This window comes from Pseudocitrobacter sp. CD920760, from assembly GCF_057782505.1.
Genome location: NZ_JBWXSY010000003.1, coordinates 1 through 57,671, shown reverse-complemented (window position 1 = coordinate 57,671; position 57,671 = coordinate 1). Strand labels below are relative to the sequence as shown.

Here is a 57,671-nt window from a genome sequence, read left to right as displayed (position 1 = left end):
GTGGCTTCTGTTTCTATCAGCTGTCCCTCCCGTTCAGCTACTGACGGGGTGGTGCGTAACGGCAAAAGCACTGCCGGACATCAGCGCTATCTCTGCTCTCACTGCCGTAAAACATGGCAACTGCAGTTCACTTACACCGCTTCTCAACCCGGTACGCACCAGAAAATCATTGATATGGCCATGAATGGCGTTGGATGCCGGGCAACCGCCCGCATTATGGGCGTTGGCCTCAACACGATTTTACGTCACTTAAAAAACTCAGGCCGCAGTCGGTAACCTCGCGCATACAGCCGGGCAGTGACGTCATCGTCTGCGCGGAAATGGACGAACAGTGGGGATACGTCGGGGCTAAATCGCGCCAGCGCTGGCTGTTTTACGCGTATGACAGGCTCCGGAAGACGGTTGTTGCGCACGTATTCGGTGAACGCACTATGGCGACGCTGGGGCGTCTTATGAGCCTGCTGTCACCCTTTGACGTGGTGATATGGATGACGGATGGCTGGCCGCTGTATGAATCCCGCCTGAAGGGAAAGCTGCACGTAATCAGCAAGCGATATACGCAGCGAATTGAGCGGCATAACCTGAATCTGAGGCAGCACCTGGCACGGCTGGGACGGAAGTCGCTGTCGTTCTCAAAATCGGTGGAGCTGCATGACAAAGTCATCGGGCATTATCTGAACATAAAACACTATCAATAAGTTGGAGTCATTACCTGATTACCGTAATGGCAGTATCGGGAATTTTATTCTTTACGGAACTTATCTGCACATAACAGAGATATCAACACAGCTCATTTTGTGTTCAAAAAGCTGTGCGGCATTGCAGGTAACATCTCGCCTTATTTGTTCAGCAATGATTTGTGTCTAGGAAGTAAGTCTTCACAGCTGTTGAATCAACGCTATTTCGTAAGGCGACTCACGTTTTTATGCCCTGAGCCGCACTTTTCCGGCTGGAACGTTCCACCCACTCGGTCACTGTGATTAAATATGCTAAACCGATTTAATAAAGTTTAGCTTTGGGGAGTCTTAGCATGAATGCAAAAGTTTGGGTTTTGGGCGACGCGGTGGTGGACCTGCTGCCGGAGAGCGAAGGGCGTCTGCTGCAGTGCCCTGGAGGCGCGCCGGCTAACGTGGCGGTAGGTGTTGCCCGCCTTGGCGGCAATAGCGGATTTATCGGCCGCGTCGGCGGTGACCCATTTGGCCGCTACATGCGTCATACTCTGCAACAGGAGCAGGTCGACGTCAGCCATATGTATCTCGACGATCAGCAACGCACGTCCACTGTTGTCGTAGACCTTGACGATCAGGGGGAACGCACCTTTACCTTTATGGTACGCCCCAGCGCGGACCTGTTCCTGACTGAAGAAGACCTGCCAAAGTTTACCGCCGGACAGTGGTTGCACGTCTGCTCCATCGCGCTCAGCGCCGAGCCCAGCCGCAGTGCTACCTTCGCGGCTATGGAGAACATAAAGTCTGTCGGCGGTCGGATCAGCTTTGACCCTAATATTCGTCCCGATCTCTGGCAGGATCAGGCCTTGCTGCAAGCCTGCCTCGATCGTGCTTTGCACATGGCCAACGTAGTAAAGCTATCGGAAGAGGAGCTGGTGTTCATCAGCGGCAGTAATGATTTAGCACAGGGGATCGCCAGCGTAACGGAGCGCTATCAGCCGGAATTGCTATTAGTGACCCAGGGCAAAGCGGGGGTGCTTGCCGCGTTTCAGCAGGAGTTTACCCATTTCAACGCCCGGCCTGTGATCAGCGTGGACACCACCGGCGCGGGAGACGCATTTGTCGCCGGACTTCTCGCCAGCCTTGCGGCTAACGGGATGCCAACGGACGTGACCGCACTGGAGTCGACACTCACGCTGGCACAGACCTGCGGCGCCCTGGCCACCACAGCCAAAGGCGCGATGACCGCCTTGCCCTATCAGCGCGATCTCAACCGTCAGTTTTAATCCTTAAAGCCGCTATGTGCGGCTCACTTTGTTGCATGCATCACATTTATTATACCGGTTTAGCATATTTGTTTTAAGAAAAATAAAGGTCGGGATTAACATGCCAACTAAACCGGTTTAGCAAAAATCACCATTTTTCCATTTTACTTTTGGGATGCCAACAGCATGTACAGAAAAAGCACACTTGCGATGCTTATAGCTTTGCTAACCGGCGCTGCCTCGGCCCACGCGCAAACGAACATAAGCACCATTGAAGCCCGGCTCAACGCGCTGGAAAAACGCCTGCAGGAGGCAGAAATCAGGGCGCAAACGGCGGAAAACCGCGCCGGGACGGCGGAGAAAAAAGTTCAGCAACTCACCGCGCAGCAGCAAAAAAACCAGGACTCGACTCAGGAAGTGGCTCAGCGTACCGCCAGACTTGAGAAAAAAGCCGATGACAAAAGCGGCTTTGAGTTTCACGGTTACGCCCGCTCCGGCGTGATAATGAATGATTCCGGCGCCAGCACCAAATCCGGGGCCTACATAACGCCGGCAGGTGAAACCGGCGGAGCTATCGGTCGTCTGGGAAACCAGGCCGATACCTATGTTGAAATGAATCTTGAACATAAGCAGACCCTGGATAATGGGGCCACGACCCGCTTTAAGGTGATGGTCGCCGACGGGCAAACCTCTTATAACGACTGGACTGCAAGCACCAGCGATCTGAACGTTCGTCAGGCCTTTGTCGAATTGGGTAACCTGCCGACGTTCGCTGGGCCATTTAAGGGCTCAACCCTGTGGGCCGGGAAACGTTTCGACCGCGACAACTTCGATATTCACTGGATTGACTCTGATGTCGTGTTCCTCGCCGGTACCGGTGGCGGTATTTATGACGTGAAGTGGAACGACGGCCTGCGGAGTAATTTTTCCCTGTATGGGCGTAACTTCGGCGACATTGGTGATTCCAGCAACAGCGTGCAGAACTATATCCTCACCATGAATCACTTCGCAGGACCGCTGCAGATGATGGTCAGCGGTCTGCGGGCGAAGGATAACGACGAGCGTAAAGATAGCAACGGCAATCTGGTAAAAGGCGATGCGGCAAACATCGGCGTGCATGCGCTGCTCGGCCTGCATAACGACAGTTTCTACGGCCTGCGCGACGGTAGCAGTAAAACCGCTCTGCTTTATGGTCATGGTCTGGGCGCGGAGGTTAAAGGTATCGGATCTGATGGCGCACTTCGTCCGGGAGCCGACACATGGCGCATTGCCAGCTACGGCACCACGCCGCTCAGCGAAAACTGGTCTGTTGCCCCGGCAATGCTGGCGCAAAGCAGTAAAGACCGCTACGCCGATGGCGACAGCTATCAGTGGGCAACATTCAACCTGCGTCTGATTCAGGCGATCAATCAGAATTTTGCTCTCGCCTATGAAGGCAGCTACCAGTACATGGATCTTAAACCCGAAGGTTATAACGATCGTCAGGCGGTGAACGGTAGCTTCTACAAGCTCACCTTTGCCCCGACATTTAAGGTCGGCAGTATCGGTGATTTCTTCAGTCGCCCGGAGATTCGTTTCTATACCTCCTGGATGGACTGGAGCAAAAAACTGAATAATTACGCCAGCGACGACGCCCTGGGCAGTGACGGTTTTAACTCGGGCGGCGAATGGTCTTTCGGTGTGCAGATGGAAACCTGGTTCTGACGGCTTACGCCTGATGACAGGAATAGCCGGGGGGCAGAGCATCTTTGTCACCCCGGACTTAACTAAGACGCAGAAAAAGCACTCCCGTGAACGTGGGACGACAACATAAAAATGTTTAAGCCTTAAGAGGGTACTATGGATTTTGAACAGATTTCCCGCTCGCTGCTTCCGCTTCTTGGAGGCAAAGAAAATATCGCCAGCGCCGCGCACTGCGCCACGCGCCTGCGCCTGGTGCTGGTCGATGATTCGCTGGCCGACCAGCAGGCCATCGGCAAAGTTGAAGGGGTGAAGGGTTGTTTTCGTAATGCCGGACAGATGCAGATTATTTTCGGCACCGGGGTGGTAAATAAGGTCTACGCTGCCTTTACTCAGGTGGCGGGTATTAGCGAATCCAGCAAATCGGAAGCCGCCGACATCGCGGCAAAAAAGCTCAATCCATTCCAGCGCATCGCTCGCCTGCTATCAAACATCTTCGTGCCGATAATCCCTGCTATCGTCGCCTCTGGTCTGCTGATGGGCCTACTGGGAATGGTCAAAACGTACGGCTGGGTTGACCCGGGCAACGCCATCTACATCATGCTGGATATGTGCAGCTCGGCGGCGTTTATCATTCTGCCGATTCTGATTGGCTTTACCGCCGCCCGCGAATTCGGCGGTAATCCTTATCTAGGCGCGACGCTCGGCGGCATTCTGACTCATCCAGCGTTGACAAACGCCTGGGGCGTGGCCGCGGGTTTCCACACCATGAACTTTTTCGGCTTCGAAATCGCCATGATCGGCTATCAGGGTACGGTGTTCCCGGTACTGCTGGCAGTATGGTTTATGAGCATCGTTGAGAAGCAGTTGCGTCGCGCAATCCCTGATGCCCTGGATTTGATCCTGACGCCGTTCCTGACGGTGATTATATCCGGTTTTATCGCCCTGCTGATTATCGGCCCGGCCGGTCGCGCGCTGGGCGACGGTATCTCCTTTGTCCTCAGCACTCTGATTAGCCACGCTGGCTGGCTCGCCGGGTTGCTGTTTGGCGGTCTCTATTCAGTTATCGTCATTACCGGTATTCATCACAGCTTCCACGCGGTCGAAGCCGGGTTGCTGGGCAATCCCTCCATCGGCGTCAACTTCCTGCTGCCGATTTGGGCGATGGCCAACGTCGCTCAGGGCGGAGCATGTCTGGCGGTGTGGTTCAAAACCAAAGATGCAAAAATTAAAGCTATTACTCTGCCCTCGGCGTTTTCCGCCATGCTGGGCATCACCGAGGCGGCGATTTTTGGTATTAACCTGCGCTTTGTGAAGCCATTTATTGCGGCGCTGATTGGCGGTGCGGCGGGCGGCGCATGGGTGGTATCTGTACACGTCTACATGACCGCGGTTGGCCTGACGGCGATCCCCGGCATGGCCATCGTGCAGGCCAGTTCGCTGTTGAACTACATTATCGGGATGGTTATCGCCTTTGGCGTCGCCTTTACGGTCTCCCTGGTTTTGAAATACAAAACGGACGCTGAATAATGTCACTTCCATCACGACTGCCCGCGATTATGCAGGCCGTAATGCAGGGCCAGCCACGTGCGCTGGCCGATAGCCACTATCCGTGCTGGCATCTTGCGCCGGTCACCGGGCTGATGAACGACCCCAACGGCTTTGTCGAATTTGCCGGACGCTATCACCTGTTTTATCAGTGGAACCCGCTCGCCTGCGATCATACGTTTAAGTGCTGGGCGCACTGGAGCTCCCCTGATCTGCTGCACTGGCAGCATGAGCCCATTGCGCTGATGCCGGACGAAGAGTATGACCGCAACGGCTGCTACTCTGGCAGCGCGGTGGATAACAACGGTACGCTTACCCTGTGCTATACCGGCAACGTGAAGTTTGCCGACGGAGGGCGAACCGCCTGGCAATGCCTGGCAACGAAAAACGCTGACGGCACCTTCAGCAAAATCGGCCCGGTGCTGCCGCTGCCGGAGGGCTACACCGGCCACGTGCGCGACCCAAAAGTCTGGCGACACGAAGACCTGTGGTACATGGTGCTGGGCGCGCAGGATCGGCAAAAGCGCGGCAAGGTGCTGCTGTTCAGCTCTGCGGATCTCCATCAGTGGACGAGTATGGGTGAAATCGCCGGCCACGGCATCAATGGCCTCGACGACGTCGGCTATATGTGGGAGTGCCCGGATCTTTTTCCACTCGGCGACCAGCATATTCTAATCTGCTGTCCGCAGGGGATTGCCCGCGAGGAAGAGTGCTACCTGAACACCTACCCGGCAGTATGGATGGCGGGCGAGTTTGATTACGCTGCCGGCGCTTTCAGCCACGGCGAACTGCACGAACTGGACGCCGGCTTTGAGTTCTACGCCCCGCAAACAATGCTTACCAGTGATGGCCGTCGTCTGCTGGTCGGCTGGATGGGCGTGCCGGAGGGCGAAGAGATGCTTCAGCCGACCCTCAACAACGGCTGGATCCATCAGATGACCTGCCTGCGTGAGCTGGAGTTTATCGACGGTCAGCTCTACCAGCATCCGCTACGGGAACTGAGCGCCCTGCGTGGTGAAGCACACGGCTGTTTGGGGAACGCCCTGCCGCTGGCACCGATGGAAATCGATCTGCAAACCCGCGGGGACGATATGTTGAGCCTCGATTTTGGCGGCGTATTAATCCTTGAGCGCGATGCCAGCGGACTCCGCCTGGCCCGACGCAGTCTCGCCAGCGACGAGATGCATTATCGTTACTGGCGCGGAAACGTCCGCTCGCTGCGTATTTTCATCGACCAGTCGAGTGTGGAGATTTTCATCAACGGCGGTGAAGGGGTGATGAGCAGCCGTTACTTCCCGGCATGTTCCGGTCAGCTAACATTCTCCGGCATCACGCCGGACGCATTCTGCTACTGGCCGCTGCGAACTTGCATGGTAGAATAAGCGTTTTGCTTCAGGCTCATGGCGTCGTAATGAAAACCAAACGCGTAACCATTAAAGATATCGCCGAACAGGCTGGCGTCTCCAAAGCAACCGCCAGCCTGGTACTGAACGGTCGTGGCAAGGAGTTGCGCGTGGCGCAGGAAACGCGTGAGCGCGTACTGTCGATTGCCCGTAAGCAGCACTATCAGCCTAGCATTCATGCCCGCTCGCTGCGCGACAACCGCAGCCACACCATCGGACTGGTGGTGCCAGAGATCACCAACCACGGCTTTGCAGTCTTTGCCCATGAGCTGGAGATGCTGTGCCGCGAGGCGGGCGTCCAGCTGTTGATCTCTTGTACTGACGAAAACCCTGCTCAGGAGAGCGTGGTGGTCAATAACATGATTGCCCGCCAGGTCGACGGGATGATCGTCGCTTCCTGTATGAACAACGATGCCGACTATCTCAAGCTCAGCCAACAGCTGCCAGTGGTGCTGTTTGACCGCTGCCCTAATGAAAGCACGCTGCCGCTGGTAATGACCGATTCGATTACCCCAACGGCGGAACTGATTTCCCGCATCGCGCCTCAGCATAGCGATGAGTTCTGGTTTTTAGGCGGTCAGCCGCGTCTGTCGCCCTCCCGCGATCGTCTGACCGGGTTCACGCAGGGTTTGGCTCAGGCGGGTATTGCCCTACGCCCGGAATGGGTGATCAACGGCAATTACCACCCCAGTTCCGGCTATGAGATGTTCGCCGCACTCTGCGCGCGCCTTGGGCGGCCGCCTAAGGCGCTGTTCACCGCCGCCTGCGGGCTGCTCGAAGGGGTTCTGCGCTATATGAGCCAGCACCATTTACTCGACTACGATATTCATCTGACGAGCTTTGATGATCACTATCTTTATGATTCGCTGTCGCTGCGTATCGACACCATCCAGCAGGATAATCGCCAGCTGGCCTGGCACTGCTACGATCTGATAAGCCAGCTGATCGAGGGCGATACGCCCGAAACGCTACAACGCTACCTGCCCGCAACGCTGCAGTTTCGGCATTAGTAATAACTGAGCATTTTTGAATAGCGACGCTGGACGCCGATTGGTCTGAACGGCCCGGCGATCGCCGGGCATACCATTGGTGCTGGCATCGTGCTGGTAACTATCATATTAGGGCGTTTGAGCTGTTGCCTGGCCTCTCGCCGGGAGATTGTATTAACTGACCCCTGACAATAACAGTCTGTTTTGAGCCAGATATAGTCATTCGAACCCTGAGAGTTACACTTTTAAGTGATTCAGGGTATGCGCTTACTGGTTACGAATATTGTGCCAGAATCATGTGATTTGATAATTGCCGCTTTGCTTTCGAGCCAGTAAGTGCTCCACGTTCGCTAACGAATACTCAGGGCATGCAGATAAACTGCTGGCTATATTTCTTTCGAAGAGCGTGGAATGCATACCAATCCCCGGTTAAAAGGAGTTGGTGATGACTGCTATAGATCAGTTTGCTGCTCACGTTGGTCTGGACTGGGCGGATAAAAAGCACGATGTCTGCGTTCAGTTTAAAAACGGTGAGCGCACATTCCATGTGATTAAACATACCCCGGAAGCGCTTGATACCAGGCTCAATGAGTTGCACCAGAAGGTCAAAGGCAGGATCGCTATCGCCCTTGAACTGAAGAAAGGCCCGGTAGTGTATGCTCTCCAGAAGTACCCCTTTGTTACTGTCTTTCCTGTACACGCGTTATCATTGGCCCGCTATCGGCAGACCTTCTGGCCAAGTGGTGCTTCTCTCAACCGTTAAATAAACAATCTCAACATAACACGTGATTATTTTATCATTTCTATATGGTCAACTAAAACTGGCCACTGCGCTCATTATTCGGAAGTGCCTGGACTAATCGGTGGAAATAAAAAGGAAAAAATAAGCCCTGGCTGCCTCTGGCAGCCAGGTATGTTGTTATGGATGGAAAGCACAACAGTCACTCGTTCGTGCAGCCTGCTAATGTTGGCAGTGCCTTCGTAGCGTTTGTCAGGTCAACGCTGAAGGTCCCTGCTTTGCGGTCATTGACGTAGACTTCGAACTGCCTGGCCTTGCGGATATCCATGATGAAACTAAACCAGGCATTATCCCCGTTACGCCAGCCAAGGGTTGAGGGAATGGCATATTGCTTATGGTCCATCACCACTGTGATGTCGGTACTGTTATCATGCGAGCTGATCGTTTTATCTCCTGCGAGGGTCAGAAAAACCGAGTGCTGGTAAATACCGTTCTGGTCCGGATTTTCCGTGCAGTTGATGGTGAACATCTTTCCGCTGCTATTGGGGTTTGAGGGCCAATGGAACGAAAACGTACGCTAAGAAGGTAATTCATTGTTTAAATTAAAATTTAATTCTCTCAGTTCCCCCTTCAAAATATCCTCCGGTAGCGTGAACGTATAATGCCCCAGCATATTGATATGCCCGTGCATCAGTGGGGATAACCGGACGATATCTTCACCCCCGGTTTCTTCTCCATTCCTGCGCATCCAGCTCAGGGCTTCCTGCATATAAAGTGTGTTCCACAGTACCACTGCGTTAGTGACGAGGCCCAGTGCACCCAGTTGATCTTCCTGACCTTCACGATAGCGCTTTCTGATCTCACCGCGCTGCCCGTAGCAGATCGCCCTCGCCACAGCATGGCGGCCTTCTCCCCGGTTTAGCTGCGTCAGGATCCGCCGACGATAATCCTCATCATCAATATAATTTAGAAGGTACAGCGTCTTGTTGACGCGCCCCACTTCCATGATCGCCTGTGCCAACCCTGATGGGCGCGAGCTTTTCAGCAAAGAGCGAATGAGTTCTGAAGCATGAATGGTACCCAGTTTCAGCGAACCGGCGGCTCGCATCATCTCATCCCACTGATACTCGGCTTTCGACAGATCGGCACAACCACGAGCCAGTTCGTCTAGTGCACCGTAATTTGCCGATTTATCCACCCGCCAGAATACTGCTTCACCGGCATCGGCAAGCCGAGGAGAAAACTGGTATCCCAGCAGCCAGAAGAGGCCAAAAATAATGTCGCTGGTACCGGCTGTGTCTGTCATGATCTCAACCGGATTCAGCCCTGTCTGCTGCTCCAGAAGGCCTTCCAGCACAAAAATGGAATCTCGTAATGTGCCGGGGACAACGATGCCGTGGAATCCAGAGTACTGATCAGAGACGAAGTTGTACCAGGTGATGCCACGTCCGGAACCAAAATATTTTCTGTTAGGTCCTGAATTGACGGTTTTCACCGGCGTGACAAAGCGCATGCCGTCAGCTGAAGCCACTTCGCCGCCACCCCAGCGGCCAGCAAGCTCCAGTGTGGACTGAAAATCAACCAGGCGGACATTGGCGCTGACCAGCGTTTCTGCCCGGAGGTAATTCTGTTTCACCCAACTGAGCCGGTGGCGCGTCAGCGCCGGTATATTGTGCTTTATCAGCGGTTCCAGCCCGATATTGCAAGCCTCAGCCATCAGGACCGCGCACAGGCTGATGTGCAGATCCTGCGCCCGGGCCCCGGATTCACTGACATGCGTAAACTCACGTGTAAAGCCCGTTCTGGCATCTATCTCAAGCAACAGTTCCGTCAAATCTACCGGCGGGAGTAGCTGCCTTACCCGACTGTTGAGACGATGCAACGATGGTGGCTCCTCCAGTTTCTCCAGGCTGCTGATAGTCAGGGAAGGATATTTACCGTCATGGCAGATATTAACCTCCGCATTTCCTTCAAAGCGGGATGCGACGGCTTTCCAGGTTTTATCCAGTTGGACCGCCAGCTGTTGCACGCCTTTATGTCCATCAGTGGGATGTCCCAGCGCCCGACAGATGGGGACCCGCTGAACCTGCCATTCTTCCCCCTGCAACAGCTTCTCGCGGGGATTTCCCCAGCGATCGCTGTTTTCGAGCCAGATGTCCCGTCGGCGTAGTGCATCCTGAAGGCGCTCCAGCAGACAAAGCGAGTAACCGGCACGCTGTATCCGGCCCTCCGCATCGTATACCAGGCGTTTCCAGGGGCCGGTAATAATATGTTCAGGCGCATCGTCCAGGATGCGCTTTTTCGAGCCGTTCAGTTCGGTCAGATAATGAATGGCGGACAGCGTATGTTCTCCGGCTGGCGCTGCCTGGAAATGCAGGTCGCGCAATACCGCCGGAAGAAAACGCTTTACCCGCCCGTACTGTTCCACCATTTCGTCATGGAAATTGTTGTTCTGAGGCCGGGCCAGCTCATTTACCTTGCTGACGGATTCTGCCAGCCTACTTTTCGGTATGCTGCTGAATATGGTCTCCCTCAGTTCAGCATCGTCAGCCTGCTCAGCTAGCAACAATGAACATGCCTGCGCCAGCAGTAGCGCAGCACGGTCAAGATCTTTCAGCGTCCTGAGCCGTTTTTTCTGCCCCGTTTTCTTCGCCGCACGAGTGATATCCAGTATAAGCATATCGAGCACATCAACGGCTTCATCCAGCGCCGCAGTCTCCTGTGCTTTAACGAATGCGGTGAGTACGGTCAGCTTTCTCTGCTGTGGCATTCGCGCGATATATTTTACCGACGCCATGCCTGCGTAACGGGCCAGATTACGTAGTTGTATAGCGGGCAGACCGGTAAAACTCAGTCGGGAAAACTCCAGGTTTCGCAGCCGGATATACCGCTCCAGCGCTTCGGTAAATGCCGGACCGCTGACGGTGACAGGTCCCTTTTTCAGTTGCTCCAGCGGTGAAATTCGCTGCCCCTCAGGAATGTCCAGCAGCTCAGTCACGCGGGCGGTCTGCCAGCTGTCCGGCAACGCGGCCAGTTTCTTCCAAAGTTGCTGATTTGCCCGTTCACGTATTTCACTGACGAGACGTACAAGTGTGGTTGCTCCGGGCAGCAGGACCTTATTCTGAAGCAACCAGGCGGTGGCAAAATCAAACATCAGGCCGGGTCGCTCATTACTGAGCCATGCACGGGTGTATAGCAGGCGCTTCAGGCGGAAAGACCAGGGGAAATCGCCAAATTCATGGTAACCGTAATATTCCTTAATCAGCGCAGTATGCTCTCTGAGGGTGGTATCCCGTTCTGCGTAGCGGGAAAGGACTTCCGGACGGCGGATATTAAGCTGCACCGCGACAAATTGCTGAACACCCGGCAGAACCCGGGTTAAATCTGTCAGAAAGGTGCCCAGAAAACGGGCGGTGGTGAGCTGAAGCGCAATTCCCAGCCGGTTATGCCTTCCCCGTCGCTGGTTAATGAAGGCAAGATCTCGCTCATCAAGATGAAAATAGCGCGCCAGCTGCACGTCATTGGGTTCTGCAACATAGCGACCATAATTCAGTTCCTGCTCAGTGGTCAGAAAATCGACGGGCATATAGGCCTTCCTGCCTGACGGTTATATATTAACAATTTCGCAACCGTCCGAAATGTTATAATTTATAAGACAGCATAAAACGGCAGGCATGGACTGTCTATTAAATCGTATTTTTGCCATAATAGACACAAGGTGTCTGATATTCGATTTAAGGTACATTTTTATGCGACTTTTTGGTTACGCACGGGTCTCAACCAGTCAGCAGTCCCTAGATATTCAAATTAGAGCACTTAAGAACGCGGGGGTAAAAGCCAACCGTATTTTTACGGACAAGGCATCGGGAAGTTCAGCTGCCAGGGAAGGACTTGAGCTGTTGCGCATGAAGGTGGAAGATGGAGATGTCATTCTGGTGAAGAAGCTAGACCGTCTTGGTCGTGACACTGCCGATATGATTCAACTAATAAAAGAATTCGATGCCTTGGGTGTGGCAGTCCGATTCATTGATGATGGGATCAGTACCGATGGAGAAATGGGGAAGATGATCGTCACAATTCTATCAGCAGTGGCACAAGCAGAACGTACTCGCATCTTTGAACGAACAAATGAAGGAAGAATTGAGGCCAAGTCTAAAGGAATTAAATTTGGCAGAAAACGGAAAATAGACAGGAATAAAATAAAATTTATGCATGATAAAGGAACTGGAGCAACTGAAATAGCTAAGCATATGGGTATTGCGCGTTCAACCGTATATAAAATTATCAATTCAGAACGTTCACCAATCAATGATTGATTATCTTACAACTGACAAGGTGGAATTGTGAGAACATTTGTTATAATTTGGACGATAGCTTTCATTGCGGTAATTGCTGTAATGTGTACAGTGGATCTTTCATTATATGTACCTTCAATTTACACCGTATTTAATAAAAACAAACCTTTAGTAACTGGTATTATATATATACTACTAATATCTATTTTTATATGGCTAATTGTAGCGTTATATCTTTTAAAAAAATACTCATTTAAAGTAGAGAAATTAAGTTTAGGCGGCGTTAATGTTCTGTTCAATGAAAGTGGTACGTTATATCGCAAAAGTATAAAAAATCATCTGGATTCAAAAAGAGCTATCTTTAAGTTGAAGAAAAATGTGGACGCATTCGATGAAGTTATCTCATCATATTATCAGACATATCAATTTATTAGAGATGAAATGAAACTATTGAATCCAAAAAAAGACAATGAGTTATATAATATTAGCAATGATATGTTAATGGTGTTAAATAAATTTTTAACTAAAAATCAAAATAATTATAAAAGATGGTATAAATATATATCAGATAAGGATGAAGTTATTGATGTTATAACTAATACACCATTAAAAGTTCACCTGACGCCTATAAATAAAATACAAAAGCAATACTATAACTACAGTAAAATATGTAACGATTTTAAAGTAGTAAATGATTTTTTCACATCACGGGTTCAACAAACATTTAACGTGAACACCACCAAATGGGATTGGTAACAAGTAAAGGGGAGTATCATACTCCCCTTTACTGTTTCTGCTAGCCATTACGCATTCTCATTGGGGTAGAAAAAACGTATTCGCACTTATCTTTATCTTGATATGTTAACTCAATCATTTTTCTAAGGTTTTCTGGGTTATTGTGTATCTGATCCCAGTTGACTATTGATATATATGACTTTTCACTCATCAAGTTATCGATAACTCTTTCAGGCATATATGGATATATTTCTTTATATGTTGTTCTGTCGTTGATTGTTATCCACTCGGTTATATTAGGATGAAATTCATTTTTTTCATTTTCACCATGACTGGCTCTAATGTTGTTTGTCCCTGTTGAAGGAAGATTTATAATAAAAATACCTGATTTGCCGTTTCTGGGACTATCCCTCATGGATGAATATAATTCCCAATCAACATGCTTTCTATTTTTAGTCTCAGTCCCAACGAGTAAAATAAGAGCGGATGTATCACGTAAATATTCATCCCTTATTATTTCTCTGATCTTTTGAGGTTCTTCTTCTTCATCAATGTCACCAAGTGATACCGAGCGATTCACAAAAATATCAAAAACATCATTCATTTTTTCAAGTTCGTTTTTGTACCATTGGTCATTAGCATGGTGGTAACTGATGAAAACTTTGTGCTTGGTCACGCTTTTTCCTCATTTATTCTCTGGTTTACGGATTTTACATCTTCATCCATACCGAGTAAAAGTCTTATAATTTATTTTTTCACACTAAGAGATACTCTCAACCACTGGATACAGTATAATCAGGAAGTGGCTACATTCTTCCAATTCAAATGAAGAGAGCAGACTTACATGCAATTCATCCATAATGATCTTGGTCAAAGAAAAAGAGGGGAGATTGTTGAAATCACCCTTATCAGTGGTGCAAATGTTAGACTAATGGATAGTTCTAACTTCAGTAGTTATAAGAATGGCCGACGACATTCCTACATTGGTGGGTTAGCAAAGCGCTCCCCCATAAGGTTACAGATCCCTTCATCAGGCCATTGGCATATTGCTGTAGATATGCAGGGATTAAGGGGGAGTACCAGGGCTTCTGTTCGCGTTCTTCCAGGGGTTCTTCCTGAAATTCAGGATAGGCCGTTAAGCGAAGTTCCTAGTCTGGTAAGAGATAACAGACCACCGTCAACAGCACAGAGCAACGAGATACATGACGTATTTATTTCGCATGCCTCAGAGGATAAAGATGATTTTGTTCGCTCTCTGGCAAACTCATTAATCAGTCACGGCCTTAATGTATGGTATGACGAAATGACGTTAAGAATTGGTGACAGCCTGAGACAAAAAATAGACAAAGGTTTAGCAAACAGTCGTGTTGGGTTAGTAGTTTTGTCTCCGGCGTTTATAAGCAAAGGTTGGACAAATTATGAACTTGATGGAATCGTCACTCGTGCTATTTCTGGTGAGCAAATATTGCTTCCCATATGGCATAATATTACAAAACAAGAAGTTGTCGATTTTAGTCCATCATTAGCAGACAAAGTTGCTCGTAGTACTGCAACTCATACAATCGATGAAATTGCTCATGAGATAGCCGAGCTACTGCATTCTCGTGGTTAATGTTTATCGAAATTCAAATAGCAAAACAAAAGGATCAATCAGCGATCCTTTTTTTATTTTTATGAATATCAATAAATTACATTCTTAACGTACGTTTTCGTTCCATTGGCCTTCAAACCCCGTGACTGCCGGAAGATTACCGGCAGCAAGCAAAGCCTAACGGATGATGATTTTTTCCTTAAAGAGCTGCACAGCAGCGAAAAATGGCCCGCATTCCTGCAAACCGCCGTTGAGAAGAAACGCACTATCGTGATCTGCGGTGAAACCGGGTCGGGGAAAACGGTACTCACGCGCGCGCTGTTAAAATCGCTACATAAAGACGAGCGTGTAATTATTTTAGAGGACGTTCACGAAGTCACGGTCGATCACGTTGTAGAAGCCGTTTATATGATGTACGGCGATGCAGGAAAGATCGGCCGCGTCAGCGCCACTGATGCCCTGCGAGCCTGTATGCGTCTGACACCGGGCCGTATCATCATGACTGAGCTTAGGGATGATGCTGCGTGGGATTATCTTAAAGCACTTAATACCGGCCATCCAGGCGGTGTTATGTCAACGCACGCTAACTCTGCGCGCGATGCCTTTAACCGTATTGGGCTGCTTATCAAGGCGACCCCTATCGGCCGTATGCTCGATATGAGCGATATTATGCGAATGCTCTACTCCACCATTGACGTTGTGGTGCATATGGAAAAGCGGAAAATCAAAGAAATTTATTTTGACCCTGAATATAAAATGCAGTGTGTGAACGGGAGCCTGTAATGAAAAACTTAGCAACCTGGCTTCTGGCCGCAGCATTTACGACAGCCGCCCTGCCCGCCTTTGCGGTGGAACCATCCGTTCAGGTTGGCTACTCGCCTGAAGGAAGCGCCCGCGTTCTCGTCCTGAGCGCCATTGACTCCGCAAAAACCTCGATACGGATGATGGCTTATTCTTTTACCGCCCCGGATATTATGAAAGCACTGGTAGCAGCCAAAAAACGGGGAGTTGATGTGAAAATCGTAATTGATGAAAGGGGCAATACGGGGCGCGCCAGCATTGCGGCCATGAACTACATAGCGAACAGCGGCATCCCTTTGCGTACTGACAGTGATTTCCCTATCCAGCATGACAAGGTGATCATCGTGGATAATGTGACCGTTGAAACTGGCAGCTTTAATTTCACCAAAGCGGCCGAAACGAAAAACTCGGAGAATGCGGTGGTGATCTGGAACATGCCTAAGCTCGCTGAATCATTCCTCGAACACTGGCAAGACCGCTGGAATCGGGGGAGAGACTACCGTTCCAGCTACTGAATACTGACCGCCAAAAGGCGGTTTTTTTGTTCAAAGAAACTGATCTCAGTATCGCGCCCGGGGCAGCTGGCCAACGTCGCCGGCATCGCGCCGGCAAAAATCGAAAAACAGAAATATCAGCAAGATAGCTTAAACAGGTGTCGGGAAATTTCGTTGAGATATTTTGAAGGAATCACAGTGTAAGCAGGCGCTTTTTCAGGGAGGCGCGTTCTTGCGGGTTGCGTCCCTTGTGATTGGCGATGCGATCCGCCGTGGCGGCCTGGCGCTTGACGGGCCAGTAGGAGCGGCCATCCTTGCCCATCGACCAGACGCTGCTGGCCTGGTTTTCCAGCAGGGGCAGATGGGCGCTCAGGGCTTCGGGCGACGCGCTGGTCAGCGCCGTGCGCTCACGGGTGCGCCAGCGCTGATGCCAGAGCTTCTTGTCCTCGCGCTCGCTGCCGCAGGTCGTGTGCCCGACGATGGGTGTTTTGCGGCGGCTGCGGCTCATAACGTAGTGGTCTCCAAGAACATTCAGGACTGATCCCAGGCGTCGATGGTCAAGACCTGATCGGCAGGACAGGCGGCTACGCGGTCGGGAACTGGATGGTGTTCAGTCTCATGCCGACCCCATTCGATTGATCGCGTCGCTTGCGGCACGCTGCGACGCAAGGAGGTTTGCGACCTGGTTTAGCAGCCGTGTCCGCTGCATGTCTGTTACCTATCTCCCCGACCGCTCATTGGACCAACTCCAGAGATTGGGCTCTATCGCTCAGCCAATACGAAACCGGCATTGGCTGATGCCACAACCGAGACTAACACAAATGGCTCGGTACCTGTATTTCGCGCCCCGTGCACTTGGCCCGGTCTTGCCACGGCTATCTCACCTTCCCTGAGGGCACGAACAATCCCATTGCCCTGAAAGTAATCAGCCATTCCCGACAAAACAGTCCACGTGTCTTGGCCGTGAGGATGAATGTGAGCCGCAATTTCCTGCCCGGGATGGACATGCCAAACCACGATAATTGAGTCTCGGGTTTCAAGCACAACGGAACGAATAGGCTCGCCTTCGGACGGCTGAACATACTCGGCTACAGAAAATATTCTCGATTCAACAGTCATCGGAGATCCCTCTTTCACAGTTGTCGTTACGGTCTTCATCGTCGGCATCCTGACGCACGGCGGGCAATTGCTGGAGCAACGCCGGCAGCCATTCCTGTACCGTCTCCCACACCACATCGAGGTTGATGTCGAAATAGCCGTGAGCCATGCGATTACGCATATTGCGCATGCTGCGCCACGGCACGTCGGCATGCGCCTGGGTGAACTCGACGTAGCCATCCATCACCTTTGTGGCCGCCTCGCCGATGACGATCAGGCTCATGATGACGGCCTGCTGGGTGCGCTTGTCGGCCAAGAAGTCGTCCTTGGCCATCCCTTCCACGAAGCTGCGCGCATCGGTTGCGGCCTGCTGAATGTGGTCGAGGTAATCGGGCAGGCGGTTCTCGCTCATATCGGTTGCGCCTCCGCGAGCACCTTGGCCCGGAACTTCGGCGGCAGGTCGCCGGGAGTCAGCAGATCGACGTCAACGCCGAGCAGCGATTTCAGTTCTTCTTCCAAATCGCCCAAGTCCAACAACGTGGCACCGGGCAGCGCATCGACCAACAGGTCGAGGTCGCTGCCATCCCGGTCGGTGCCATGCAGCACCGAGCCGAAGACGCGCGGGTTCGCGGCGCGAAAGCGGCCTACCGCTTCACGCACTGCGCTTCGCTTCATGTCAAGCACAACAGACGGTCGCATGCGCATCCTTTCTTATCGAAACTCGTTGAGATGATATGCAATCAAGAATAGAATTTCAAGAACTATTTTCGGCACTGTTGCAAATAGTCGGTGGTGATAAACTTATCATCCCCTTTTGCTGATGGAGCTGCACATGAACCCATTCAAAGGCCGGCATTTTCAGCGTGACATCATTCTGTGGGCCGTACGCTGGTACTGCAAATACGGCATCAGTTACCGTGAGCTGCAGGAGATGCTGGCTGAACGCGGAGTGAATGTCGATCACTCCACGATTTACCGCTGGGTTCAGCGTTATGCGCCTGAAATGGAAAAACGGCTGCGCTGGTACTGGCGTAACCCTTCCGATCTTTGCCCGTGGCACATGGATGAAACCTACGTGAAGGTCAATGGCCGCTGGGCGTATCTGTACCGGGCCGTCGACAGCCGGGGCCGCACTGTCGATTTTTATCTCTCCTCCCGTCGTAACAGCAAAGCTGCATACCGGTTTCTGGGTAAAATCCTCAACAACGTGAAGAAGTGGCAGATCCCGCGATTCATCAACACGGATAAAGCGCCCGCCTATGGTCGCGCGCTTGCTCTGCTCAAACGCGAAGGCCGGTGCCCGTCTGACGTTGAACACCGACAGATTAAGTACCGGAACAACGTGATTGAATGCGATCATGGCAAACTGAAACGGATAATCGGCGCCACGCTGGGATTTAAATCCATGAAGACGGCTTACGCCACCATCAAAGGTATTGAGGTGATGCGTGCACTACGCAAAGGCCAGGCCTCAGCATTTTATTATGGTGATCCCCTGGGCGAAATGCGCCTGGTAAGCAGAGTTTTTGAAATGTAAGGCCTTTGAATAAGACAAAAGGCTGCCTCATCGCTAACTTTGCAACAGTGCCAGCAAAACCATTAACGGACAGCCGGATCATTTCGTACATCCCTTACGGTCAGGGGTTCGCGCTCAATGGAACGAAATCACCCGTTAGCTTAAAACGCTTAACGAATGGAAGGGACTTCCCCTAGATATGCGCCTGATTAACTTTCGTGCAATCATAGGATAAACATTGACCCAGAGGGATTCGTTATGACCATCACCACTGTCGGTATCGATCTTGCTAAAAATGTGTTTGCTGTTCACTGCATTGACCAAAATGGTAAAGCTGTTCTGGTTAAACCCAAGGTGTCGCGTGCAGCACTTTCTGAACTCATCGCAGGTTTACCTCCCTGTGTCATTGGAATGGAAGCCTGCTCGGGTGCCCACTATTGGGCAAGATTATTCAGGCAGTATGGCCATGATGTCCGGTTGATGGCTCCGAAATTTGTCTCACCCTATCGCATGGCGGGTAAGACCGGGAAAAATGATGCAGCTGATGCAATAGCTATTTGTGAGGCAGTGCAGCGGCCGCATATGCGCTTTGTACCAGTCAAAGACGAAAGCCAGCAGGCAATGCAATGCTTACATCGGACAAGACAGGGATTTATCCAGGAAAGAACAGCAACGTATAACCGTCTTCGGGGCCTGATATCTGAATTCGGGGTTATTGCCCCACAAAGCACTGATGCTCTGCGTCATGTTGTTTCTGACCAGAAGGAAACTCTGCCAGTACAGGTTAGGCTGTGCATTGATGATCTATTGACACATGTCACTAATATTGAAGAGAAAATCGCCGAATATGACAGGGTATTATCTCGTGTGGCCAAAACAGATCATCGCAGCCAGCAGTTAATGGAACTGAAAGGTGTTGGGCCCACCACAGCGAGTGCGCTGGTCGCCAGTATTGGCAATGCCCATGATTTTAAGAACGGGCGCCAACTGGCAGCCTGGTTGGGGCTAACGCCATCACAATACAGTAGTGGCGGAAAATCAAAGCTTGGCAGGATAACAAAAGCGGGTGATGCCTATCTGCGAACCCTACTGGTCCAGGGAGCCCGTTCTGTAATGGTAGGGGCAGAGAATAGAACGGACCCGTTTAGCCGTTGGGTCTGCTCGTTGATTGGTAGGCGGGGATACTGGCGTGCTGTCGTTGCAATCGCCGCCAAGAATGCGAGGTTGTGCTGGGCATCATTACATTACGGCGATGACTTCAGACTGTATTCAACAACATGAAAAATTTAACTGAGTAGTAACTGAACTGTAAATTGTTGATGGTAAAGGGTTAGACCCCCGTGAGAAGTATCTGCATATCCTACTGGATATCACTATCCGATTAACGAAGGAGGATCTCACGAGCGTCTTTCATCAGGGTCCGAATCACTAGCGATTCAGCATGACCGTTTATAGTAGCGCAGGTAATGACTCCAACTTATTGATAGTGTTTTATGTTCAGATAATGCCCGATGACTTTGTCATGCAGCTCCACCGATTTTGAGAACGACAGCGACTTCCGTCCCAGCCGTGCCAGGTGCTGCCTCAGATTCAGGTTATGCCGCTCAATTCGCTGCGTATATCGCTTGCTGATTACGTGCAGCTTTCCCTTCAGGCGGGATTCATACAGCGGCCAGCCATCCGTCATCCATATCACCACGTCAAAGGGTGACAGCAGGCTCATAAGACGCCCCAGCGTCGCCATAGTGCGTTCACCGAATACGTGCGCAACAACCGTCTTCCGGAGCCTGTCATACGCGTAAAACAGCCAGCGCTGGCGCGATTTAGCCCCGACATAGCCCCACTGTTCGTCCATTTCCGCGCAGACGATGACGTCACTGCCCGGCTGTATGCGCGAGGTTACCGACTGCGGCCTGAGTTTTTTAAGTGACGTAAAATCGTGTTGAGGCCAACGCCCATAATGCGGGCGGTTGCCCGGCATCCAACGCCATTCATGGCCATATCAATGATTTTCTGGTGCGTACCGGGTTGAGAAGCGGTGTAAGTGAACTGCAGTTGCCATGTTTTACGGCAGTGAGAGCAGAGATAGCGCTGATGTCCGGCGGTGCTTTTGCCGTTACGCACCACCCCGTCAGTAGCTGAACAGGAGGGACAGCTGATAGAAACAGAAGCCACTGGAGCACCTCAAAAACACCATCATACACTAAATCAGTAAGTTGGCAGCATCACCAGTAGCGCAGTCTTATCCCTTGCCTTTCATTGATGAACAGACAGAAATTAAAAACCGGCGTTGACTGTTCGGGGAAGCCCTTATAGTAGGATAATTTCCTTTTTCCAAGCGGACCCGGTGAAATACGCGAACGGGCAAATCAGCGGCTGTGGAAGAAACTGGCCGCGTTGCCGGACAGCTGGCAGACCGCCCGCGTGACGGAGCTTCTGGACATTCCTGAGGGGCAGCGTACTTCACCGCTGGAGCAACTGAAAAAGGGACCGGTCACCGTCAGCGGCCCGGCATTTACCGAAGCGCTGGAGCGGTATATCCGGCTGCGAAACCTGGAATTTTCCCGACTGAATTTTACCGGTCTGCCTGCTATACAACTGCGTAATTTGGCCCGTTACGCAGGCATGGCGTCGGTAAAATATATCGCGCGAATGCCACAGCAGAGAAAACTGGCCGTACTCACAGCATTCGTTAAAGCGCAGGAGACTGCGGCGCTGGATGAGGCCGTTGATGTGCTCGATATGCTGATACTGGATATCACTCGTGCGGCGAAGAAAACGGGGCAGAAAAAACGGCTCAGGACGCTTAAAGATCTTGATCGTGCTGCGCTAATATTGGCGCGGGCATGTTCATTGTTGCTGGATGAACAGGCTGACGATGCTGAACTGAGGGAGACCATATTCAACAGCATACCGAAAAGCAGGCTGGCAGAATCCGTCTGCAAGGTAAATGAGCTGGCCCGGCCTCAGAACAACAATTTCCATGACGAAATGGTGGAGCAGTACGGGCGGGTAAAGCGCTTTCTTCCGGCGGTATTGCGCGACCTGCATTTCCAGGCAGCGCCAGCCGGAGAACATACGTTGTCCGCCATTCATTATCTGACCGAACTGAACTGCTCGAAAAAGCGCATCCTGGACAATGCGCCTGAACATATTATTACCGGCCCCTGGAAACGCCTGGTATACGATGCGGAGGGCCGGATACAGCGTGCCGGTTACTCGCTTTGTCTGCTGGAGCGCCTTCAGGATGCACTACGCCGACGGGACATCTGGCTCGAAAACAGCGATCGCTGGGGAAATCCCCGCGAGAAGCTGTTGCAGGGGGAAGAATGGCAGGTTCAGCGGGTCCCCATCTGTCGGGCGCTGGGACATCCCACTGATGGACATAAAGGCGTGCAACAGCTGGCGGTCCAACTGGATAAAACCTGGAAAGCCGTCGCATCCCGCTTTGAAGGAAATGCGGAGGTTAATATCTGCCATGACGGTAAATATCCTTCCCTGACTATCAGCAGCCTGGAGAAACTGGAGGAGCCACCATCGTTGCATCGTCTCAACAGTCGGGTAAGGCAGCTACTCCCGCCGGTAGATTTGACGGAACTGTTGCTTGAGATAGATGCCAGAACGGGCTTTACACGTGAGTTTACGCATGTCAGTGAATCCGGGGCCCGGGCGCAGGATCTGCACATCAGCCTGTGCGCGGTCCTGATGGCTGAGGCTTGCAATATCGGGCTGGAACCGCTGATAAAGCACAATATACCGGCGCTGACGCGCCACCGGCTCAGTTGGGTGAAACAGAATTACCTCCGGGCAGAAACGCTGGTCAGCGCCAATGTCCGCCTGGTTGATTTTCAGTCCACACTGGAGCTTGCTGGCCGCTGGGGTGGCGGCGAAGTGGCTTCAGCTGACGGCATGCGCTTTGTCACGCCGGTGAAAACCGTCAATTCAGGACCTAACAGAAAATATTTTGGTTCCGGACGTGGCATCACCTGGTACAACTTCGTCTCTGATCAGTACTCTGGATTCCACGGCATCGTTGTCCCCGGCACATTACGAGATTCCATTTTTGTGCTGGAAGGCCTTCTGGAGCAGCAGACAGGGCTGAATCCGGTTGAGATCATGACAGACACAGCCGGTACCAGCGACATTATTTTTGGCCTCTTCTGGCTGCTGGGATACCAGTTTTCCCCCCGGCTTGCCGATGCCGGTGAAGCGGTATTCTGGCGAGTGGATAAATCGGCAAATTACGGTGCACTGGACGAACTGGCACGTGGTTGTGCCGATCTGTCGAAAGCCGAGGATCAGTGGGATGAGATGATGCGAACCGCCGGTTCGCTGAAACTGGGCACCATTCATGCTTCAGAACTCATTCGCTCTTTGCTGAAAAGCTCGCGCCCATCAGGGCTGGCACAGGCGATCATGGAAGTGGGGCGCGTCAACAAGACGCTGTACCTTCTTAATTATATTGATGATGAGGATTATCGTCGGCGGATCCTGACGCAGCTAAACCGGGGGGAAGGCCGCCATGCTGTGGCGAGGGCGATCTGCTACGGGCAGCGCGGTGAGATCAGAAAGCGCTATCGTGAAGGTCAGGAAGATCAGCTGGGGGCACTGGGCCTGGTCACTAACGCAGTGGTACTGTGGAACACACTTTATATGCAGGAAGCCCTGAGCTGGATACGCAGTAATGGAGAAGAAATCGGGGTTGAAGATATCGCCCGGTTGTCCCCACTGATGCACGGGCATATCAATATGCTGGGGCATTATACGTTTACGCTACCGGAGGATATTTTGAAGGGGGAACTGAGAGAACTAAATTTCAATTTAAACAATGAATTAACTTCTTAGCGTACGTTTTCGTTCCATTGGCTCTCAAACCCCAAAAAGTGGATAACCGAACAGCATCGGCGCGAGCGCCTCAAAAGTAGCTCCCCACGCTAAAGCGCGGGGCATTCAGAACGGAATCCCTCGATGGCTAACAGCTCGCCTGTTAGCCATCGAGGGATTGGACAAATCCGGCCACGCCGGATACGTCAGCAAATATCGCTGAAGAATTAGCTTACACGCTCGTAAGCGGCTCTTACGACCCGCTAACGCGGAGATACGCCCCAACTGCGGCTTCGGCCTTGTTGTGACCACTCCGACCGCGCACAAAAGCCTCTGAGCCGCTTTTAGCGGAATATGGCTTTGCAGGGTGAAGGGATGGATAGGCGATCCCTTTCGATCCCTCACTGGTATCGGCGGCTAACCCTCGGTGCTACCTGTCATTTCATCCTGCCGCCTTACATGCGCTAACGCGCATAAATCCCCGTTCCTCAGTGGAACGAAAACTCACGCTAACAGGGTAGTGACCGGGTAGCCACGATAACTGCCAACAAAATTAGCTTATAGGTTAATTCTACCTTGTCTGAAATTAGCCTATAGGTTAATATTAATAGAAATGGGAGGTCACATGTTTAGCGTTGTTTATCACCCGGAAGCCAGGGAAGAAGCCACAGCATTACCCGTAAAAATCAGGGTGAAGTTTGACCGTCTCATCGGCAAACTGGAGTATGACGCCCGATTACTGCGGGAGCCGGACACGAAGCCCCTGGGCGATGGACTTTTTGAGATCCGCACGATGGGGACGGACATAGCCAGGGGAATCTGGGTATACCACAAAGGCAATACCATCATCATGCTCCGTGTTTTCATCAAGAAGTCACAGAAAACGCCAGCGAAAGAAATCGATCTCGCCAAAAAGCGGTTAGCGGAGGTACTTAATGAAACTGGTAAGCCATAAAGAACTGCATAACGAGTGGATGCAGGACGATGAATATCGCGCTGCATGGCAGGAAGAAGAACGTAAGGAAAAGCTCAGGGAGCTGCTTGCTGAATGGCGCAAGCATGACAACCTGACAAAAGCGCAGGTTGCTGAACGCATGGGGGTTACACCTCCGGTTATTTCTCGCCTGGAAAACAACATCACCAAAGCCAGCATCGACACACTGACCCGCTACGCTCACGCCTGCGGCATCAAGAAACCTGTCATTGCCCTGTACTGAATAGCCAGCCCTCCGGGGCTGGCCTTTTTGTTTCGGTCAGTCCCAAAATTTTGTTAAAGCAAGTTTAAAATGTCACCTGTTTCTCCAAAGTTGAAATGTCACTTCTAAGCCAATCTATTTATACATAATCTTTACATCTTTCCCCGGTGACAAAGTGCTAATTGGTCTGTAATGTTCAATGTGTGGCAGGCAAGCCGCCGGTGACTTAGGGAAGGTGCGAACAAGTTCCTGATATGAGATCATCATATTCATCCGGAGCGCATCCCAGAGGGACATCATGAGCCATCAACTCACCTTCGCCGATAGTGAATTCAGCACTAAGCGCCGTCAGACCCGAAAAGAGATTTTCCTCTCCCGCATGGAGCAGATTCTGCCATGGCAGAATATGACCGCTGTCATCGAGCCGTTTTATCCCAAGGCGGGCAATGGCCGACGGCCCTATCCGCTGGAGACCATGCTGCGTATTCACTGCATGCAGCATTGGTACAACCTGAGCGACGGTGCCATGGAAGATGCCCTGTACGAAATCGCCTCCATGCGCCTGTTTGCCCGATTATCCCTGGATAGCGCCCTGCCGGATCGCACCACCATCATGAATTTCCGCCACCTGCTCGAGCAGCATCAACTGGCCCGTCAATTGTTCAAGACCATCAATCGCTGGCTGGCCGAAGCAGGCGTCATGATGACCCAAGGCACTTTGGTGGATGCCACCATCATTGAGGCACCCAGCTCTACCAAGAACAAAGAGCAGCAACGCGATCCGGAGATGCATCAGACCAAGAAAGGCAATCAGTGGCACTTTGGCATGAAGGCCCACATTGGTTTCGATGCCAAGAGTGGCCTGACCCACAGCCTGGTCACCACCGCGGCCAACGAGCATGACCTCAATCAGCTGGGTAATCTGCTTCATGGAGAGGAGCAATTTGTCTCAGCCGATGCCGGCTACCAAGGAGCGCCACAGCGCGAGGAGCTGGCCGAGGTGGATGTGGACTGGCTGATCGCCGAGCGTCCCGGCAGGGTAAAAACCTTGAAACAGCATCCACGCAAGAACAAAACGGCCATCAACATCGAATACATGAAAGCCAGCATCCGTGCCAGGGTGGAGCACCCGTTTCGCATCATCAAGCGGCAGTTCGGCTTCGTGAAAGCCAGATACAAGGGGCTGCTGAAAAACGATAACCAACTGGCGATGTTATTCACCCTGGCCAACCTGTTTCGGGTGGACCAAATGATACGTCAGTGGGAGAGATCTCAGTAAAAACCGGAAATAACGCCAGAAATGGTGGAAAAAATAGCCTAAATAGGCTGATTCGATGTGTTTGCGGGAAAAAAATCGGCCCAGATCCGCGAAATTTTAATCAGCGAGTCAGCTTGGGAAGAAATGACCTGCTTATTCGCACCTTCCTTAATATAAAGACACAAGCAGAGACATTTTTGGCACGATATAAAAACGCTAAGTTAAAAAATCACTATGACGTGTTGGGTATCAAATGTTCACTGGCATAAACCTCTGTTTCTGATGTAAAACAGATTTTCTGAGGAGGCGTAAAACCTCCTCGTACTGCGAAATTGATTTAGTGATAGCGATCGATCACGCCAACCAGATAGTGGTCGGTTTGCTGCATGTTGATGCCCGCTTTTTTAGCGCTGCGGACTTCATCCAGAATGATTTGCAACAGCGTCCCGTCCACGATTTCCTCTTTTCTGTATCGCTTCAGGAAGTTAATCGCTGACTTATCGTTTGCTGCCTGGGCGTCTTCCGTCAAAGAGGTCAGCGCATTAATGCGCTTCTGGTAATCGCTTACCGTCTGCTCAAACAGATCTTCCAGCGTGGAAAATTCACCGCACCGGGCGTGTTGCTCCTGTAACACCGGCGTGGCGCCGCTCTGTTTGATGTATTCGTACATGCGCATCATTTGCGTCACCGTATTTTGCGCCTGATGACGCAAAAATAGTGCGGTGCCATTAAGGCTATTCTCGCTGCACCTCTGGCTGAGCTGAAGATACAAATTTGAGGTATAAAACTCCTGATTCATTTGCGCATTCAGTTTTTGAACTATTCCGCTAGCGATCATAGGACTTCCTTATTTCTTGTCATCTCAGAAAACGGTCACTCTTCGAAAAAACAACCAGAATAAAAGCGATTCTTTCGCTTTTTTTATTGCGCCTGGTTACGCAGTCATATTCATTTTAAGTCGGGATGCTCCTTATTTAAATATCCAACCCTACTATCGCATTTCTATCTGGCATTATTCTGTGATGGTGTTTCGATATTCACACTCCCTGTGCCAATCCTTTCTTATCGACAGTAGGAAACTTCCTCCGGCTATTCTGCTGAACACGATTAGGGGCACTGTTGCAAAGTTAGCGATGAGGCAGCCTTTTGTCTTATTCAAAGGCCTTACATTTCAAAAACTCTGCTTACCAGGCGCATTTCGCCCAGGGGATCACCATAATAAAATGCTGAGGCCTGGCCTTTGCGTAGTGCACGCATCACCTCAATACCTTTGATGGTGGCGTAAGCCGTCTTCATGGATTTAAATCCCAGCGTGGCGCCGATTATCCGTTTCAGTTTGCCATGATCGCATTCAATCACGTTGTTCCGGTACTTAATCTGTCGGTGTTCAACGTCAGACGGGCACCGGCCTTCGCGTTTGAGCAGAGCAAGCGCGCGACCATAGGCGGGCGCTTTATCCGTGTTGATGAATCGCGGGATCTGCCACTTCTTCACGTTGTTGAGGATTTTACCCAGAAACCGGTATGCAGCTTTGCTGTTACGACGGGAGGAGAGATAAAAATCGACAGTGCGGCCCCGGCTGTCGACGGCCCGGTACAGATACGCCCAGCGGCCATTGACCTTCACGTAGGTTTCATCCATGTGCCACGGGCAAAGATCGGAAGGGTTACGCCAGTACCAGCGCAGCCGTTTTTCCATTTCAGGCGCATAACGCTGAACCCAGCGGTAAATCGTGGAGTGATCGACATTCACTCCGCGTTCAGCCAGCATCTCCTGCAGCTCACGGTAACTGATGCCGTATTTGCAGTACCAGCGTACGGCCCACAGAATGATGTCACGCTGAAAATGCCGGCCTTTGAATGGGTTCATGTGCAGCTCCATCAGCAAAAGGGGATGATAAGTTTATCACCACCGACTATTTGCAACAGTGCCCTGCATTTTCTGTCTGCGACATCTCGCCTCCTCAATACTCAAACAGGGATCGTTTCGCAGAGGATACTACAGTTTTTTGAAATCAGCGACTTGAGAATTGTGACGAAGATCTGTGTTGACGCACAAATTAACGGGGATTACTGTCGTTTAATGTGATGTAAACTGTGAAATAGTATGGTTTTCAGTTATGGAAACGCCGGGAGCGGGGAAAACTTGCTTTTTCCCGTTTCCGGGGGTGGACAACTGAGCAACGCGAAGGCGTCAGCTACGATGTTCTGGGGACTGCTGATCAGCCCCTGTTGTATTCAGCCATTCTCCGGTCATCTGCAGCAGTTTTCTGGCATCGTGGCTTCTGAGCAACGGAATACCAGCCTGCCTCAGAACCTCTTCCAGAAGAATATCCCGGCGTCTGCGTTCCGGTCGTAAATGACTGGCATCATCCAGCTCTACTGCTGCAACAATACTGAACGAACGCCGCTCAACGATAACCACATCAACATGCCACTGAGACACCATCCTGAATAACTGCCACCACTGGCGTGATCGTGGCCGGATATTCCCGTTCAGCTGGACGATATCCGCGACCCGTACCTGCGGACACAGATACCACCGCTTCATATCCACAATTCTGAACAGTCCTTTCATAAAACTGACTTCCCTTTCTGTCAGCAGCGTCTTCTGACGTTGCCAGCATTCACCGCTGGACAGTATTCGCTCTGCATCACCGGTCCGTATACCTGCCGCATGCAATTGCATCAGCAAAGGAGAATGCTGATTTACACTTCTGAGGATAATCCGGATAAGTAACGCTGCAATAGGTGATGCTGCCAACTTACTGATTTAGTGTATGATGGTGTTTTTGAGGTGCTCCAGTGGCTTCTGTTTCTATCAGCTGTCCCTCCTGTTCAGCTACTGACGGGGTGGTGCGTAACGACAAAAGCACCGCCGGACATCAGCGCTATCTCTGCTCTCACTGCCGTAAAACATGGCAACTGCAGTTCACTTACACCGCTTCTCAACCCGGTACGCACCAGAAAATCATTGATATGGCCATGAATGGCGTTGGATGCCGGGCAACAGCCCGCATTATGGGCGTTGGCCTCAACACGATTTTACGTCACTTAAAAAACTCAGGCCGCAGTCGGTAACCTCGCGCATACAGCCGGGCAGTGACGTCATCGTCTGCGCGGAAATGGACGAACAGTGGGGCTATGTCGGGGCTAAATCGCGCCAGCGCTGGCTGTTTTACGCGTATGACAGGCTCCGGAAGACGGTTGTTGCGCACGTATTCGGTGAACGCACTATGGCGACGCTGGGGCGTCTTATGAGCCTGCTGTCACCCTTTGACGTGGTGATATGGATGACGGATGGCTGGCCGCTGTATGAATCCCGCCTGAAGGGAAAGCTGCACGTAATCAGCAAGCGATATACGCAGCGAATTGAGCGGCATAACCTGAATCTGAGGCAGCACCTGGCACGGCTGGGACGGAAGTCGCTGTCGTTCTCAAAACCGGTGGAGCTGCATGACAAAGTCATCGGGCATTATCTGAACATAAAATACTATCAATAAGTTGGAGTCATTACCCTTTGCTATTGGTAGCGCCGGAAGTTGCACGCTGGTACTACAAACGGTACTGCCCGCGCTGTGGTTTGCCGATGGTCCTTCGCGTGTTGAAGTGAGCGGAGGTACCGATAACCCGTCGGCCCCGCCTGCAGATTTTATCCGCCGGGTGCTGGAGCCGCTGCTGGCAAAAATAGGAATTCATCAGCAAACCACGCTGTTACGTCACGGTTTTTATCCTGCCGGAGGCGGCGTGGTGGCAACGGAAGTCTCGCCCGTGGCATCGTTTAACACCTTGCAACTTGGCGAGCGCGGGAACATTGTGCGGATGCGTGGAGAGGTGCTACTGGCTGGTGTGCCACGCCATGTCGCTGAGCGTGAAATCGCTACGTAGGCGGGTAGTTTTTCCCTGCATGAGCAGAATATTCATAACCTGCCGCGCGACCAGGGGCCGGGTAATACCGTCTCGCTGGAAGTTGAAAGTGAAAATATCACAGAACGCTTTTTTGTCGTCGGTGAAAAGCGCGTCAGTGCCGAAGTGGTGGCTGCGCAGTTAGTGCAAGAAGTTAAACGCTATCTTGCAAGCCCGGCGGCGGTGGGGGAATATCTCGCCGACCAGCTGGTACTGCCAATGGCGGGGGCGGGAGAATTTACGGTCGCCTATCCCTCATGTCATCTACTGACCAATATCGCGGTGGTGGAGCGTTTTTTGTCAGTGCGGTTTAGTCTGACTGAAGCAGACGGCGTAACGCGGGTGAGCATTGAATGATGCAGAGATGTAAGCCGGATCTGGCGCGTTATCCGGCTAAACTTACACTCCGTACCCCATCATCTTCAGCAATTGCTGGGCGTGTTGTACCGCATCCTGGCGATGGGCCACGCCGAGTTTCTGATACAGATTGCGGATATGCGTCTTGATGGTGGTCGCTGCCACCTCCAGTTCGCCTGCAATTTGCTCGTTGCTGTAACCGGAGTAAATCAGCCCCAGGACCTGCCATTCACGTTGCGTCAGCGGGCTGGTGCGGATCAGTTCTGGCACTTCTGGATGATTTAGCAGACGTTCAACGAAATTCTCATCGAAATGGGCGAATTTATGCCGATGATGTTGATTGATTTCTCGCAGAATACGCTGGGCGCGGTGCTGTTCCAGCTCAGGCAACGTATTGAGTTGAATCAGCTGGCGTAACTGTTGCGCCATCGCTTCGCCTTCGATGACAAAGTGACTGATAAATCCGGTACGATTCGCCAGTTTTAATGCCTCCAGCAACACGCGCTGGGCATCATTTTTGCGTCCGGCCTGCCAGTATAGTTGATTAAGCAGCAACAGGTTACGGTTGAGATCGCTCATTAACCGCAGACTGCGGGCGTTTTCATTGAGTTCTTCAAGAACAATTTCTGCCGGTTCAAACTCGCCCAGCAAGATTTGTGCACGGGCGATGTTGCGCCATTGACCTTGCAGGAAGTGGTTATTCGCAAACTCCGGTTTGGCTGTGTGACGCAACCAGTTGGCGGCGGCAGCTTTGTCGCCGGTCATTTGCCAGTAAATGACCCGGACTTTGTTGGCGTTAGAGATCCAGTCGCTGTGATATTTGCCATTTCCCAGCAGGTTTTCCAGACGATTCAACTGGCTACGGGCGTTATCCAAATCACCTCGGGCCAGCGAGCATTGAATCAACATTGCCAGGCACTGGAGCTGTTGCTGTGGCTGATAAGACGACAAAACTTCAATCCCGCTGCGTGCCGATGCTTCGGCTTCGTCCAGCCGTGCCCAGGCCCATAACAGTTGTGCTCGGATACGTACCAGAAATTCATGCATTGGCAGCTGTTCCAGATGCTGCTCGTTGATCAGCTGGAATGCTTTTTCCTGCGTTTCCCACGCGGTTTGCAGGAAACCCTGAGCAAACAGAATTTCGCTTTGCTGGATTAAACTCCACAAAGCGTAGTGCCAGACATCGTGCTGGCGTGCCATCTGTTCGGTTTGCTGCATTAACGCCAGTGAGCGGGTCAGTTCCCCTTTGCAGTGCAATACTTCACCCAACACCGAAGTTGCTACAATGCGGCTGTAGAACCAGCCGGGAGGCAGTTCTTCCAGTGCCAGTTTTGCCAGCCGTTCAGCTTCATCCGGGTTACCATCGTTAATTGCCACCTGGGCGCGCAGAGCATTAAATTCTGCATGCATGGTGCCTTCTCTGATGTCCTTGATTTCATGTTCAGCACGAGCCAGCAGGGTGTTTACTTCGCCGTAGCGATGCTGGCTTTGCATCAGCCACGCTTGTAATAACACCAACTGCGGATTTTCCAGCGAACTCTCCCATGGCAGGGCTTTAAGTGACTCTTCAAGTAGCGAAAGTTCGCTGTGGTTGAACAAACTCCAGGCGTGATTAAGCAGAATATCGCGCAGCATCAGCGCATCGCCTGCCGCCAGCGCATGATGAATCGCTTCGCTGGGGAATCCCTGGGCCATCCAGCTTTCTGCAGCGGCACTGTGGATTTTCGGCAGCTCAGCCGCCAGTTCCCACTGGCAGCGCTGGCGCAGGAAGTTGCCAAACAGCGGGTGATAGCAGAACCACTCGCCGCTATCATCCATCCGCTGCAAAAACAGCCCCTGACGCTCAATCTCTTCGAGGCGCATTTGCCCGTTTTCTTCGCCGGTCACACGAGTGATGAGTGCATCGTTCATTGAGCGCAAAATGGCGCTTTTCAACAGAAAATGGCGCGTTGCGAGATCGACGTTGTCCAAAACCTCATCGACCAGATAATCCGAAAGATGACTGGCATTGATTCCCGCCAGGCGACGTGCCGACTTATGGGCTGAGTGGGTATTCTGCCAGGCGGAGAGGGCAATTAACTGTAGCGCAGTCGCCCAACCGGAAACGTCATCGCAAATCCGACTGCTTTCTGCGGCTTCAATCGGCGATGACAGGCGGCAATCAAAAAACTGCTTCGCTTCCTGGTGGGTAAACGCCAGTTGCTGACTGCCAATTTCCAGCAGTTGGTCGCGAACACGCAGATTGGCAATGCCCAGTTGCGGAAGATTGCGTGACAGCACCACCAGGGTGAGATTTTCTGGTTGATGGCGAATAAAGAAGCGCATTGACTCGTGGATCACCGGATTAGTGATCAGATGGTAGTCATCGATGACCAGATAAAGTGGGCTATGCCATTCCGCCAGCTCAATGAAAAGCTGGGCGAAGAGTGACGTCAGGCTGGCATATTGCCGTTTTTGCGCCATCGTCTCACAAATCGCACAGTGGCCGTTGGTTGCCTGCTGCACGGCGGCAATGAGATAGCTGGCGAAACGCTCTTGCTGGTTATCACCTTCATCCAGCGAGTACCAGCCGATATCGTTTTTGCCTGCCGCCCACTGGGAAATGAGCGTGGTCTTTCCGTAGCCCGCAGGACTTGTGATCAGCGCCAGCCGGAAGTTGTTCGCGCCGGAAAGTTTAGCCAGCAGGCGCTCACGAACCACGGTATGGTCGAGTCGAACCGGACGACTTAATTTTGACGGAATCAGCATAGTTAATCACTTCACTGTGGAAAATGAGGAAATATTATTTTTTTTGCGCTTCGTAATTAATGGTTATAAGGTCGGCCAGAAACCTTTCTAATGCAAGTGATGACGTTTTTTTATGTGTATGAATTTGCACTCTGTCACAATTCAAAATGTTTATTAACAACTCACCTAATAACGACGCTGATGCAGCGTGAATACTGGGTTTTACGGTATTTTCCTCATGTTCATCAGTTTCATTTAAGCAAGGGAGTCTTCTCAATTCCTGATGAAAGAGCCGGTGATGCTGCCAACTTACTGATTTAGTGTATGATGGTGTTTTTGAGGTGCTCCAGTGGCTTCTGTTTCTATCAGCTGTCCCTCCTGTTCAGCTACTGACGGGGTGGTGCGTAACGACAAAAGCACCGCCGGACATCAGCGCTATCTCTGCTCTCACTGCCGTAAAACATGGCAACTGCAGTTCACTTACACCGCTTCTCAACCCGGTACGCACCAGAAAATCATTGATATGGCCATGAATGGCGTTGGATGCCGGGCAACCGCCCGCATTATGGGCGTTGGCCTCAACACGATTTTACGTCACTTAAAAAACTCAGGCCGCAGTCGGTAACCTCGCGCATACAGCCGGGCAGTGACGTCATCGTCTGCGCGGAAATGGACGAACAGTGGGGCTATGTCGGGGCTAAATCGCGCCAGCGCTGGCTGTTTTACGCGTATGACAGGCTCCGGAAGACGGTTGTTGCGCACGTATTCGGTGAACGCACTATGGCGACGCTGGGGCGTCTTATGAGCCTGCTGTCACCCTTTGACGTGGTGATATGGATGACGGATGGCTGGCCGCTGTATGAATCCCGCCTGAAGGGAAAGCTGCACGTAATCAGCAAGCGATATACGCAGCGAATTGAGCGGCATAACCTGAATCTGAGGCAGCACCTGGCACGGCTGGGACGGAAGTCGCTGTCGTTCTCAAAACCGGTGGAGCTGCATGACAAAGTCATCGGGCATTATCTGAACATAAAATACTATCAATAAGTTGGAGTCATTACCGCTGCAATAATCAGAACAATGAGAATAAAAATAATCAACTTCATTATTTATCTGCTCCTGGCAATTAATTATTGCTGAATTATTACCTTACATATTTCCATATCTCTTTTGGTATCCTGTCATATAACTTTCTGGTGATTAATTCCGCTAACCGGTGGTCTGCTGCTGAATTAAATGACTCACGTTCACTGTTTGATAAACTGTCTCTGTTTTTATGAATAATTTTTTCCAGCGTATTGACTGATGAACATCGCCGTAACTGATACAGCCATTCCTGTTTTGTTTTTGCCATTTTTATTCCCGCTGAGAACAAATGAATGCTTGGAGATCATTGCGGCTTCGGTAACGCCTCTTATAGGGCAAGCTGCATCAAATAAATTAAGCTACCTTGGTATTGGGAAAAAGATATCCTTTGATGGTGATTTGATAAATGGCACCTGTATTTCAGGCATCCTGAACATTGCAGCACACAATGAATAACACCTTATTTTGTGAAATAAATCGCAAAATATAAAATCACGACTTAACACGGAAAAAAACCTGTGCTACTCAGAACTGACTGGTCATACTGCCCGACCGGATATTAAAAAAGCAAATCTCATAAACTCCTTTCAGCCTTCTGACTCCTGGAGTAATGAAGGCTGCTTTTTCGTTACACCCTTTCCCGGCAGCGCCGGTAGCAGTGTTCAGCCCTTTTTCGGGCAAACTGCTGCCAGTCTGTCCGGGGCGCAACACAGGCAGCCCGTCGCCATCCTTCTGCCGCTTCCATCCAGCGTCCACTGACCTCCAGAATAACGGCCCGGCTTCCGGCACGCTGCCAGCGCCAGACCTGACCGTTCCGTGAACTGTTTCTGAATCCATTCATCTTTATCACTCCTCTTTAACCCGTCAGTATTATGGGCACTGTTGCAAAGTTAGCGATGAGGCAGCCTTTTGTCTTATTCAAAGGCCTTACATTTCAAAAACTCTGCTTACCAGGCGCATTTCGCCCAGGGGATCACCATAATAAAATGCTGAGGCCTGGCCTTTGCGTAGTGCACGCATCACCTCAATACCTTTGATGGTGGCGTAAGCCGTCTTCATGGATTTAAATCCCAGCGTGGCGCCGATTATCCGTTTCAGTTTGCCATGATCGCATTCAATCACGTTGTTCCGGTACTTAATCTGTCGGTGTTCAACGTCAGACGGGCACCGGCCTTCGCGTTTGAGCAGAGCAAGCGCGCGACCATAGGCGGGCGCTTTATCCGTGTTGATGAATCGCGGGATCTGCCACTTCTTCACGTTGTTGAGGATTTTACCCAGAAACCGGTATGCAGCTTTGCTGTTACGACGGGAGGAGAGATAAAAATCGACAGTGCGGCCCCGGCTGTCGACGGCCCGGTACAGATACGCCCAGCGGCCATTGACCTTCACGTAGGTTTCATCCATGTGCCACGGGCAAAGATCGGAAGGGTTACGCCAGTACCAGCGCAGCCGTTTTTCCATTTCAGGCGCATAACGCTGAACCCAGCGGTAAATCGTGGAGTGATCGACATTCACTCCGCGTTCAGCCAGCATCTCCTGCAGCTCACGGTAACTGATGCCGTATTTGCAGTACCAGCGTACGGCCCACAGAATGATGTCACGCTGAAAATGCCGGCCTTTGAATGGGTTCATGTGCAGCTCCATCAGCAAAAGGGGATGATAAGTTTATCACCACCGACTATTTGCAACAGTGCCCGAATTTGTATGTCACGACGCCATATTTTCACCGAACGGCAGCGAGCAGCGCTGTTCGATCTGCCCACGGACGAACTGTCGCTACTGAAGTTCTACACGCTGGGCGATGATGACCTGGAAAACATTAGGCAGCGCCGCAGACCGGAAAACAGGATTGGCTTTGCCCTGCAACTTTGTGCCTTACGATATCCGGGCCGTGCACTGGCTCCTGGTGAGATGATCCCGCGTGAAGTCCTTTCCTTCGTCGGTGCTCAGCTTGGAGTTCCGGCTGATGCGCTTCTCACTTATGCCACACGGCGCCAAACCCGTCAGCAGCACATGGACACGCTGCGCGAAATTTACGGCTACAAGACCTTCACGGGCCGTGGTGCCCGTGATCTGCGGGAGTGGACTTTCGGCCAGGCCGAAGATGCCAGATCAAACGAGGATCTTGCTCATCGTTTTATTGTGCGGTGTCGGGAAACTTCCACCATTCTGCCCGCAGTATCGACAATCGAGCGCTTGTGCGCGGATGCTCTGGTCGCCGCTGAGCGGCGGATTGAAACGCGGATTGCGGAAAATTTAACAGCGGATGTTCGCGATCACCTGGACAAACTTCTGAGTGAAATGCTCGCCGGCAATATCAGTCGTTTCATCTGGCTTCGCAACTTCGAGGTTGGTAACAACTCGGCTGCTGCTAACCGTTTGCTCGACAGGCTCGAATTTCTGCGTACCCTGAATATCAATCATAGTGCTTTGGCCAGCATACCTGCCCATCGCATTGCCCGGCTGCGTCGGCAGGGTGAACGCTACTTCACCGACGGTTTGCGTGACATCACTTCGGACCGCCGCTGGGCGATCCTTGCCGTCTGTGTTGTGGAGTGGGAAGCGGCGATTGCTGATGCCATAGTCGAAACCCATGACAGGATCGTAGGAAAAACCTGGCGGGAAGCGAAGCGCCAGCATGACGAAACAATTTCCGGCTCTAAAGCCACACTCACGGATACGATCCGTACCTTCACCGCGCTGGGAGCTTCGTTGCTTGAGGCCCGCAGTGACGGAACCCCGCTGGAGATGGCTGTCGCCAGTTCGGTTGCATGGGACCGGCTCGCTCAACTGGTAGCGACAGGGACTCAACTCAGCAACACGCTAGCCGATGAGCCTCTTGCATATGTCGGGCAGGGATACCATCGCTTTCGTCGTTATGCGCCCCGCATGTTGCGCTGTCTGAAGCTCGAAGCCGCGCCGGTCGCCGGACCATTGGTAGCAGCAGCTTTGTCGATCGGAGAGATGAAAGGTGTTGCATCGCCAGAAAGGCGTTTCCTGCGGCCCAGCTCCAAATGGAACCGTCATTTACGAGCTCAGGAAAAAGGAGATACCCGTCTTTGGGAAGTGGCGGTACTCTTTCACCTCCGGGATGCTTTTCGTTCCGGAGATGTCTGGCTCGCTCATTCGCGCCGCTATGGTGACCTCAAGCAGGTACTGGTGCCGATGATCGCGGCGCAGGAAAATGCAAAACTGGCCGTGCCTTCCAACCCACAGGATTGGCTGGCAGACAGAAAGGCGCGACTCACGATCGCTCTTAAGCGGCTGGCCCGGGCTGCCCGTAACGGCACTATTCCGCACGGTAGCATAGAAGATGGAACGTTGCGGATCGACAGGTTGACAGCAGACGTGCCGGATGGTGCCGAGGCACTCATACTGGATCTGTATCGCCGAATGCCGTCCGTTCGGATTACCGACATGCTGCTTGAAGTTGATGCAGCCCTTGGTTTCACAGATGCGTTTACCCATCTGAGAACCGGGGCTCCATGTCGCGACCGGATCGGTCTGCTCAACGTCCTGCTCGCTGAAGGGCTCAATCTGGGCCTGCGTAAGATGGCGGAAGCTACAAACACGCATGATTACTGGCAGCTCTCACGCCTTGCCCGCTGGCATGTTGAAAGCGAAGCCATGAACCAGGCATTGGCAATTGTGGTGGCCGCGCAGGGTAAACTGCCGATGTCACGCGTCTGGGGGATGGGCACGTCAGCATCGAGCGATGGTCAGTTTTTCCCGACAGCGCGGCATGGCGAAGTCATGAACATGGTCAATGCCAAATATGGTTCTGTTCCCGGCCTCAAAGCGTATACTCACGTAAGCGACCAGTTCGCGCCATTCGCTTGTCAGTCGATCCCGGCGACCGTGAGCGAGGCACCGTATATTCTCGATGGACTACTGATGAACGAGGTCGGTCGCCATGTTCGCGAACAGTATGCCGATACAGCAGGATTCACCGACCATTTGTTCGGAGCCAGTAGCCTGCTCGGCTACAATCTCGTTCTGCGAATCAGGGATCTGCCATCGAAGCGGTTGTACGTATTTAATCCCGATACGACCCCCAGGGAGTTACGCAAGTTGGTAGGTGGAAAAGCCCGGGAGGATCTTATCGTTGCGAACTGGCCTGATATTTTCCGTTGTGCCGCGACGATGACCGCTGGCAAAATCAGGCCCAGCCAACTCCTGCGCAAGCTCGCTTCTTACCCACGACAAAACAACCTTGCAGTTGCGCTTCGTGAAGTTGGTCGTATTGAACGGACCCTTTTCATTATTGAGTGGATCCTGGATACGGACATGCAGCGGCGTGCTCAGATCGGTCTTAACAAGGGAGAGGCCCACCATGCGCTCAAAAATGCGCTCCGTATCGGGAGGCAGGGGGAAATTCGCGATCGCACGACAGAGGGGCAGCACTACCGAATCGCTGGGCTCAATTTATTGACTGCGGTGATCATTTACTGGAATACCGTCCATCTTGGTCATGCCGTCACGGAGCGGCGGAACGAAGGGTTGGATGTTCCCCCTGAATTTCTTCCCCACATATCCCCATTGGGCTGGGCGCACATTCTACTGACTGGCGAATATCTTTGGCCCAAGGAACCGAAAGCTTAGGGTGTCATTTCGCCCTCAGCCGGAACCGACCCCAAGTTGTCTGTGCAGACCTGTCGCTGAATAACGTCACGGACTCAGAAGCCTTCCCGGGCCTTATCCGGCAGACTCACAGAAAAATCAGGGCAGCCGCGGCAGACGGGGCTTACGATACCCGGCTCTGTCACGATGAACTGCGCCGCAAAAAAATCAGCGCGCTTATTCCTCCCCGAAAAGGAGCAGGTTACTGGCCCGGTGAGTACGCAGACCGCAACCGTGCCGTTGCTAATCAGCGGCTGAGCGGAAGCAATGCACGGTGGAAATGGACAACGGAATATAACCGTCGCTCGATAGCGGAAACGGCAATGTACAGAATGAAGCAGTTGTTGGGAGATTCACTGACGCTGCGTGACTACGATGGTCAGGTAGCGGAAGCTATGGCCATGGTGCGTGCGTTGAACAGGATGACAAAGGCTGGGATGCCAGAAAGCGTGCGTATTGCCTGAAAATCCAGCCAGCTACAGGGTCGTTCGCAAGAAATCTTATTTATTCAACAAAGCCGCACTGGAACTGACAGAAGAACAAAGGCGTTTTCTGAATAGTATGCTCGATGAGGCTGAGGATTGTTCTGGGGATGAGCAGTAATTGTCAGTGTACTTTTATAAAAACACTCCTCTGGTTTCTGAAGTCTGTACTGACCGAAAGAGTAAGTGTGCTTCTAAAAGCACACTATGATATTCCAATCAACCAGGGCGTATAGATGCTGATCAGTTAAATACCATCCCACCATCAATAATGAGTGCCTGACCTGTCATATAATCTGAATCCACACCGGCCAGATAGGAAACACATGCCGCAACATCCTCTGATTCAGAAATGCGTCCGAGGGCAACATTTTTCGCCCACTGCTGAAGGCCCCATTCCAGAGACTGGCCATTTTCATCTGCGACTTTTTGTGCGATACCATTCATCATAGGGGTGCGAACAATTCCCGGGCAATACGCGTTCACAGTAATCCCAAATTTCGCCAGATCTTTTGCAGCTGTCTGAGTTATACCGCGAACAGCAAACTTTGTAGCGCCGTAGACGGCCAGATCAGGGTTACCCACTTGGCCTGCCTGCGATGAGGCGTTGATTATCTTACCGATAATGTCCCCCGTTTTTGCCGGAGTACGCTGCTTAAAGTACTTCACAGCGGCCTGAATACCCCAGTACACACCTCCTACGTTAACATCAAAGACTTTACGGTAAATTTCTGGAGTAATTTCCTCAATTGGTGTCGTTGGGCCAAGACCGGCATTATTAACCATAACATCCAGGCGGCCAAACTTTGCAACGACTTTATCCACTGCTGCAAAAACTTGTTCGCGATCTGCGACATCCGCAGCTACTGCCAGTGCCTCGCCACCCATTTCTTCAATAAGCCTCACCGTTTCATGTGCCGTTTCGCCATTGAAGTCCAGACTACCGATACGAAATCCATCTTTCGCCAGACGGAGAGCGATTGCTTTACCAATTCCCTGCCCCGCACCAGTAACAACAGCTACTTTATGTTCTGTACTCATCGTTTCTCTCTTTGAACTCGTTTCAGATATACCGAATTCATAGTAGTCCAATATCACTATATGCACATTAGCTTTTATTATCAGTGCACAGTTTTTTTCGATTAGAAACATATCACCTAAGGAAGGTGCGAATAAGCGGGGAAATTCTTCTCGGCTGACTCAGTCATTTCATTTCTTCATGTTTGAGCCGATTTTTTCTCCCGTAAATGCCTTGAATCAGCCTATTTAGACCGTTTCTTCGCCATTTAAGGCGTTATCCCCAGTTTTTAGTGAGATCTCTCCCACTGACGTATCATTTGGTCCGCCCGAAACAGGTTGGCCAGCGTGAATAACATCGCCAGTTGGTTATCGTTTTTCAGCAACCCCTTGTATCTGGCTTTCACGAAGCCGAACTGTCGCTTGATGATGCGAAATGGGTGCTCCACCTTGGCCCGGATGCTGGCTTTCATGTATTCGATGTTGATGGCCGTTTTGTTCTTGCGTGGATGCTGTTTCAAGGTTCTTACCTTGCCGGGGCGCTCGGCGATCAGCCAGTCCACATCCACCTCGGCCAGCTCCTCGCGCTGTGGCGCCCCTTGGTAGCCGGCATCGGCTGAGACAAATTGCTCCTCTCCATGCAGCAGATTACCCAGCTGATTGAGGTCATGCTCGTTGGCCGCGGTGGTGACCAGGCTGTGGGTCAGGCCACTCTTGGCATCGACACCAATGTGGGCCTTCATGCCAAAGTGCCACTGATTGCCTTTCTTGGTCTGATGCATCTCCGGATCGCGTTGCTGCTCTTTGTTCTTGGTCGAGCTGGGTGCCTCAATGATGGTGGCATCGACCAAGGTGCCTTGAGTCATCATGACGCCTGCTTCGGCCAGCCAGCGATTGATGGTCTTGAACAATTGGCGGGCCAGTTGATGCTGCTCCAGCAGGTGGCGGAAATTCATGATGGTGGTGCGGTCCGGCAGGGCGCTATCCAGGGATAACCGGGCAAACAGACGCATGGAGGCGATTTCGTACAGAGCATCTTCCATCGCGCCATCGCTCAGGTTGTACCAATGCTGCATGCAGTGAATGCGTAGCATGGTTTCCAGCGGATAAGGTCGCCGGCCATTACCAGCCTTGGGGTAAAACGGCTCGATGACTTCCACCATGTTTTGCCATGGCAGAATCTGCTCCATGCGGGACAAGAAAATCTCTTTTCTGGTCTGACGGCGCTTACTGCTGAATTCACTGTCGGCGAAGGTAAGTTGATGACTCATGATGAACCCTGTTCCATGGCTCCAGATGACAAACATGATCTCATATCAGGGACTTGTTCGCACCTTCCCTTGCCAAAAGCTCATCGACAGCCACCACATAATAAACGGGATGGTCGCAACCAGCAGACCGGCTTCAAAGATCACCGCATGCAGCAGACGCAGCGGTAAGGTTTTGAGCACTGAGCCCCGCCAAGCCAACATCGCTTTATCAAAGCCAATGTTGTAGACATAATTCCAAAGGGTGGCAAGCACAGAAAAAATCGCGCCCATGATCCCAAGATGGCCGATGCATGCTCCAAGGATCCAATTGAGCCCCAAGACCACCAAGATTAAGCCCGTTAGTTCAAAACCGATAGCGTGGCGTCATCTATCTGCTTTTGTTCACATCAGATATCCCGTCGAAATAAGGTAACCCGGTCAGACTACACCTCATACTCAACAACGCAACCGAGACGTCTCGAGGAAACAGATCATTGTGGTGTTTGGCGGTGAGCGATGAATTCAAAGCTGTACTGATATAAGCGGAAGTAGTTCACTGTATATTCAAACGGTGTCCCATCGACAAGCTCACTGACTGATTCGACCCTTAATATGGGCGAATTTTCACGGGTGTTGAGGAGCGCGGCGAGTGAGGTGGAGGTGCTATCTGGCCAGACACATTGGCGACTTTTCGCGATCTGCATCCCCTTATGTCGCTCGATATAATCGTATTTCGATGTTTGCATCACTTCGATACTGAGATCGGTAAACATAGCCACCGGCAGGTAGGTGCACTCAAGGATTTCTGGCTCGCCATCAATCAAACGAAGACGTTGGATTTCATAAATCAACGTCCCTTCCTCCACGTTTAATTTACTGGCAATGGTGTGGCTGCAAGGTGACGTTTCAAATGCGATCACCTTTGAGCTTGGCGTTTTGCCTTGTGCTGAGACTTCTTCGATAAATCCCATCAGTTGAAAGGCGTTGTGCTGTGCTTTAGGGGCTTTTACGTAACTGCCACTACCTCTGACGCGGTAGAGCAGATCGTTATCAACCAACACCTTCATCGCCTTACGTATCGTGACTCGGCTGACGTCATAGGTGGCTTGTAGCTCGGCCTCAGTTGGCATCATCGCGCCTGGTGTCAGGGTTCCATCTTTAATCTGCTCAGTGAGTAAATCGGCTATTTGCATGTAGCGAGGTTTCAACATGTCGGCTCCTTTTGGCTGCAAGCCCCATCATAACAAACTGTGATCGATAATACATTTAAAGTACATAAATAGATTCCCATTGTGTTTTCGATCAATAAATGAGCCTTTGTGTATATTTAAAGTATCACCTATGTAATACATTAAAGATACATATTAAGAGGAGACACGATGATGAAACCACAAAAGCTCACTATCGTCGGGGGTGGAAGCACCTATACACTGGGGATGATCAATAGCTTGATTGCTGAAAAAGAGGCATTTCCGCTCAGCAAAATCACCTTCTATGATATTGATGAACAAAGACAAGCCTCGAATGCCAAAGCGACGGAGATCTTGCTGCGCGAGGCTTATCCTGAGGTCGAAGAGTTTGTTTATACCACGGATAAAGAAACGGCATTCTCAGATGCAGATTTCTTCTTTATTCAGATCCGCACTGGTGGCCTTGCCATGCGGGAGCTTGATGAGCAGATCCCATTGTTTTACGGTTGTGTGGGACAAGAAACGTGCGGCGCGGGTGGCATGGCGTATGGGCTACGCTCGATAGGTGACATGATTACTCTCGTGAATGACATTCGTCACTTCGCCCCGGATGCCTGGATTTTAAACTATACAAACCCAGCAGCCATTGTGGCTGAAGCCTTGCAGCGCGAATTTCCTCATGACAACCGCATTCTAAACATCTGCGATATGCCTGCCGCCATTATGGTGAGTTATGCACAATTACTCGGTTGCGAGATCTGGGATTTGGTGCCGGAATACTTTGGACTGAACCACTTTGGGTGGTTTACCAAGGTACGAAACCGAGAAGGGGTCGACCTTACCGCTGAGCTTAAACGCATCATTTTGGAAGAGGGGATCAGTGCTGTTGACCCAGAAATTGCTGATGACCCTTCATGGCAGGCAACGTTTAAAAACATGCAGACCATGCTGAAAGACAATCCTGAGTACTTACCCAATACTTATCTGCAGTACTACTTGTATCCGGAAAAAATGGTAGAAAAAGAAGATATTGCTAACACGCGTGCGCGCCAAGTAATCAATGGACGAGAAAAGCGAGTGTTTAGCCTGAATGAACGCATCATTGCCGCGGGCACTACCGCTAATGAACATCTTCATGCAGACATCCATGGGCGCTATATGGTGCGTGTAGCGGCCTCCTTGGCCTATAACCGTGGCGAGACGTATCTGGTTATCGTACCGAATGATGGCGCGATCCCAAATATTCAGAATGATGCCATGGTGGAAGTGCCGGCCGCGTTAACCAATGACGGCCCGAAACGCTTTGCGGTCGGAACCATCCCTACGTTCCAAAAAGCACTGATCGAAGGCCAACTCGGCTACGAAAAGCTGGTCGTGGATGCATGGTTTAGCGGGGATCGACAAACACTGGTCAATGCGCTCACGCTCAACCGAACCGTTGTGGATGTGCCAAAAGCGCAACAAATCGTCGATGAGCTTTTACGTGTTAACGGCGACTATCTACCTCAATTTCATTAATAATATGATGCCCCAGAGACCATCTGGGGCCAAAATCTGGGAGGGATCATCATGAAAGATATTATCCAGCGCTTTGGCGCAGCAATGTTTGTCCCTGTGCTCCTCTTTCCTGCAGCCGGTATGTTATTAGGCTTATCGGTGATGCTACTCAACCAAGATCTCTTTCCTTGGGCAGTGGAAGGTAGTGCATGGGTAAAAGTGTCAACTATCCTTCTCCAAGCCTCGTTGGCGGTGTTTAAAAATATGGCCTTGGTGTTTGCGGTAGGGTTACCGATAGCACTAGCAAAATCTGCATCCGGGCGCGCAGTGCTTGCAACACTGGTGTCATACATCACCTTTAATTATGTGATTGGTGGCATTTTACAGTTCTGGGGACCTGAGCTTGGGGTGAACTATGTGGAGGGTGAGCGTGGGCTTACTGATGTGGGCGGTATACTTACTTTGGATACTAACCTATTGGGCGCCATCGTAATTGCTAGCCTCTCCGTTTGGGTTCACAACCGTTTCTTCGACAAAAAACTGCCAAACTGGGCGGCAGTGTTTGGTGGCACACCTTTGGTGGTTATTGTGAGTTTTCCGATCATAGTACTCATGGCGATCATCACCTGTTTTACTTGGCCAAGTATTCAGCACGGCATTAATAATCTACAAACCTTTTTAGTCGGTGCGGGTTCATTCGGGGTGTGGATGTTCACTTTCCTTGAGCGGATTATGATCCCAACGGGGCTGCATCACTTTGTCTATGGCCCCGTATTCTATGGACCTGTAGCGGTGGATGGCGGCACAGTGGCTCATTGGATTCAAAATATCCAAAACTTTGCCAGCAATCCAGCCCCCTTAACCGAGCAATTCCCACAAGGTGGCTTGATGTTGACTGGGATGGGGAAAGTCTTTGGTTGTACGGGTATTGCTATGGCGCTTTACGCAACCGCGAAGCCAGAAAACAAGAAAATGGTGCTCGGCTTGGTGCTTGGTGCGGCATTGACGGCCATTCTTACTGGGATCACCGAGCCTATTGAGTTTACCTTCCTGTTTATCGCACCGGCATTATTTGCGCTCCACGCGGTATTGGCGGCAACCATGGCAACCATTGCCTATTGGTTTGGTGTCTCAGGTAACTTCCAGACTGGGCTTATCGACTTTATTTTTCAAAATTGGCTACCGCTAGGCAGCTTGCATGGCGACACATATATTGTGCAAGTGCTCATCGGCCTGAGTTTCACCGCTATCTACTTTGTGGTGTTCCGCGCGCTGATTGTGAAATTTGATATCCCCACGCCCGGCCGGGGCAGCGCAGAGGCGAAGCTTTATACCAAAGCCGACTATAAGGGGGCACAACAAAACGATTCATCGAGCGGTGTGATTGATGGCGGGCAAGCGAGTGCGTTTATTGAAGGACTGGGTGGCAAAGACAACATAGCATTGCTCACCAATTGTGCCACGCGGTTACGTATCAAGGTACATGAGCCAGAAAAAGTAGCGGAAACGCAATATTTTCAAGAGCATGGTGCAGTAAACATGGTACGTAATGGTGATAGCTTTCAAATTATTGTCGGCTTAACCGTACCGCAGGTTCGCGAAGAAATGACGCAATTGATACGGGCATAGGTTTTGCGGGCACTGTTGCAAATAGTCGGTGGTGATAAACTTATCATCCCCTTTTGCTGATGGAGCTGCACATGAACCCATTCAAAGGCCGGCATTTTCAGCGTGACATCATTCTGTGGGCCGTACGCTGGTACTGCAAATACGGCATCAGTTACCGTGAGCTGCAGGAGATGCTGGCTGAACGCGGAGTGAATGTCGATCACTCCACGATTTACCGCTGGGTTCAGCGTTATGCGCCTGAAATGGAAAAACGGCTGCGCTGGTACTGGCGTAACCCTTCCGATCTTTGCCCGTGGCACATGGATGAAACCTACGTGAAGGTCAATGGCCGCTGGACGTATCTGTACCGGGCCGAGGTGGTAGATGCATAGATTGCAGCGCGTAAATGACGCTCCACCATGACCATCATCCGGTGAATGGTGACATCCCGTGAACTCTGTGCCATTCGTTCGGCTCCGGCATTCATTGCATCTGCAAGGATCGCTGCCATAAGCGCTGCTTCGTCTTCTGCCTGTTCTCCGGTGCGATAATGGGTGAAACAAATTCCCGGCAGCGACAATGTGGCTTCATATGCCACTGGACTGGGGTATTGCCTGTCGCCATGACACCATTGAAGGCTGGATTCTTAAATTTTCTAATCGAGGGCTGTGCAAAATTAGCTACGTCCGCTTCACGCTGTGAGTTCAATAATTGTGTTGCGTCCATCAGTTGAAATCACAGCTCAAAGTAGACGCTCATTCTCACTGGAATGCTTTGCTTTCACCTTGCCAGAGGACAAATCCTTTGTCCCGCAACTATGGTTTTTTATTAGGATTTTCGCCACTGAATAAATTATAATAAATTGATTTTATAAGATATTCGTCATGGGCTATATGACCAGTACGAGTTGCATGCTCTAATGTTTCAGATGCCAGTATATGTGCGGCTTCAGCAAACATCCCAGGCCAACCCTTACTCAGCATAGACAGTCCTTTAAGGACTCTTATCTGAATCTCCCTCATACTCGCACCATCACGTGCAACAGGTAAGAAAAAGTCTTCCAGTAGGTCTTTGATCTGAAGTGGCGCAACATGTACTGAAGGATATATCACTTCAGTTTCATCTATTTTATTCTGCGCGTAAGCGGAGAGTATTCGAACACCTCTGCCAATGACATCAATCGCAGTACCGGGATCGTTTACTGCGGGCGAAAGGGCCCTGCAGGCTATTTCGGCCATGACGCTGAGACAGAATCGGGGATCCTGAGCAAATGAACGCACATCCGAGACAATGATCGTTTCAAGTAAATCGGTACAGATTGATGACTCCTGACCAGAACTCAGGTACAAAACTGGCATCGATGGATGTATGAAACTGCCTGGCTGCGCCACAAGATATACATGACGAGGATCATTGCTCAGCAGACTGCCGAGCTTGACCATGTCAATATATTCAACATAGCCAATTTTCTCCGGATATACGGCAACAGTTCCTTTTGGTTGTTCATTGTTCTCAAGCCATGGATATCCGCCAAGACATGGACTTTTTGCTCTCGCAATAAATGTCTCGATCGCCGCCTGTTCTACTTTTGCTGTTGTCTCACCTACCCTGCCCAGAGAGGTCAAATGCTGTATCCAGCGAAGCAATGTGATGATTATTAAGGCAATGACAACCAGTGTTACAATGAATAAAATGACTCTACCCCTTTCTCCGTAGGCTCCCATATTGAGGGCAATAATCCCTACCAGGCTGAAGAGAAAAGAACCGATAAAAGTGGCCAGTACATTTTGTGTGGTTACGTCTTCTACAACTAAACGCGTGGCTCTGGGCGTCACATTAGTAGTGGCTGAACCGTAAGCGGTGACCATGATACTCAGTGAAAATGTGGTCACCGCCAGCATACTCGATGCCAGTATGTTCAGAATATTATCAACTGCTTCCGCACCAACCTTCACTGATACTGACTCTGGGATCATTGATCTAAAAAGAATAGATAAAAGGGCCGTTATTATTGCTACCATTGCAAATAACGTTGCCCTGAACCATAGCTTTTTAAGTGTCTGCCTGAGAATCCATTGCCAGCGTAAAATCATTCAGCATATCCTTGTATTAAGTTCGGGAAAATAAATGCCGCCCGGCAGGACGGCATTTTTGTATTAACGAACGAGGTGCAGGAAGTGCAGGTGTTTTTCGTACTGGTCCAGTATGTCATTAATCAGCTGTTCCTGATTCCAGCCCATCACATCATAGTTTTGACCGCCTTCTTTCAGATAGACCTCAGCGCGATAATATCGATGTTGCTCAACCTGCTGCTCGTCATTGTCCATTGCAGCCATGGCGAAAGCCGGTGAGTTATAGCCACGAAGTCTCACTTCATAAATAAAGTTCAGCTCATTGCCCAAATCGACTTCAAGCCGAATTCGTTCGTCATCAGTATCACTTATATGGCTTATCGTTCCCTGTTTATTCAGTTCTTCCTGAACCAGCGTCATGGCGGGCTGGATAACGTCGCCCATAAAGCGTTTCACAAGAGAGCGCTTTGGCAGATAAGCGATATTGCGCAAGCGTCTCTGCCATGGAATCGGGTTACGCGCTGCAGTCGGAGCAATAGTCGCCATGCTCAGGCTTTCACGCTTGGTCAAATCCCGACGCAGGGCTTTTAATAATCCGTATATGGATATCAGTAAAATCACTGAGAAAGGTAATGCGCTCGCTATTGTCACGGTTTGCAGCGCGCTCAGTCCCCCCGCAATCAGCAGTGCGATTGCCACAATCCCTATGAGCGAGGCCCAGAAAATTCGCTGCCATACAGGCGTGTTAGCGACGCCACCCGATGCCAGCGTATCAACAACCATTGCCCCGGAGTCAGCCGAGGTGACAAAGAAGACAATGACCATCGCCATTGCAATAAATGACAGCACGGAAGAAAACGGGAAATGCTCCAGGAAATTAAACAGGGCCAGCGCGACATCCTGCTGAACGGTATTGGCGAGATCAGCCGCCCCCTGGTGCATAATGAGATAGATTGCGCTGTTACCAAACACCGTCATCCACATGAGCGTGAAGCCGGCGGGAACAAACAGCACGCCGGTGACAAACTCGCGAATGGTTCGACCGCGCGAGACTCTTGCGATGAACATCCCCACAAACGGCGACCATGAAAGCCACCATCCCCAGTACAGTAATGTCCAGCCCCCCAGCCAGTTGCTCGACTTAGGTTCATACGCATAAAGGTTAAAAGTTTTACTCACCAGTTCAGAAAGATAACCGCCCGTATTTTCCACAAATGACTTCAGCAGAAGCACGGTTGGTCCCAGACACAGGACCAGCGCCAGCAGCAGCACTGCCAGGCCCAGGTTGAGCTCAGACAGTATACGTATTCCCTTGTCCAGGCCGGACACCACCGAAATCGTCGCTAAACCAGTGATGACAACGATTAGAATCACCTGCACCGTTTCATTAATAGGCACCCCGAAAAGATGATTCAAACCAGCATTCACCTGCAAAACACCGTACCCCAGCGATGTCGCAACGCCAAAGACGGTGCCAATAACGGCGAAAATATCAACCGCATGGCCTACAGGTCCGTATATGCGCTCGCCAATAATGGGATAAAGTGCGGAACGCAGCGTTAAAGGCAGACCGTGACGGTAACTGAAAAAGGCCAGGATCAGTGCCACAATGGCATAGATTGCCCATGCGTGCAGGCCCCAGTGGAAGAACGTCAGGCGCATTGCTTCCTTCGCTGCCGCAACGGTCTCTGGAGTGCCGACAGGAGGTGAAAGATAATGCATCACAGGTTCAGCAACGCCAAAGAACATCAGGCCGATCCCCATCCCTGCCGAGAAAAGCATCGCAAACCAGGAGTGATAGCTAAAATCAGGCTGCGCATGGTCCGGACCCAGTTTGATATCACCGTAGCGTGAGAGTCCCAGGAACGAGACACTCAGTAGAATCAGGGCCACTGCAAGGATGTAGAACCAGCTGGCATTCGTGAAGATTTGTTGCTGAAGTAGTTTAAAATTTTTGTCGGCGACATCCGGGAATACAGCGGCAAAGGCGACAAGAAGGAAAATTAACAAAGCAGATGTAAAGAATACCGCTTTGTTAATCTGGCTTTTAGACTTCTTTTGGATTGTATCATTTTCACTCATAATCATTTATTCCATTAATTAAAATCCGCACTGTATAGAGGGTACTACATCTCAAAGATTAGCAAACTTCAACTTACGATGCGGCGTCAATCGGAATGCAGAGTGCAAGAGTGGCCATACAGATATCCTGTTGATAGTCTGCCAGCCGTCTTCTGGAGCATTTGATTTGCATAAATTGCATCAGATCTGGGGATTCACTTTGATTAGAGCAATATTGAGAATGACTTACTAACGTCTGATGTTGCGTAAAGCGGGCTTTAAGGGGTCAGTTTGGAGATCGGAAATTTTTGTACGTTAAGCACATTATTTAACCAATTCGGATACGTAAGTGATTGATTTATCGTCAGTGGCTATCGCTTTTAGGTTGTCGCTCTTGCTGTATCGCATTTAGGTTATCCGATTAAGACAAAATCCCCTGAAAACGCTGTATAGCGCGGGAGTACACCCTATTGCTACAGGTAAGCCTGTTCAAAAAACAGGCTTACCGTACAATAATTCTCTATATCCAAACTGACCCCTTGGTATGGTGATTTCCTCACAACGACCATCAGAGTTATCACCTACGGTTTTGTCTCAATGTAATACTTTTCTTTTGCATCGAATTAGTAACGACAAAGATCAGGAGCAAGTTCATAAAATGGTACCTGATAATTTGCGAGGATTACTCCGTGAACTACCTTCATTACCATCCCAACATGCAATACTGATGGGCTGGGCATCTGAACTTCCTGTCCTAGTTAAAATGAAAAATTTGACGAAAGAGCAGCAACCTCATTCTGATGACCCTGACTTCTGGGATGTTTGGACAAGAAAGTATGCGGATGGGAAGTTGGTCGAGAGGGCACTGTTGCAAAGTTAGCGATGAGGCAGCCTTTTGTCTTATTCAAAGGCCTTACATTTCAAAAACTCTGCTTACCAGGCGCATTTCGCCCAGGGGATCACCATAATAAAATGCTGAGGCCTGGCCTTTGCGTAGTGCACGCATCACCTCAATACCTTTGATGGTGGCGTAAGCCGTCTTCATGGATTTAAATCCCAGCGTGGCGCCGATTATCCGTTTCAGTTTGCCATGATCGCATTCAATCACGTTGTTCCGGTACTTAATCTGTCGGTGTTCAACGTCAGACGGGCACCGGCCTTCGCGTTTGAGCAGAGCAAGCGCGCGACCATAGGCGGGCGCTTTATCCGTGTTGATGAATCGCGGGATCTGCCACTTCTTCACGTTGTTGAGGATTTTACCCAGAAACCGGTATGCAGCTTTGCTGTTACGACGGGAGGAGAGATAAAAATCGACAGTGCGGCCCCGGCTGTCGACGGCCCGGTACAGATACGCCCAGCGGCCATTGACCTTCACGTAGGTTTCATCCATGTGCCACGGGCAAAGATCGGAAGGGTTACGCCAGTACCAGCGCAGCCGTTTTTCCATTTCAGGCGCATAACGCTGAACCCAGCGGTAAATCGTGGAGTGATCGACATTCACTCCGCGTTCAGCCAGCATCTCCTGCAGCTCACGGTAACTGATGCCGTATTTGCAGTACCAGCGTACGGCCCACAGAATGATGTCACGCTGAAAATGCCGGCCTTTGAATGGGTTCATGTGCAGCTCCATCAGCAAAAGGGGATGATAAGTTTATCACCACCGACTATTTGCAACAGTGCCTATCACACCACCAACTATTATTCCCTCGAAGGGTCGCGCTTTACGCTGGAGATTATCAAAACCGCGGCAACCACCGGCAGCGGCACCCTGGCGGCGGGTAAGTACACCTCCTACGACTGGGAGAGCGGCGGTAACCCGATCCTCGAAACCTATCTGAGCGCCAACGCCATCACCGTGGTCTCGCCCTCCTGTTCAGTGCTGAGCGGGAAAAATATGAATGTCGATGTGGGTTCCATCCGGCGCACCGACCTGAAAGGGGTCGGCACCACCGCCGGCGGGAAGGATTTTAATATCGACCTGCAGTGCAGCGGCGGCCTGAGTGAAACGGGATATGCCAACATTAGCACCTCGTTCTCCGGTACCCTGGCCACCAGCACTACCGCTACCATGGGCGCCTTGCTGAATGAAAAAGCCGGCAGCGGGATGGCGGAAGGCATTGGCATCCAGGTGCTGAAGGATGGCTCCCCGCTGCAGTTTAATAAGAAATACACCGTCGGCCGCTTGAATAATCAGGAGACCCGCTACATCACCATACCGCTGCACGCGCGTTTTTATCAGTATGGCCCGACGACCAGCACCGGCGAGGTGGAGTCGCATATGATCTTTAACCTGACGTACGATTAATACGGGAGGGGGAATGAAGGGATTGCCGAAAAACACTATCGCGTGGCTGCTATTTTGCGGCAGCCTCGCCGCCCCCTCGGCGTGGGGTTTTGAGACCAATTACGATCGCGGACGGGTCGATTTTGCCGGGCGGGTGACGGATATTTCCTGTAGCATCGCGCTAAACGGCGGCCAGCATGCCGGCAGCGGTAATGTCTGGCTGGCGCCGGTCAGCCTGGCGGAAGTCCACGATCGCGGTGCCGGGGCGTTTATGAAACCGCAGCCGTTTACCCTGGCACTGTCAAACTGCCAGCTGCGCCATGATGGTGGGGCAGCCTCGCAGGATGAGGTGCGTCGGGTCAGCGTGCGCTGGGTCGATGGTTTTTTACTGACGGCGGTCGGTAACGAAAACGCCGGGTATCTGGCCAATACCTTGCCGGATGGAGCGCAGAATATTTATCTGGCGCTATCGACTAACGATAATAATACGCTGGATAAGAGTAATAAAATTGTCCCGGCGGACCCGCAGCAAAATCAGGTGCGTTTGCAGGAAAGCGCGGTCAGCGGCGGCCTGTTCACCTATTACGTTGGCTATGTTTCGCCAACGCCGAAAAGCGCCACCAGCGGGCCGATTACCAGCTGGGCAACGTGGGAATTAGTTTATAATTAAGTGACGTTAAAAAGCCGGGAATTCCCGGCTTTTTTTACATGGCAATATCATCGGCGACCAGGGTGATGGTGCCAACTTACTGATTTAGTGTATGATGGTGTTTTTGAGGTGCTCCCGTGGCTTCCATCTCCATCAGTTGTCCCTCCTGCTCAGCTACTGAAGGCGTGGTGCGTAACGGTAAAAGTACTGCCGGACATCAGCGCTATCTCTGCTCTCACTGCCGTAAAACATGGCAACTGCAGTTCACTTACACCGCTTCTCAACCCGGTACACACCAGAAAATCATTGATATGGCCATGAATGGTGTTGGATGCCGGGCAACCGCCCGCATTATGGGCGTTGGCCTCAACACGATTTTACGTCACTTAAAAAACTCAGGCCGCAGTCGGTAACCTCGCGCATACAGCCGGGCAGTGACGTCATCGTCTGCGCGGAAATGGACGAACAGTGGGGCTATGTCGGGGCTAAATCGCGCCAGCGCTGGCTGTTTTACGCGTATGACAGGCTCCGGAAGACGGTTGTTGCGCACGTATTCGGTGAACGCACTATGGCGACGCTGGGGCGTCTTATGAGCCTGCTGTCACCCTTTGACGTGGTGATATGGATGACGGATGGCTGGCCGCTGTATGAATCCCGCCTGAAGGGAAAGCTGCACGTAATCAGCAAGCGATATACGCAGCGAATTGAGCGGCATAACCTGAATCTGAGGCAGCACCTGGCACGGCTGGGACGGAAGTCGCTGTCGTTCTCAAAATCGGTGGAGCTGCATGACAAAGTCATCGGGCATTATCTGAATATAAAACGCTATCAATAAGTTGGAGTCATTACCCAAAATACTACTGATCCATGTGCTATTACAGCAAACAAATTTTTAGAAGGAGAATCAAGAGAACAGGATGTCATTAATGAAATAATGCTTTGTCTTTATACAGTTGGAATTGTAGGTTTCAAGATTAGTAGCCTGACACCTTACAAATGGGCATTCAGAGACAGTACACCAACAACAAAAAATGAAATCAAACGTGCCAGTCTGATGAAAATTCATAAGATGCTCCATTCAGCTCTAGATATAAGAATAATTACTGGAAATCGCTATGAACGCGATGATGAGGAAGATATTGAGTGTTCTTAATTATATTATCTTTTGGTTTATAACATTTTTTGCCAGAAACAAGGATTATTCCCACACACACTAAGAAACTTTACTTTGAAGATGGACGGATGACAGCAGGAGCCGTCCTCTTTTCTGTTACTTACATTCTGACATTCCTCCATTTATCCCAAATATTCAGTACTTGACGCACCTTTGAGTATCATTCAAACTGATTGTAAGATTTAAACTTACAATCGTGAGGCTTGTATATCGCCAGAACAATAACAGTGGATCTCGGACACGAACTCCGTGACTTCATAGAATCTCTCATTGAATCAGGTGATTATCGTACGCAGAGTGAGGTGATCCGCGAGTCACTTCGTCTCCTTCGCGAGAAACAGGCAGAATCACGTCTCCAGACCCTGCGGAATTTACTGGCAGAAGGCCTGAGCAGCGGCGAGCCTGTGGTGTGGGAAAAGGACGCGTTCCTGAAAAAAGTTAAAGCAGGCACAAAGCCTGCCGGTGAAAAACGTTAAACTCACACCTAAAGCCAGTCAGGATCTTGAGGATATCTGGTATTACGGCTACCACCATTTTCGGTGAGGAGAGGGCCGACAGATATATTAATCAGCTCTCCGCTTTTTTTTTGTTTTGGAGTGCTCATAATATCGGTACTCCCCGTCCTGAACTGGGGGAATACATATTGGCACTACCCGTTGAATGACATATGCTTTATTTTCTGCAGACTGATACTGAAATTATTATTATCCGTATATTAAGTCAGCATCAGGATGCCGGCCGTCATCTCAACTGGGCAGTAGTCGGCAACCACATTGCGCTGCGTGAAAACTGACAGGGTTACAGGGGTGTACCAGGTCAGAATTCACGTAGCGCATCCTCCCCTTCCCTGCTCCCTTCCTTTTTTTGTTCGATCCTGTTTGTCCTGGCATTACCCCAATTCTCCCAAAAACCGTAAAACAGCCATCAACCCGCGTCATTACTGGCTTCATGGAGGATCTGAGCAGAAAAACGATCCTTTACGCATTTGGTTTTACCCGCAATAATGCGGGATAAGACAACAAAAGGATCCGCGCGCTGCGATTTATTGTCATGGCAGGATCGGCCCGTCAGGTGCAAAATACCTGTATCCATAAACAGTGCGTGCGCTACGTGAAAAATAACTCATGAACAGCATCATTCCCTTGCAGAATTCACCAGAACGCGTCTCTCTGCTGCCGATCGCCCCGGGCGTTGATTTTGCGACCGCGGTGGCACTCCGGCGGATGGCCACCTCAACAGGTGCCACGCCGGCTTACCTCCTGGCGCCGGAAGTGAGCGCCCTCCTCTGGTATATGCCTGACCAGCGTCACCACATGTTGTTCGCCACCATGTGGAATACCGGGATCCGTATCGGTGAAGCCCGGACGCTCACCCCGGAATCGTTCGACCTGGATGGTCTGCGCCCTTTTGTTCGGGTGCTGTCGGAAAAAGTGCGGGCACGTCGTGGCCGGCCGCCAAAAGATGAAGTGCGTCTGGTACCGCTGACGGATGCCAGTTTTGTGCGTCAGATGGAAAGCTGGATGGTCACCACCCGCCCCCGCCGGCGTGAGCCGTTATGGCCGGTCACGGATGAGACAATGCGCAACTGGCTGAAACAGGCGGTGAAGCGGGCTGAAGCTGACGGCGTGCATTTTTCGATTCCGGTAACGCCGCATACTTTCCGGCACAGCTATATCATGCACATGCTTTATCACCGGCAGCCCAGGAAGGTCATCCAGGCACTGGCCGGGCATAAGGATCCGCGCTCGATGGAAGTCTATACCCGGGTATTTGCGCTGGACATGGCTGCCACCCTGGCCGTTCCCTTTACCGGTGATGGGCGAGATGCCGCGGAGATCCTTCGCTCCCTGCCCCCGGCCGGCTGAGATTGACGGCCCTGGCATGACGTCCTGTATTCCGCTAATACGGAATACAGGAGCAGAGAGCATTCAGCCCCCTCCCTGCTCTAGCACACCAGGCCATCATGCTGATGACTGAACCGCCATGGTCTTACCCGGTGACCTGCAATCCTGCAGGCATCAACATACCGCAGTCAAGACAGGGCACAATGCAGGCATACTGGCCGTGCATCCCACTGTGCGTTTTTCCTGGAAGCTCAGCAAATCATCCCGTTAACCGCGAAAGTCATTCACCATCTGTGGCCAACACCTTTCTGCCATCCGGCTCCCGTTTCCTAATCGCATTTAGCAGTGTGAAGCTGGCGCCGGGTTATACAGACAGCTGCAGTCTCATCCTTCCGGGCTAAACCTGCAGTACACAGGGGAACGGATACCGTCAGGTAACATGACCGTCTCAGCACCCGATTGAGATTTTCATAAGGGGTATAGAGCTTTACTGAAAAATTGACTGTGGCATGTTATCACCCATGGAATGGTTAACAGACCAGGGATTACCCCCATTTAACCCGTATGCCGTAGTCAATATCTGCGTATCACGACCCCAAATCACATATTACAGTCAATATTGTTCGATCCGGGCAGAGATGATAGAGAATAAACATTGACTGCGGTATGCGTGATGCATATCACAGTCAATGGAATGTCCTTAGCGGCATACGGCAGTCATGATATGCATATCGCAGTCAATTTTCTGGCTTCATCGCTGAGAGGGCTTCAGCCAGTTTAAGAGGATCGATGCCAGCAGCCTTCAGCGCCTTAATGACTTCGTCATAATTTTGCTCTGGCGCCTTCTCTTCTTCCTCTTTGCGCGGAACCTTCACAGGACCACTGATGAGTTTGGGGTTGCGATAATGCACGCTGAAATAGGTGGCTCGGCCACGTTTAAACTCGGTGTAATCCAGATAACCAATATCCCGCAGCTGCTCCATCGCCTTACGCACCGTGTGGTTCTGCGTATAGACATTTGAGGTGAGATTTAGCCGGTCACGCATCCGTTTCATGGAAATAGGTGCAGGATTCTGGGGAAGACTTTCGATGTAGGTATAAAGCGCCTGGGCTGATTCCTTGCGCTGCAGGGCGTCAATGGCTTTCAGCCGCAGCAGTACCCTTCTGTCCATGTGGTAAAGCTCAAACAGCTTAGGTTCAGCCTTTATCTCAACGATATCCTCGGTGATGTCATAATAGGCTGACTGCACCAGATGGGTGGTCCATCCTTTGGTCTCGCTCTGGAACTTCAGCGTAACCGAGGCAAGTTTAAACAGGGAATTACTGATGCGATCGCGCATTTTTTTGTTTGAACGACGGGAGTTAAATCCGCACATCTTAACGAATTCGACGAACGACAGTTCCAGGGTGTCACTTTTTACCCCATACTCCGACATGGAACGAATTATCCCCAGCCAGACTTTAAAATCCGTGTCCATATCAAGACGCGAACCGGTGATCTTAACGTCAGTGTACCCTTCGCTTTTGGCAATAGACAGCTGTACAAGCTCCTCAGTCGCGTCTGTAACGTTTTTCCGGTTCGCCTTGCTCTTCCCTGTTGATTTCAGAGTTGGGACGAAGAGACCGAGTCTCATGAGCGCTACTGGCTGCACGGTACTGGTGCTGTTGACATCCAGCTTAACAACTTCGCCGGTTGTCTTATCAACTTCCTGAAGGTTCAGAAGTAAGCTGTTATTTTCGCTCGTCAT

At 51.1% G+C, this 57,671-nt stretch carries 48 protein-coding genes and 10 pseudogenes; 34 read left to right on the top strand and 24 right to left on the bottom strand.

Annotated features, from left to right (window positions below; genetic code table 11):
- The 7 genes and pseudogenes from AC1MKH_RS25810 to AC1MKH_RS25780 all read left to right on the top strand — a co-directional run.
- A protein-coding gene (locus tag AC1MKH_RS25810; RefSeq protein WP_228261368.1) for an IS1-like element IS1A family transposase occupies positions 1–698 on the top strand; the annotation gives its coding sequence in 2 pieces (ribosomal slippage) (positions 1–250 and positions 250–698; 699 coding nt in all).
- 332 nt (positions 699–1,030) lie between these two features.
- Positions 1,031–1,954 (top strand): fructokinase, encoded by a 924-nt coding sequence (gene cscK / locus AC1MKH_RS25805; protein WP_276224760.1) that lies wholly within the window; start codon positions 1,031–1,033, stop codon positions 1,952–1,954.
- A 165-nt stretch (positions 1,955–2,119) separates the two neighbouring features.
- Positions 2,120–3,637 (top strand): carbohydrate porin, encoded by a 1,518-nt coding sequence (locus tag AC1MKH_RS25800; protein WP_276224759.1) that lies wholly within the window; start codon positions 2,120–2,122, stop codon positions 3,635–3,637.
- Positions 3,638–3,772: 135 nt separating this feature from the next.
- Positions 3,773–5,143: a sucrose-specific PTS transporter subunit IIBC gene (locus AC1MKH_RS25795; protein ID WP_276224758.1), complete on the top strand. Its 1,371-nt coding sequence runs from the start codon at positions 3,773–3,775 to the stop codon at positions 5,141–5,143.
- Positions 5,143–6,543: a sucrose-6-phosphate hydrolase gene (locus AC1MKH_RS25790; RefSeq protein WP_276224757.1), complete on the top strand. Its 1,401-nt coding sequence runs from the start codon at positions 5,143–5,145 to the stop codon at positions 6,541–6,543. Before AC1MKH_RS25795 ends, AC1MKH_RS25790 begins: the two co-directional genes overlap by 1 nt.
- 29 nt (positions 6,544–6,572) lie before the next feature.
- Complete coding sequence (locus tag AC1MKH_RS25785) at positions 6,573–7,574, top strand: LacI family DNA-binding transcriptional regulator (RefSeq protein WP_276224756.1); 1,002 nt, start codon at positions 6,573–6,575, stop codon at positions 7,572–7,574.
- Between the two features lie 424 nt (positions 7,575–7,998).
- A pseudogene (locus tag AC1MKH_RS25780) lies at positions 7,999–8,301 on the top strand (IS110 family transposase); the annotation flags it as partial.
- 193 nt (positions 8,302–8,494) lie between these two features.
- Here the strand turns inward: AC1MKH_RS25780 and yfjT are convergent.
- Positions 8,495–8,836: pseudogene (gene yfjT / locus AC1MKH_RS25775) on the bottom strand (protein YfjT); the annotation flags it as partial.
- Between the two features lie 33 nt (positions 8,837–8,869).
- The gene (locus AC1MKH_RS25770) at positions 8,870–11,878 is read right to left on the bottom strand and encodes a Tn3 family transposase (protein WP_327622021.1); all 3,009 of its coding nucleotides are present in this window, start codon (positions 11,876–11,878) and stop codon (positions 8,870–8,872) included.
- Positions 11,879–12,041: 163 nt separating this feature from the next.
- On the opposite strand from AC1MKH_RS25770, the gene AC1MKH_RS25765 reads away from it, so the two are divergent.
- Positions 12,042–12,608, top strand: a complete 567-nt coding sequence (locus AC1MKH_RS25765) for a recombinase family protein (RefSeq protein ID WP_004098835.1) — start codon at positions 12,042–12,044, stop codon at positions 12,606–12,608.
- A 27-nt stretch (positions 12,609–12,635) separates the two neighbouring features.
- Positions 12,636–13,343, top strand: a complete 708-nt coding sequence (locus tag AC1MKH_RS25760; RefSeq protein WP_001258875.1) for a hypothetical protein — start codon at positions 12,636–12,638, stop codon at positions 13,341–13,343.
- Between the two features lie 40 nt (positions 13,344–13,383).
- On the opposite strand, the gene AC1MKH_RS25755 is transcribed toward AC1MKH_RS25760, so the two are convergent.
- On the bottom strand, positions 13,384–13,998 hold the full coding sequence (locus tag AC1MKH_RS25755) for a TIR domain-containing protein (protein ID WP_000160641.1): 615 nt from the start codon (positions 13,996–13,998) through the stop codon (positions 13,384–13,386).
- Positions 13,999–14,166: 168 nt separating this feature from the next.
- Here AC1MKH_RS25755 and AC1MKH_RS25750 point away from each other — a divergent pair, with 168 nt between their 5' ends.
- The 3 genes and pseudogenes from AC1MKH_RS25750 to AC1MKH_RS25740 all read left to right on the top strand — a co-directional run bounded on the left by AC1MKH_RS25750 (position 14,167) and on the right by AC1MKH_RS25740 (position 16,229).
- Positions 14,167–14,934 carry a DUF1883 domain-containing protein gene (locus AC1MKH_RS25750; protein WP_327622024.1) on the top strand — a complete coding sequence of 256 codons (768 nt, stop codon included), beginning with the start codon at positions 14,167–14,169 and terminating at the stop codon, positions 14,932–14,934.
- A gap of 123 nt (positions 14,935–15,057) precedes the next feature.
- Positions 15,058–15,696, top strand: a pseudogene (locus AC1MKH_RS25745) (CpaF/VirB11 family protein); the annotation flags it as partial.
- Positions 15,696–16,229 carry a phospholipase D family nuclease gene (locus tag AC1MKH_RS25740; RefSeq protein ID WP_000792636.1) on the top strand — a complete coding sequence of 178 codons (534 nt, stop codon included), beginning with the start codon at positions 15,696–15,698 and terminating at the stop codon, positions 16,227–16,229. The pseudogene AC1MKH_RS25745 and the gene AC1MKH_RS25740, both read left to right, overlap by 1 nt.
- Before the next feature lie 172 nt (positions 16,230–16,401).
- Here AC1MKH_RS25740 and AC1MKH_RS25735 read toward each other — a convergent pair whose 3' ends face one another.
- The 4 genes from AC1MKH_RS25735 to AC1MKH_RS25720 form a co-directional block, all read right to left on the bottom strand.
- Positions 16,402–16,716, bottom strand: a complete 315-nt coding sequence (locus AC1MKH_RS25735; protein WP_000091613.1) for a hypothetical protein — start codon at positions 16,714–16,716, stop codon at positions 16,402–16,404.
- A gap of 254 nt (positions 16,717–16,970) precedes the next feature.
- Positions 16,971–17,327, bottom strand: a complete 357-nt coding sequence (locus AC1MKH_RS25730; RefSeq protein WP_000215515.1) for a cupin domain-containing protein — start codon at positions 17,325–17,327, stop codon at positions 16,971–16,973.
- The gene (locus tag AC1MKH_RS25725; RefSeq protein ID WP_001293886.1) at positions 17,317–17,718 is read right to left on the bottom strand and encodes a HepT-like ribonuclease domain-containing protein; all 402 of its coding nucleotides are present in this window, start codon (positions 17,716–17,718) and stop codon (positions 17,317–17,319) included. The genes AC1MKH_RS25730 and AC1MKH_RS25725 overlap by 11 nt, the downstream gene beginning before the upstream one ends.
- The gene (locus AC1MKH_RS25720) at positions 17,715–18,005 is read right to left on the bottom strand and encodes a nucleotidyltransferase family protein (protein WP_001247892.1); all 291 of its coding nucleotides are present in this window, start codon (positions 18,003–18,005) and stop codon (positions 17,715–17,717) included. The genes AC1MKH_RS25725 and AC1MKH_RS25720 overlap by 4 nt, the downstream gene beginning before the upstream one ends.
- A gap of 133 nt (positions 18,006–18,138) precedes the next feature.
- On the opposite strand from AC1MKH_RS25720, the gene AC1MKH_RS25715 reads away from it, so the two are divergent.
- Together AC1MKH_RS25715 and AC1MKH_RS25710 are read left to right on the top strand one after the other, a co-directional pair.
- Positions 18,139–18,843, top strand: coding sequence for an IS6-like element IS26 family transposase (locus AC1MKH_RS25715; RefSeq protein WP_001067855.1), 705 nt, complete (start codon positions 18,139–18,141; stop codon positions 18,841–18,843).
- 237 nt (positions 18,844–19,080) lie between these two features.
- The gene (locus tag AC1MKH_RS25710) at positions 19,081–20,103 is read left to right on the top strand and encodes an IS110-like element IS5708 family transposase (RefSeq protein ID WP_000156884.1); all 1,023 of its coding nucleotides are present in this window, start codon (positions 19,081–19,083) and stop codon (positions 20,101–20,103) included.
- Between the two features lie 196 nt (positions 20,104–20,299).
- Here the strand turns inward: AC1MKH_RS25710 and AC1MKH_RS25705 are convergent.
- A protein-coding gene (locus AC1MKH_RS25705; RefSeq protein ID WP_103215986.1) for an IS1-like element IS1A family transposase occupies positions 20,300–20,997 on the bottom strand; the annotation gives its coding sequence in 2 pieces (ribosomal slippage) (positions 20,300–20,748 and positions 20,748–20,997; 699 coding nt in all).
- A gap of 174 nt (positions 20,998–21,171) precedes the next feature.
- On the opposite strand from AC1MKH_RS25705, the pseudogene AC1MKH_RS25700 reads away from it, so the two are divergent.
- The 4 genes and pseudogenes from AC1MKH_RS25700 to AC1MKH_RS25685 all read left to right on the top strand — a co-directional run.
- Positions 21,172–23,667, top strand: a pseudogene (locus AC1MKH_RS25700) (Tn3 family transposase); the annotation flags it as partial.
- Positions 23,668–24,271: 604 nt separating this feature from the next.
- Positions 24,272–24,601: a type II toxin-antitoxin system RelE/ParE family toxin gene (locus tag AC1MKH_RS25695; protein ID WP_000493286.1), complete on the top strand. Its 330-nt coding sequence runs from the start codon at positions 24,272–24,274 to the stop codon at positions 24,599–24,601.
- Positions 24,582–24,863, top strand: coding sequence for a helix-turn-helix domain-containing protein (locus tag AC1MKH_RS25690; RefSeq protein ID WP_000780222.1), 282 nt, complete (start codon positions 24,582–24,584; stop codon positions 24,861–24,863). The genes AC1MKH_RS25695 and AC1MKH_RS25690 overlap by 20 nt, the downstream gene beginning before the upstream one ends.
- 277 nt (positions 24,864–25,140) lie before the next feature.
- Complete coding sequence (locus AC1MKH_RS25685) at positions 25,141–26,121, top strand: IS5-like element ISKpn26 family transposase (RefSeq protein WP_115186704.1); 981 nt, start codon at positions 25,141–25,143, stop codon at positions 26,119–26,121.
- A 316-nt stretch (positions 26,122–26,437) separates the two neighbouring features.
- Here the strand turns inward: AC1MKH_RS25685 and AC1MKH_RS25680 are convergent, their stop codons facing one another.
- The 3 genes from AC1MKH_RS25680 to AC1MKH_RS25670 all read right to left on the bottom strand — a co-directional run bounded on the left by AC1MKH_RS25680 (position 26,438) and on the right by AC1MKH_RS25670 (position 28,872).
- The gene (locus tag AC1MKH_RS25680; RefSeq protein WP_001752509.1) at positions 26,438–26,938 is read right to left on the bottom strand and encodes a non-heme ferritin-like protein; all 501 of its coding nucleotides are present in this window, start codon (positions 26,936–26,938) and stop codon (positions 26,438–26,440) included.
- A gap of 326 nt (positions 26,939–27,264) precedes the next feature.
- Positions 27,265–27,969: an IS6-like element IS26 family transposase gene (locus AC1MKH_RS25675; RefSeq protein WP_001067855.1), complete on the bottom strand. Its 705-nt coding sequence runs from the start codon at positions 27,967–27,969 to the stop codon at positions 27,265–27,267.
- 324 nt (positions 27,970–28,293) lie between these two features.
- Positions 28,294–28,872, bottom strand: coding sequence for a DUF2726 domain-containing protein (locus tag AC1MKH_RS25670; protein ID WP_032142246.1), 579 nt, complete (start codon positions 28,870–28,872; stop codon positions 28,294–28,296).
- Between the two features lie 32 nt (positions 28,873–28,904).
- Between AC1MKH_RS25670 and AC1MKH_RS25665 the strand changes: the two genes are divergently transcribed.
- Together AC1MKH_RS25665 and rtcA are read left to right on the top strand one after the other, a co-directional pair.
- A protein-coding gene (locus AC1MKH_RS25665; protein WP_249825473.1) for an IS1 family transposase occupies positions 28,905–29,602 on the top strand; the annotation gives its coding sequence in 2 pieces (ribosomal slippage) (positions 28,905–29,154 and positions 29,154–29,602; 699 coding nt in all).
- 16 nt (positions 29,603–29,618) lie between these two features.
- Positions 29,619–30,362, top strand: a pseudogene (gene rtcA / locus AC1MKH_RS25660) (RNA 3'-terminal phosphate cyclase); the annotation flags it as partial.
- Between the two features lie 42 nt (positions 30,363–30,404).
- Here rtcA and malT read toward each other — a convergent pair.
- The gene (gene malT / locus AC1MKH_RS25655) at positions 30,405–33,110 is read right to left on the bottom strand and encodes an HTH-type transcriptional regulator MalT (protein ID WP_008786562.1); all 2,706 of its coding nucleotides are present in this window, start codon (positions 33,108–33,110) and stop codon (positions 30,405–30,407) included.
- Between the two features lie 328 nt (positions 33,111–33,438).
- On the opposite strand from malT, the gene AC1MKH_RS25650 reads away from it, so the two are divergent.
- Positions 33,439–34,136, top strand: a protein-coding gene (locus AC1MKH_RS25650; RefSeq protein ID WP_249825473.1) for an IS1 family transposase whose coding sequence is annotated in 2 segments (ribosomal slippage) — positions 33,439–33,688 and positions 33,688–34,136 — 699 coding nt in all. Because the reading frame shifts where the segments join, the coding sequence is not laid out codon by codon here.
- Positions 34,137–34,233: 97 nt separating this feature from the next.
- On the opposite strand, the gene hha is transcribed toward AC1MKH_RS25650, so the two are convergent.
- The gene (gene hha, locus AC1MKH_RS25645) at positions 34,234–34,443 is read right to left on the bottom strand and encodes a hemolysin expression modulator Hha (protein WP_008786560.1); all 210 of its coding nucleotides are present in this window, start codon (positions 34,441–34,443) and stop codon (positions 34,234–34,236) included.
- Between hha and AC1MKH_RS25640 the strand changes: the two genes are divergently transcribed.
- Entirely contained in the window at positions 34,395–34,631 is a 237-nt protein-coding gene (locus AC1MKH_RS25640) for a hypothetical protein (RefSeq protein WP_113990385.1), read from the top strand. The two genes, hha and AC1MKH_RS25640, sit on opposite strands and share 49 nt — an antisense overlap.
- A 172-nt stretch (positions 34,632–34,803) precedes the next feature.
- On the opposite strand, the gene AC1MKH_RS25635 is transcribed toward AC1MKH_RS25640, so the two are convergent.
- Positions 34,804–35,016 carry a hypothetical protein gene (locus AC1MKH_RS25635; RefSeq protein ID WP_008786559.1) on the bottom strand — a complete coding sequence of 71 codons (213 nt, stop codon included), beginning with the start codon at positions 35,014–35,016 and terminating at the stop codon, positions 34,804–34,806.
- Between the two features lie 86 nt (positions 35,017–35,102).
- Positions 35,103–35,807: an IS6-like element IS26 family transposase gene (locus AC1MKH_RS25630; RefSeq protein WP_001067855.1), complete on the bottom strand. Its 705-nt coding sequence runs from the start codon at positions 35,805–35,807 to the stop codon at positions 35,103–35,105.
- A 72-nt stretch (positions 35,808–35,879) separates the two neighbouring features.
- Between AC1MKH_RS25630 and AC1MKH_RS25625 the strand changes: the two genes are divergently transcribed.
- Positions 35,880–38,777, top strand: coding sequence for a Tn3-like element Tn5403 family transposase (locus tag AC1MKH_RS25625; RefSeq protein WP_023307208.1), 2,898 nt, complete (start codon positions 35,880–35,882; stop codon positions 38,775–38,777).
- Positions 38,747–39,259, top strand: a complete 513-nt coding sequence (locus AC1MKH_RS25620) for an IS5 family transposase (protein WP_370664169.1) — start codon at positions 38,747–38,749, stop codon at positions 39,257–39,259. Before AC1MKH_RS25625 ends, AC1MKH_RS25620 begins: the two co-directional genes overlap by 31 nt.
- Before the next feature lie 261 nt (positions 39,260–39,520).
- Here the strand turns inward: AC1MKH_RS25620 and AC1MKH_RS25615 are convergent, their stop codons facing one another.
- The 4 genes from AC1MKH_RS25615 to AC1MKH_RS25600 form a co-directional block, all read right to left on the bottom strand.
- Positions 39,521–40,318, bottom strand: a complete 798-nt coding sequence (locus AC1MKH_RS25615; RefSeq protein WP_040113342.1) for a (S)-acetoin forming diacetyl reductase — start codon at positions 40,316–40,318, stop codon at positions 39,521–39,523.
- Between the two features lie 266 nt (positions 40,319–40,584).
- Positions 40,585–41,565, bottom strand: coding sequence for an IS5-like element IS5 family transposase (locus AC1MKH_RS25610; RefSeq protein WP_000019402.1), 981 nt, complete (start codon positions 41,563–41,565; stop codon positions 40,585–40,587).
- Between the two features lie 45 nt (positions 41,566–41,610).
- Positions 41,611–41,919 (bottom strand): PACE efflux transporter, encoded by a 309-nt coding sequence (locus AC1MKH_RS25605; protein WP_327622022.1) that lies wholly within the window; start codon positions 41,917–41,919, stop codon positions 41,611–41,613.
- A gap of 116 nt (positions 41,920–42,035) precedes the next feature.
- Entirely contained in the window at positions 42,036–42,755 is a 720-nt protein-coding gene (locus AC1MKH_RS25600) for a GntR family transcriptional regulator (protein WP_064760475.1), read from the bottom strand.
- 171 nt (positions 42,756–42,926) lie between these two features.
- Here AC1MKH_RS25600 and AC1MKH_RS25595 point away from each other — a divergent pair, with 171 nt between their 5' ends.
- The 3 genes and pseudogenes from AC1MKH_RS25595 to AC1MKH_RS25585 all read left to right on the top strand — a co-directional run.
- Positions 42,927–44,252 (top strand): 6-phospho-alpha-glucosidase, encoded by a 1,326-nt coding sequence (locus AC1MKH_RS25595; RefSeq protein WP_057107713.1) that lies wholly within the window; start codon positions 42,927–42,929, stop codon positions 44,250–44,252.
- A gap of 51 nt (positions 44,253–44,303) precedes the next feature.
- A complete protein-coding gene (locus tag AC1MKH_RS25590) occupies positions 44,304–45,860 on the top strand; it encodes an alpha-glucoside-specific PTS transporter subunit IIBC (RefSeq protein WP_004098811.1) in 1,557 nt (518 codons plus the stop codon).
- A gap of 71 nt (positions 45,861–45,931) precedes the next feature.
- Positions 45,932–46,213 (top strand): annotated as a pseudogene (locus AC1MKH_RS25585) (IS6-like element IS26 family transposase); the annotation flags it as partial.
- Here the strand turns inward: AC1MKH_RS25585 and AC1MKH_RS25580 are convergent.
- The 3 genes and pseudogenes from AC1MKH_RS25580 to AC1MKH_RS25570 all read right to left on the bottom strand — a co-directional run.
- Positions 46,213–46,401, bottom strand: a pseudogene (locus AC1MKH_RS25580) (Tn3 family transposase); the annotation flags it as partial. The pseudogenes AC1MKH_RS25585 and AC1MKH_RS25580 overlap by 1 nt on opposite strands.
- Positions 46,402–46,654: 253 nt before the next feature.
- The gene (locus tag AC1MKH_RS25575; RefSeq protein ID WP_053504456.1) at positions 46,655–47,932 is read right to left on the bottom strand and encodes a DUF2254 domain-containing protein; all 1,278 of its coding nucleotides are present in this window, start codon (positions 47,930–47,932) and stop codon (positions 46,655–46,657) included.
- 63 nt (positions 47,933–47,995) lie between these two features.
- The gene (locus tag AC1MKH_RS25570; protein ID WP_008502232.1) at positions 47,996–49,993 is read right to left on the bottom strand and encodes a BCCT family transporter; all 1,998 of its coding nucleotides are present in this window, start codon (positions 49,991–49,993) and stop codon (positions 47,996–47,998) included.
- A gap of 517 nt (positions 49,994–50,510) precedes the next feature.
- Between AC1MKH_RS25570 and AC1MKH_RS25565 the strand changes: the two are divergent.
- Positions 50,511–50,852, top strand: a pseudogene (locus AC1MKH_RS25565) (ATP-binding protein); the annotation flags it as partial.
- Positions 50,853–50,885: 33 nt separating this feature from the next.
- On the opposite strand, the gene AC1MKH_RS25560 reads toward AC1MKH_RS25565, so the two are convergent.
- Positions 50,886–51,590 carry an IS6-like element IS26 family transposase gene (locus AC1MKH_RS25560; protein WP_001067855.1) on the bottom strand — a complete coding sequence of 235 codons (705 nt, stop codon included), beginning with the start codon at positions 51,588–51,590 and terminating at the stop codon, positions 50,886–50,888.
- 63 nt (positions 51,591–51,653) lie between these two features.
- Between AC1MKH_RS25560 and mrkD the strand changes: the two are divergent.
- The 6 genes and pseudogenes from mrkD to AC1MKH_RS25530 form a co-directional block, all read left to right on the top strand.
- Positions 51,654–52,277, top strand: a pseudogene (mrkD, locus tag AC1MKH_RS25555) (type 3 fimbria adhesin subunit MrkD); the annotation flags it as partial.
- A 13-nt stretch (positions 52,278–52,290) separates the two neighbouring features.
- Positions 52,291–52,926, top strand: a complete 636-nt coding sequence (mrkF, locus tag AC1MKH_RS25550) for a type 3 fimbria minor subunit MrkF (protein ID WP_000677445.1) — start codon at positions 52,291–52,293, stop codon at positions 52,924–52,926.
- 116 nt (positions 52,927–53,042) lie between these two features.
- A protein-coding gene (locus AC1MKH_RS25545) for an IS1 family transposase (protein WP_235424918.1) occupies positions 53,043–53,740 on the top strand; the annotation gives its coding sequence in 2 pieces (ribosomal slippage) (positions 53,043–53,292 and positions 53,292–53,740; 699 coding nt in all).
- 542 nt (positions 53,741–54,282) lie between these two features.
- On the top strand, positions 54,283–54,555 hold the full coding sequence (locus AC1MKH_RS25540; protein ID WP_153669782.1) for a type II toxin-antitoxin system ParD family antitoxin: 273 nt from the start codon (positions 54,283–54,285) through the stop codon (positions 54,553–54,555).
- A pseudogene (locus tag AC1MKH_RS25535) lies at positions 54,542–54,872 on the top strand (type II toxin-antitoxin system RelE/ParE family toxin). Before AC1MKH_RS25540 ends, AC1MKH_RS25535 begins: the two are co-directional and overlap by 14 nt.
- Before the next feature lie 331 nt (positions 54,873–55,203).
- On the top strand, positions 55,204–55,944 hold the full coding sequence (locus tag AC1MKH_RS25530; protein WP_001515717.1) for a tyrosine-type recombinase/integrase: 741 nt from the start codon (positions 55,204–55,206) through the stop codon (positions 55,942–55,944).
- 716 nt (positions 55,945–56,660) lie between these two features.
- On the opposite strand, the gene AC1MKH_RS25525 is transcribed toward AC1MKH_RS25530, so the two are convergent.
- Positions 56,661–57,671 (bottom strand): RepB family plasmid replication initiator protein, encoded by a 1,011-nt coding sequence (locus AC1MKH_RS25525; protein ID WP_000200071.1) that lies wholly within the window; start codon positions 57,669–57,671, stop codon positions 56,661–56,663.

Bases quoted from the DNA above. Each gene is read 5' to 3' on its own strand.
- cscK (WP_276224760.1), top strand. From the start codon at position 1,031: ATGAATGCAAAAGTTTGGGTTTTGGGCGACGCGGTGGTGGACCTGCTG.
- AC1MKH_RS25800 (WP_276224759.1), top strand. From the start codon at position 2,120: ATGTACAGAAAAAGCACACTTGCGATGCTTATAGCTTTGCTAACCGGC.
- AC1MKH_RS25795 (WP_276224758.1), top strand. From the start codon at position 3,773: ATGGATTTTGAACAGATTTCCCGCTCGCTGCTTCCGCTTCTTGGAGGC.
- AC1MKH_RS25790 (WP_276224757.1), top strand. From the start codon at position 5,143: ATGTCACTTCCATCACGACTGCCCGCGATTATGCAGGCCGTAATGCAG.
- AC1MKH_RS25785 (WP_276224756.1), top strand. From the start codon at position 6,573: ATGAAAACCAAACGCGTAACCATTAAAGATATCGCCGAACAGGCTGGC.
- AC1MKH_RS25770 (WP_327622021.1), bottom strand. From the start codon at position 11,878: ATGCCCGTCGATTTTCTGACCACTGAGCAGGAACTGAATTATGGTCGC.
- AC1MKH_RS25765 (WP_004098835.1), top strand. From the start codon at position 12,042: ATGCGACTTTTTGGTTACGCACGGGTCTCAACCAGTCAGCAGTCCCTA.
- AC1MKH_RS25750 (WP_327622024.1), top strand. From the start codon at position 14,167: ATGCAATTCATCCATAATGATCTTGGTCAAAGAAAAAGAGGGGAGATT.
- AC1MKH_RS25740 (WP_000792636.1), top strand. From the start codon at position 15,696: ATGAAAAACTTAGCAACCTGGCTTCTGGCCGCAGCATTTACGACAGCC.
- AC1MKH_RS25735 (WP_000091613.1), bottom strand. From the start codon at position 16,716: ATGAGCCGCAGCCGCCGCAAAACACCCATCGTCGGGCACACGACCTGC.
- AC1MKH_RS25730 (WP_000215515.1), bottom strand. From the start codon at position 17,327: ATGACTGTTGAATCGAGAATATTTTCTGTAGCCGAGTATGTTCAGCCG.
- AC1MKH_RS25725 (WP_001293886.1), bottom strand. From the start codon at position 17,718: ATGAGCGAGAACCGCCTGCCCGATTACCTCGACCACATTCAGCAGGCC.
- AC1MKH_RS25720 (WP_001247892.1), bottom strand. From the start codon at position 18,005: ATGCGACCGTCTGTTGTGCTTGACATGAAGCGAAGCGCAGTGCGTGAA.
- AC1MKH_RS25715 (WP_001067855.1), top strand. From the start codon at position 18,139: ATGAACCCATTCAAAGGCCGGCATTTTCAGCGTGACATCATTCTGTGG.
- AC1MKH_RS25710 (WP_000156884.1), top strand. From the start codon at position 19,081: ATGACCATCACCACTGTCGGTATCGATCTTGCTAAAAATGTGTTTGCT.
- AC1MKH_RS25695 (WP_000493286.1), top strand. From the start codon at position 24,272: ATGTTTAGCGTTGTTTATCACCCGGAAGCCAGGGAAGAAGCCACAGCA.
- AC1MKH_RS25690 (WP_000780222.1), top strand. From the start codon at position 24,582: ATGAAACTGGTAAGCCATAAAGAACTGCATAACGAGTGGATGCAGGAC.
- AC1MKH_RS25685 (WP_115186704.1), top strand. From the start codon at position 25,141: ATGAGCCATCAACTCACCTTCGCCGATAGTGAATTCAGCACTAAGCGC.
- AC1MKH_RS25680 (WP_001752509.1), bottom strand. From the start codon at position 26,938: ATGATCGCTAGCGGAATAGTTCAAAAACTGAATGCGCAAATGAATCAG.
- AC1MKH_RS25675 (WP_001067855.1), bottom strand. From the start codon at position 27,969: ATGAACCCATTCAAAGGCCGGCATTTTCAGCGTGACATCATTCTGTGG.
- malT (WP_008786562.1), bottom strand. From the start codon at position 33,110: ATGCTGATTCCGTCAAAATTAAGTCGTCCGGTTCGACTCGACCATACC.
- AC1MKH_RS25640 (WP_113990385.1), top strand. From the start codon at position 34,395: ATGAACATCGCCGTAACTGATACAGCCATTCCTGTTTTGTTTTTGCCA.
- hha (WP_008786560.1), bottom strand. From the start codon at position 34,443: ATGGCAAAAACAAAACAGGAATGGCTGTATCAGTTACGGCGATGTTCA.
- AC1MKH_RS25635 (WP_008786559.1), bottom strand. From the start codon at position 35,016: ATGAATGGATTCAGAAACAGTTCACGGAACGGTCAGGTCTGGCGCTGG.
- AC1MKH_RS25630 (WP_001067855.1), bottom strand. From the start codon at position 35,807: ATGAACCCATTCAAAGGCCGGCATTTTCAGCGTGACATCATTCTGTGG.
- AC1MKH_RS25625 (WP_023307208.1), top strand. From the start codon at position 35,880: ATGTCACGACGCCATATTTTCACCGAACGGCAGCGAGCAGCGCTGTTC.
- AC1MKH_RS25615 (WP_040113342.1), bottom strand. From the start codon at position 40,318: ATGAGTACAGAACATAAAGTAGCTGTTGTTACTGGTGCGGGGCAGGGA.
- AC1MKH_RS25610 (WP_000019402.1), bottom strand. From the start codon at position 41,565: ATGAGTCATCAACTTACCTTCGCCGACAGTGAATTCAGCAGTAAGCGC.
- AC1MKH_RS25600 (WP_064760475.1), bottom strand. From the start codon at position 42,755: ATGTTGAAACCTCGCTACATGCAAATAGCCGATTTACTCACTGAGCAG.
- AC1MKH_RS25595 (WP_057107713.1), top strand. From the start codon at position 42,927: ATGAAACCACAAAAGCTCACTATCGTCGGGGGTGGAAGCACCTATACA.
- AC1MKH_RS25590 (WP_004098811.1), top strand. From the start codon at position 44,304: ATGAAAGATATTATCCAGCGCTTTGGCGCAGCAATGTTTGTCCCTGTG.
- AC1MKH_RS25575 (WP_053504456.1), bottom strand. From the start codon at position 47,932: ATGATTTTACGCTGGCAATGGATTCTCAGGCAGACACTTAAAAAGCTA.
- AC1MKH_RS25570 (WP_008502232.1), bottom strand. From the start codon at position 49,993: ATGAGTGAAAATGATACAATCCAAAAGAAGTCTAAAAGCCAGATTAAC.
- AC1MKH_RS25560 (WP_001067855.1), bottom strand. From the start codon at position 51,590: ATGAACCCATTCAAAGGCCGGCATTTTCAGCGTGACATCATTCTGTGG.
- mrkF (WP_000677445.1), top strand. From the start codon at position 52,291: ATGAAGGGATTGCCGAAAAACACTATCGCGTGGCTGCTATTTTGCGGC.
- AC1MKH_RS25530 (WP_001515717.1), top strand. From the start codon at position 55,204: ATGAACAGCATCATTCCCTTGCAGAATTCACCAGAACGCGTCTCTCTG.
- AC1MKH_RS25525 (WP_000200071.1), bottom strand. From the start codon at position 57,671: ATGACGAGCGAAAATAACAGCTTACTTCTGAACCTTCAGGAAGTTGAT.